The sequence below is a fragment of the Binatus sp. (SeqCode) genome (assembly GCF_049584895.1).
GTDB lineage: Bacteria > Desulfobacterota > Binatia > Binatales > Binataceae > Binatus.
Window position 1 is genome coordinate 57,672 of sequence record NZ_JBAUYR010000001.1, and the last position, 57,671, is coordinate 115,342.

52 protein-coding genes and 1 tRNA gene (2 of these 53 cut by a window edge) are annotated in these 57,671 nt (G+C 55.6%); 41 read left to right on the plus strand and 12 right to left on the minus strand.

Going from position 1 to position 57,671, the window contains the following annotated elements; all coding sequences use genetic code 11:
- The 4 genes from WB650_RS00280 to WB650_RS00295 all read left to right on the plus strand — a co-directional run.
- Positions 1-28: the end of an aromatic ring-hydroxylating oxygenase subunit alpha gene (locus tag WB650_RS00280; RefSeq protein WP_422307646.1), read on the plus strand. Its footprint begins 1,292 nt before the window's first position; the window shows 28 of its 1,320 coding nt (coding positions 1,293-1,320); the start codon falls outside the window, past its left edge; its stop codon occupies positions 26-28.
- A 12-nt stretch (positions 29-40) separates the two neighbouring features.
- Positions 41-514, plus strand: coding sequence for an aromatic-ring-hydroxylating dioxygenase subunit beta (locus WB650_RS00285; protein WP_422295337.1), 474 nt, complete (start codon positions 41-43; stop codon positions 512-514).
- A 66-nt stretch (positions 515-580) separates the two neighbouring features.
- Positions 581-895 carry a hypothetical protein gene (locus WB650_RS00290; RefSeq protein ID WP_422307648.1) on the plus strand — a complete coding sequence of 105 codons (315 nt, stop codon included), beginning with the start codon at positions 581-583 and terminating at the stop codon, positions 893-895.
- A 15-nt stretch (positions 896-910) separates the two neighbouring features.
- The gene (locus WB650_RS00295; RefSeq protein ID WP_423958989.1) at positions 911-2,128 is read left to right on the plus strand and encodes a cytochrome P450; all 1,218 of its coding nucleotides are present in this window, start codon (positions 911-913) and stop codon (positions 2,126-2,128) included.
- 229 nt (positions 2,129-2,357) lie between these two features.
- Here the strand turns inward: WB650_RS00295 and WB650_RS00300 are convergent, their stop codons facing one another.
- Entirely contained in the window at positions 2,358-2,666 is a 309-nt protein-coding gene (locus WB650_RS00300; RefSeq protein ID WP_422307652.1) for a hypothetical protein, read from the minus strand.
- A gap of 227 nt (positions 2,667-2,893) precedes the next feature.
- Entirely contained in the window at positions 2,894-3,817 is a 924-nt protein-coding gene (locus WB650_RS00305; RefSeq protein WP_422307654.1) for a hypothetical protein, read from the minus strand.
- A 127-nt stretch (positions 3,818-3,944) separates the two neighbouring features.
- On the opposite strand from WB650_RS00305, the gene WB650_RS00310 reads away from it, so the two are divergent.
- Positions 3,945-4,035, plus strand: a tRNA-Ser gene (locus tag WB650_RS00310).
- A 94-nt stretch (positions 4,036-4,129) separates the two neighbouring features.
- On the opposite strand, the gene WB650_RS00315 is transcribed toward WB650_RS00310, so the two are convergent.
- From WB650_RS00315 to WB650_RS00325, 3 genes are all read right to left on the minus strand, one after another.
- On the minus strand, positions 4,130-5,539 hold the full coding sequence (locus WB650_RS00315; protein WP_422301772.1) for an amidase: 1,410 nt from the start codon (positions 5,537-5,539) through the stop codon (positions 4,130-4,132).
- Between the two features lie 330 nt (positions 5,540-5,869).
- Complete coding sequence (locus WB650_RS00320) at positions 5,870-6,706, minus strand: dioxygenase (RefSeq protein WP_422301774.1); 837 nt, start codon at positions 6,704-6,706, stop codon at positions 5,870-5,872.
- Positions 6,707-6,807: 101 nt separating this feature from the next.
- Positions 6,808-7,776 (minus strand): LysR substrate-binding domain-containing protein, encoded by a 969-nt coding sequence (locus tag WB650_RS00325; protein WP_422301775.1) that lies wholly within the window; start codon positions 7,774-7,776, stop codon positions 6,808-6,810.
- 104 nt (positions 7,777-7,880) lie between these two features.
- Between WB650_RS00325 and WB650_RS00330 the strand changes: the two genes are divergently transcribed.
- The 7 genes from WB650_RS00330 to WB650_RS00360 all read left to right on the plus strand — a co-directional run bounded on the left by WB650_RS00330 (position 7,881) and on the right by WB650_RS00360 (position 14,626).
- Entirely contained in the window at positions 7,881-8,285 is a 405-nt protein-coding gene (locus WB650_RS00330) for a hypothetical protein (RefSeq protein WP_422301776.1), read from the plus strand.
- A 7-nt stretch (positions 8,286-8,292) separates the two neighbouring features.
- Positions 8,293-8,712 (plus strand): nuclear transport factor 2 family protein, encoded by a 420-nt coding sequence (locus WB650_RS00335; protein WP_422301778.1) that lies wholly within the window; start codon positions 8,293-8,295, stop codon positions 8,710-8,712.
- Positions 8,709-9,455 carry a glutathione S-transferase family protein gene (locus WB650_RS00340; RefSeq protein ID WP_422301780.1) on the plus strand — a complete coding sequence of 249 codons (747 nt, stop codon included), beginning with the start codon at positions 8,709-8,711 and terminating at the stop codon, positions 9,453-9,455. The genes WB650_RS00335 and WB650_RS00340 overlap by 4 nt, the downstream gene beginning before the upstream one ends.
- Before the next feature lie 18 nt (positions 9,456-9,473).
- Positions 9,474-10,358, plus strand: coding sequence for an FAD binding domain-containing protein (locus WB650_RS00345; RefSeq protein ID WP_422301782.1), 885 nt, complete (start codon positions 9,474-9,476; stop codon positions 10,356-10,358).
- A complete protein-coding gene (locus tag WB650_RS00350; RefSeq protein ID WP_422301784.1) occupies positions 10,351-10,842 on the plus strand; it encodes a (2Fe-2S)-binding protein in 492 nt (163 codons plus the stop codon). The genes WB650_RS00345 and WB650_RS00350 overlap by 8 nt, the downstream gene beginning before the upstream one ends.
- Before the next feature lie 74 nt (positions 10,843-10,916).
- Positions 10,917-12,167 (plus strand): aromatic ring-hydroxylating oxygenase subunit alpha, encoded by a 1,251-nt coding sequence (locus tag WB650_RS00355; RefSeq protein WP_423958993.1) that lies wholly within the window; start codon positions 10,917-10,919, stop codon positions 12,165-12,167.
- A 143-nt stretch (positions 12,168-12,310) separates the two neighbouring features.
- Entirely contained in the window at positions 12,311-14,626 is a 2,316-nt protein-coding gene (locus tag WB650_RS00360) for a xanthine dehydrogenase family protein molybdopterin-binding subunit (protein WP_422301789.1), read from the plus strand.
- 71 nt (positions 14,627-14,697) lie between these two features.
- On the opposite strand, the gene WB650_RS00365 is transcribed toward WB650_RS00360, so the two are convergent.
- The 5 genes from WB650_RS00365 to WB650_RS00385 all read right to left on the minus strand — a co-directional run bounded on the left by WB650_RS00365 (position 14,698) and on the right by WB650_RS00385 (position 19,500).
- On the minus strand, positions 14,698-15,669 hold the full coding sequence (locus WB650_RS00365; protein ID WP_423958995.1) for a GntR family transcriptional regulator: 972 nt from the start codon (positions 15,667-15,669) through the stop codon (positions 14,698-14,700).
- Positions 15,666-16,679, minus strand: a complete 1,014-nt coding sequence (locus WB650_RS00370; protein ID WP_422301792.1) for a hypothetical protein — start codon at positions 16,677-16,679, stop codon at positions 15,666-15,668. The genes WB650_RS00365 and WB650_RS00370 overlap by 4 nt, the downstream gene beginning before the upstream one ends.
- A 64-nt stretch (positions 16,680-16,743) precedes the next feature.
- Complete coding sequence (locus WB650_RS00375; RefSeq protein ID WP_422301794.1) at positions 16,744-17,583, minus strand: SDR family NAD(P)-dependent oxidoreductase; 840 nt, start codon at positions 17,581-17,583, stop codon at positions 16,744-16,746.
- Complete coding sequence (locus WB650_RS00380) at positions 17,559-18,959, minus strand: aromatic ring-hydroxylating oxygenase subunit alpha (RefSeq protein WP_422301796.1); 1,401 nt, start codon at positions 18,957-18,959, stop codon at positions 17,559-17,561. The genes WB650_RS00375 and WB650_RS00380 overlap by 25 nt, the downstream gene beginning before the upstream one ends.
- A 16-nt stretch (positions 18,960-18,975) precedes the next feature.
- A complete protein-coding gene (locus tag WB650_RS00385) occupies positions 18,976-19,500 on the minus strand; it encodes an aromatic-ring-hydroxylating dioxygenase subunit beta (RefSeq protein WP_422301798.1) in 525 nt (174 codons plus the stop codon).
- A 794-nt stretch (positions 19,501-20,294) separates the two neighbouring features.
- On the opposite strand from WB650_RS00385, the gene WB650_RS00390 reads away from it, so the two are divergent.
- The 12 genes from WB650_RS00390 (at position 20,295) to WB650_RS00445 (ending at position 37,059) form a co-directional block, all read left to right on the plus strand.
- Positions 20,295-21,320 (plus strand): LLM class flavin-dependent oxidoreductase, encoded by a 1,026-nt coding sequence (locus WB650_RS00390; RefSeq protein WP_422304241.1) that lies wholly within the window; start codon positions 20,295-20,297, stop codon positions 21,318-21,320.
- 19 nt (positions 21,321-21,339) lie between these two features.
- Positions 21,340-23,706: a xanthine dehydrogenase family protein molybdopterin-binding subunit gene (locus WB650_RS00395; protein ID WP_423958998.1), complete on the plus strand. Its 2,367-nt coding sequence runs from the start codon at positions 21,340-21,342 to the stop codon at positions 23,704-23,706.
- A gap of 57 nt (positions 23,707-23,763) precedes the next feature.
- The gene (locus tag WB650_RS00400; RefSeq protein ID WP_422304243.1) at positions 23,764-25,125 is read left to right on the plus strand and encodes a dihydroorotase; all 1,362 of its coding nucleotides are present in this window, start codon (positions 23,764-23,766) and stop codon (positions 25,123-25,125) included.
- Positions 25,126-25,134: 9 nt separating this feature from the next.
- Positions 25,135-26,043 (plus strand): carbon-nitrogen hydrolase family protein, encoded by a 909-nt coding sequence (locus WB650_RS00405; RefSeq protein WP_423959000.1) that lies wholly within the window; start codon positions 25,135-25,137, stop codon positions 26,041-26,043.
- 64 nt (positions 26,044-26,107) lie between these two features.
- Positions 26,108-28,489, plus strand: a complete 2,382-nt coding sequence (locus WB650_RS00410) for a xanthine dehydrogenase family protein molybdopterin-binding subunit (protein ID WP_422304245.1) — start codon at positions 26,108-26,110, stop codon at positions 28,487-28,489.
- A 64-nt stretch (positions 28,490-28,553) separates the two neighbouring features.
- Positions 28,554-29,762, plus strand: a complete 1,209-nt coding sequence (locus tag WB650_RS00415; RefSeq protein WP_423959002.1) for an acyl-CoA dehydrogenase family protein — start codon at positions 28,554-28,556, stop codon at positions 29,760-29,762.
- 82 nt (positions 29,763-29,844) lie between these two features.
- Positions 29,845-31,359 carry an amidase gene (locus WB650_RS00420; protein WP_422304247.1) on the plus strand — a complete coding sequence of 505 codons (1,515 nt, stop codon included), beginning with the start codon at positions 29,845-29,847 and terminating at the stop codon, positions 31,357-31,359.
- A gap of 54 nt (positions 31,360-31,413) precedes the next feature.
- Complete coding sequence (locus WB650_RS00425; RefSeq protein WP_422304248.1) at positions 31,414-32,409, plus strand: LLM class flavin-dependent oxidoreductase; 996 nt, start codon at positions 31,414-31,416, stop codon at positions 32,407-32,409.
- Between the two features lie 63 nt (positions 32,410-32,472).
- The gene (locus tag WB650_RS00430; RefSeq protein WP_423959004.1) at positions 32,473-32,946 is read left to right on the plus strand and encodes a nuclear transport factor 2 family protein; all 474 of its coding nucleotides are present in this window, start codon (positions 32,473-32,475) and stop codon (positions 32,944-32,946) included.
- A gap of 5 nt (positions 32,947-32,951) precedes the next feature.
- Positions 32,952-33,740, plus strand: coding sequence for a glutathione S-transferase family protein (locus tag WB650_RS00435; RefSeq protein ID WP_423959006.1), 789 nt, complete (start codon positions 32,952-32,954; stop codon positions 33,738-33,740).
- Positions 33,741-33,811: 71 nt separating this feature from the next.
- The gene (locus tag WB650_RS00440; RefSeq protein ID WP_423959008.1) at positions 33,812-36,181 is read left to right on the plus strand and encodes a xanthine dehydrogenase family protein molybdopterin-binding subunit; all 2,370 of its coding nucleotides are present in this window, start codon (positions 33,812-33,814) and stop codon (positions 36,179-36,181) included.
- Positions 36,182-36,639: 458 nt separating this feature from the next.
- Complete coding sequence (locus WB650_RS00445) at positions 36,640-37,059, plus strand: VOC family protein (protein WP_422306625.1); 420 nt, start codon at positions 36,640-36,642, stop codon at positions 37,057-37,059.
- A gap of 37 nt (positions 37,060-37,096) precedes the next feature.
- Here the strand turns inward: WB650_RS00445 and WB650_RS00450 are convergent, their stop codons facing one another.
- A complete protein-coding gene (locus tag WB650_RS00450; protein ID WP_422306626.1) occupies positions 37,097-38,320 on the minus strand; it encodes a CaiB/BaiF CoA transferase family protein in 1,224 nt (407 codons plus the stop codon).
- Between the two features lie 117 nt (positions 38,321-38,437).
- On the opposite strand from WB650_RS00450, the gene WB650_RS00455 reads away from it, so the two are divergent.
- Complete coding sequence (locus tag WB650_RS00455) at positions 38,438-39,007, plus strand: hypothetical protein (RefSeq protein WP_422306628.1); 570 nt, start codon at positions 38,438-38,440, stop codon at positions 39,005-39,007.
- Positions 39,008-39,061: 54 nt separating this feature from the next.
- Here WB650_RS00455 and WB650_RS00460 read toward each other — a convergent pair whose 3' ends face one another.
- The gene (locus WB650_RS00460) at positions 39,062-39,784 is read right to left on the minus strand and encodes a hypothetical protein (protein WP_423959011.1); all 723 of its coding nucleotides are present in this window, start codon (positions 39,782-39,784) and stop codon (positions 39,062-39,064) included.
- A gap of 1,020 nt (positions 39,785-40,804) precedes the next feature.
- On the opposite strand from WB650_RS00460, the gene WB650_RS00465 reads away from it, so the two are divergent.
- The 16 genes from WB650_RS00465 to WB650_RS00540 form a co-directional block, all read left to right on the plus strand.
- Positions 40,805-41,170, plus strand: a complete 366-nt coding sequence (locus WB650_RS00465) for a YciI family protein (protein ID WP_422307026.1) — start codon at positions 40,805-40,807, stop codon at positions 41,168-41,170.
- A gap of 18 nt (positions 41,171-41,188) precedes the next feature.
- Complete coding sequence (locus WB650_RS00470) at positions 41,189-41,635, plus strand: CoxG family protein (RefSeq protein ID WP_422307028.1); 447 nt, start codon at positions 41,189-41,191, stop codon at positions 41,633-41,635.
- A 27-nt stretch (positions 41,636-41,662) separates the two neighbouring features.
- Positions 41,663-42,211, plus strand: a complete 549-nt coding sequence (locus tag WB650_RS00475) for a CoxG family protein (protein ID WP_422307030.1) — start codon at positions 41,663-41,665, stop codon at positions 42,209-42,211.
- Positions 42,211-43,215, plus strand: coding sequence for a GTP 3',8-cyclase MoaA (gene moaA / locus WB650_RS00480; RefSeq protein WP_422307032.1), 1,005 nt, complete (start codon positions 42,211-42,213; stop codon positions 43,213-43,215). The genes WB650_RS00475 and moaA overlap by 1 nt, the downstream gene beginning before the upstream one ends.
- Before the next feature lie 24 nt (positions 43,216-43,239).
- Positions 43,240-43,872 (plus strand): nucleotidyltransferase family protein, encoded by a 633-nt coding sequence (locus tag WB650_RS00485; protein ID WP_422307034.1) that lies wholly within the window; start codon positions 43,240-43,242, stop codon positions 43,870-43,872.
- A 29-nt stretch (positions 43,873-43,901) separates the two neighbouring features.
- A complete protein-coding gene (locus WB650_RS00490; protein ID WP_422307036.1) occupies positions 43,902-44,768 on the plus strand; it encodes an FAD binding domain-containing protein in 867 nt (288 codons plus the stop codon).
- A 34-nt stretch (positions 44,769-44,802) separates the two neighbouring features.
- Positions 44,803-45,291: a (2Fe-2S)-binding protein gene (locus WB650_RS00495; protein ID WP_422307038.1), complete on the plus strand. Its 489-nt coding sequence runs from the start codon at positions 44,803-44,805 to the stop codon at positions 45,289-45,291.
- A gap of 64 nt (positions 45,292-45,355) precedes the next feature.
- The gene (locus WB650_RS00500) at positions 45,356-46,243 is read left to right on the plus strand and encodes an AAA family ATPase (RefSeq protein ID WP_422307040.1); all 888 of its coding nucleotides are present in this window, start codon (positions 45,356-45,358) and stop codon (positions 46,241-46,243) included.
- Complete coding sequence (locus WB650_RS00505; protein ID WP_422307042.1) at positions 46,240-47,607, plus strand: vWA domain-containing protein; 1,368 nt, start codon at positions 46,240-46,242, stop codon at positions 47,605-47,607. The genes WB650_RS00500 and WB650_RS00505 overlap by 4 nt, the downstream gene beginning before the upstream one ends.
- A 48-nt stretch (positions 47,608-47,655) precedes the next feature.
- Positions 47,656-49,218 (plus strand): DUF1302 family protein, encoded by a 1,563-nt coding sequence (locus WB650_RS00510; protein WP_423959015.1) that lies wholly within the window; start codon positions 47,656-47,658, stop codon positions 49,216-49,218.
- A 46-nt stretch (positions 49,219-49,264) separates the two neighbouring features.
- Entirely contained in the window at positions 49,265-50,464 is a 1,200-nt protein-coding gene (locus WB650_RS00515; RefSeq protein WP_423959017.1) for an outer membrane lipoprotein-sorting protein, read from the plus strand.
- 27 nt (positions 50,465-50,491) lie between these two features.
- Positions 50,492-53,023 carry an efflux RND transporter permease subunit gene (locus WB650_RS00520; RefSeq protein WP_423959019.1) on the plus strand — a complete coding sequence of 844 codons (2,532 nt, stop codon included), beginning with the start codon at positions 50,492-50,494 and terminating at the stop codon, positions 53,021-53,023.
- A complete protein-coding gene (gene sufU / locus WB650_RS00525; protein WP_422301869.1) occupies positions 53,007-53,459 on the plus strand; it encodes a Fe-S cluster assembly sulfur transfer protein SufU in 453 nt (150 codons plus the stop codon). Before WB650_RS00520 ends, sufU begins: the two co-directional genes overlap by 17 nt.
- Complete coding sequence (locus WB650_RS00530) at positions 53,456-54,472, plus strand: LLM class flavin-dependent oxidoreductase (protein WP_422301871.1); 1,017 nt, start codon at positions 53,456-53,458, stop codon at positions 54,470-54,472. Before sufU ends, WB650_RS00530 begins: the two co-directional genes overlap by 4 nt.
- Entirely contained in the window at positions 54,435-56,858 is a 2,424-nt protein-coding gene (locus tag WB650_RS00535; protein WP_422301873.1) for a xanthine dehydrogenase family protein molybdopterin-binding subunit, read from the plus strand. The genes WB650_RS00530 and WB650_RS00535 overlap by 38 nt, the downstream gene beginning before the upstream one ends.
- Positions 56,859-56,886: 28 nt before the next feature.
- A protein-coding gene (locus WB650_RS00540) for an XdhC family protein (protein WP_422301875.1) crosses the window boundary here: on the plus strand, positions 56,887-57,671 show its 5' portion. It continues 355 nt past the right edge of the window; the window shows 785 of its 1,140 coding nt (coding positions 1-785); the start codon lies at positions 56,887-56,889; its stop codon lies off the right edge, out of view.

Sequence of the window (57,671 nt, forward strand, 5' to 3'; positions counted from 1 at the left end):
CCTCCGCAAAGTTGCAGCAGCCGACTGAAGGAAGGCGGACGTGTCGGAGGAACGATCGAAAGTCGAGAGTTTTCTCTATCGTGAAGCGCGCCTGATGGACGAGAACGTCTACGATGAATGGCTTTCGTTGTGGACGGAGGACGCGCTCTACTGGGTCCCATGCAATCGCGACGATAGCGATCCCGCGCGCGAAATCTCGGCGATCTATGACGACCGCGCGCGGCTGCAGGTCCGCATCGATCGCCTGAAGAGCGGGGTGGCATACGCGCAGGACCCAAAATCGCGAATGCGCCGTCTCATTTCGAATATTGAAATCGAGAAAGCAGACAACGGCGATCTGATCGTGAGTTCGAACTTCCTGCTGGTCGAGCTCAGGCGCTCAAAACAGGACGTCTTTGCCGGACGCACGATTCATCGGCTCCGGTCCGAGGGCGACAGCTTCAGAATTTCTCACAAGAAAGTGCTGCTGGTTAACAACGATGAGGTGATCGACAACCTGACCTTTCTTCTCTGAAAGCTGGTGTGCCTATTAGCCGAATATCTATCCAACCCACCTGCCGAAGAGATCGTCCGATCGTGGTTGCAACGCGGCAACTTTCGCAATGCCGCCAAAGCGGTAATCGACGATTCGTGGGTGCCGAATGCGACTCCGCAGCCTCGGCTCACGTCGATCAAGACGGCGATCAATGATCTCTTCTCGGCCGGCGATCGGGCTCCGTTTCACATCACACAGCATGGCAAATACGACAGCGGAATCGACGGCCTCACGGCGGAGCATGTCGGCCGCGACGCGACTCTCTATGTAGCTGGAGTTGCGCGGGTCCAGGACCGGATGGTGAGTGAGGTTCGGGCGATCAGCGACAGATGGGGCCTGAAGCGCCAGCTGCAACGTTGACAAGGAGTGATGGCGATGAACTTGGATTACGACCCTTTTTCTCCTGAGTTTCGCAGAGATCCCTATTCAGTATACGAAGAGCTGCGCCGCTCCGCGCCGGTCTATTGGGCAGAGCGGTCGAAGACCTGGGTGGTCTCGCGGTACGACGACGTGGCCGGCATCCTCAAGGACACCCGGCGTTTCTCTTCAGATGCGATGGCGACGGTCCTGACGGGCTCGACCCGCCCTCAGCCAGGCGCATCCATGCCTGCGGGTTCCCCGCGGCCAAGTCTGGTGACCAGCGATCCACCGGTGCACACGGGACTGCGCAACATTCTCAATCGCGGTTTCACCCCAAGGCAGATCTCGGCCTGGAAGCCGGCGGTCGAAAGAGCAGTGAGCGAATCCATCGATTCGATCCGCGCCGCGCGCCGCTTCGATGTGATCGCGCAGCTCGCAATTCCGGTGCCTGTCATCGTGATCGCGCAGGTGCTGGGAGTCGAACCCGAGCGCTACCCGGATTTCAAGCGGTGGGCCACCGTCATTACCGTGGGAATGAACGGTTCGAAGCGCCATCTCGGCTTTGTCGGGAGCGGTGCGGCCGCGGCGAGCGCCGAGATGTCAGAGTATTTGCGCGGCACCATCGCACGCCGCACGGCTGAAGACGGACACGATCTGATAAGCGTCCTGGTCCGCGCCAGCGAAGGCGAAGTTCTGACGCCAGACGAGGCGATCATCTTCGCGAACCTGCTATTGTTCGCAGGAACCGAGACGACAGCAAACCTGATTGGCAATGCCGCCTATGCGTTGCTCACCCATCCTGAAGTTCTGGCGCGCGTGCATGCCGCCCCGGATCTAATACCCGCGACAATCGAGGAGACGCTTCGCGGGGATCCTCCAGTGCACTATCTGTTTAGGCGCGCGACTGAGCCGGTAGAGATTGCCGGCATCGCAATTCCCAAGGACGCTATCGTGACGGTGCTGCTGGGTTCGGCGAATCGCGACGAGACCGCATTCGGAAGCGATGCAGCGGTTTTCAATATTGACCGCAAGAACCAAGTGCCACACATCGCCTTCGGCTTCGGCATCCATTTCTGTCTCGGCGCCGCGCTCGCCAGAATGGAAGCGACAACGTCGCTCCAGCAGCTCGTTCCAGTATTGGCCAGCGCTCGCAGGGTAACTGAGCAATTGGAATTTGTCGATTCATTTCAATTCCGCGGGCTCGCCTCGCTGGAAATGGAATGGAGGTGCTGACGCGGGACCGTAACGCCCCCGGTGCCTTCTCACTACTTGAGAAGTGGCGGAATAATCTGGGAAGCGAAGACGAAAAATAGCTTACCCTCTTATGCAATATTCAGGCAAGGCGAGCGAGGCGAGTTATCAAAAAACTTGAAGCCGGAAAGCCCATTTCGTGTAATCGCGGCAATCTCTTCAATCTCAACTAAAGCCGCCGTCGATTCGCGCGCCGCTAACGAGCAAATTCCTACATAGGAGAACCAGCGCTCTTGGGCGCTGCCATCGGCGGCTCGTTGCCGGACTGGGCCTGCTTCGACGACTTGGCCGAGGCCTTGGCCGCGGCTTCCGCCTGCCGCTTGCAGCTATTGACGCTCGAAGTCGAGATATTCAGATCCGTAGCGATATCCTTGGCATGCTTGCCGCTATTGACCTCGTTCATCACCGCGTCGCAATCGACCCAATCGTCAGCGAATGCGGGGGGTGCACTGGTCGCGAATGTGACAGTCGTCACAAGCATCGCCGAGGCCGCTGCAAGCAAAACTTTTTTCGTCAGCATCTTCTTTCCGCGCCGAGGTTAGTGTTCCTTCAAACGACTGACAGTATTTCAAAATACAGCTGTAGCTACTAGAGACTCCGAATGCCGCAAAAGGCCCCTAGTTTTGGGCGTATTTGGAATTTCTAGTAGCCGCAGCCGCACGTTCGGCAATTGCGTGCAGTATCAGTGCCCGCACCCTGGATTCACACCGTCCGCGATAGCACAGCGTTCGACGACCGATGCACTGGTCAGCGACTTGTATTCATTTGCTGGCGGATGTCGCTGATCTGTTGCCGTAGCTGGTTGATATAGGTCTGCTGCTCCTGGATTTGCCGCTGCAGCTCAAAGGAAGAGGCCGACCAGTTGTTGCCGGCTCCGCTAGCAGGAGCAGCTTGCCATTCTTCCACTGGTGTCTTTTGAGTCTCACAGCTTGCAGCCGGTACTTCCTGCTCGAGGCATTGTCGCAACTGAGAGCGTTCAGCCTGTAAGTGTGCGATCTCTTCGCGCTGTTCCTGAAGCCGCCGAATGATTTGGGCTTGCTGATCGGCGGTGTCGGGCGCTTGCGCTGTACCTGCGATGCTCGCGCCAATTGCGGCGCCGCTCATTGCTGTCGAAGGCTGCCCGTTGCTGAATGATCCAACCATACCGCCGATGGCCGCTCCTGTTGCTATCGCCGCAGTCTTGTTCACCACGGCCGGTATCTGACGTACCGCGCACCCGACGGTCTCATGGTCCACTAGCTCGACCGCCTTACCGGTTATCGTCACCTCAGAGCCGATGGCGTTCTGCTGCGATTTCACGTCGATCACAGCGTCCACGTCGTTGGGATATTTGCCGAGCGCCATGGACTGCAGCCGCTTCGCCATCTGCGTCCCATCCGGATCGATGACCGAATCGGTGAACGACTCGTCGAATTTCAGGGTGCCCAGCTCGTGATAACACTGCCCCGGCAGATCCTGCTCCGAAACATAGATCCAGCGATCGGACGATCGCGGCTGCATCGACTCGGGCCGCGGAACCTGAGTCGCACAGGCACAAGCGATCGTAGCAAGAGCTAAAATCCACAGTCTTTCAAAGTTAGCGGCAAGCAGGCCACGACCTATCTTCAATGATCGTCGTACTTCCATAACACTGGTACGTCTTGCGCATCTCACGGCTTCAAAAAATGCCAAGTTGGGTTCCAGTCCGTCGAGTCACGGCGCAGGGGATGACGGCTGCGGCGGATCGTTCGAGAGCGCGATCGCTGGCAGGCGATCGCGGCACTGACGCGGCGGTGTTATGCGTCATCGCGTTTCGCGGGGAGAGGTGGCCGAGCCCGGTTTAAGGCGCACGCCTGGAACGCGTGTAGACTCGAAAGGGTCTCGGGAGTTCGAATCCCCCCTCTCCGCCATTCAGTTTTCACCTCCAGCGTTTCTCCACGGAATTCGTGGAAAATGTCGCGATCCATCGTCTTGTTCGCAAGATCGCCTGCTGATGCGAGTGCTTTATAAGGGTCGGCGCCGATGCCACTCAGTAGTTGTCTGGTAAGCATGAGCTACTCGTAGAATGGTCGCTTCTTCGAAAGGCCTTCCTATGATCTGAAAACCTAGCGGCAGCCCTTCGGTCGAAAATCCACACCTCACGGAAATGGCAGGTAATCCCATCATGTTAGCGGGTCTCGTCAGTCGCGATAAGCTTGTACCGACCGCTATCTGTCTGTTGCCGAGCGTAATAACTTCCTGGCCGATTGGAGTCGCCGCAATCGGAGTGGTCGGCGCTACCAGCACGTCGAACCGGTTCATTGCCTGGGCGGTTTGCTCACACAATAGCCGGCGGAAACGCTGGGCCTTCAGGTATTGCGAAGCCGACACCATTGCGCCCATGAGCAGCCGGAGCCTTACGTCGGCGCCATATTCATAGGCGCGCTCGCGAAGGAAGTGCTCATGCACCGCATAAGACTCTGCTGTCATGATGGCCAGGGAAGTGCCCGGCACGTGGTTCATCAGAGGCAACGAAAGTTCCTCCACCTGCGCACCCAGGTCGAGCAAGTGTCCGACCGCCGTCTCGACGGCGCTTTTTACGTCGTCGCTGAGGTCTTCTGCGAAGAAACCGCGCAAGCAACCGACACGAATTCCTCGTATGCTATCTTCCAATCCTTGTGAGTAATCCGGAACCTGCCGATGAGCACTGGCCGGATCTCGAGAATCCGTTCCGGCAATCGCACGCAATACCAGCGCTGCATCGCGAGCATTTTTCGTGAGCACTCCGATATGATCCAGAGAGTTGCACAGCGGAAAGACGCCATCGCGGCTGATGCGGCCGTAGGTCGGCTTGAGTCCGGTCGTACCGCAAAGCGAAGACGGTATCCGGACCGAGCCGCCGGTATCGGTGCCAAGGGTTGCCATCGCCATCGAAGCGGCGACCGCCACGGCCGAACCGCCACTCGAGCCACCGGGGATGCGATCCGGATTCCATGGATTCCGGGCATTGCCGAAGTGCGGATTAATTGAGGTCGCGCCCCACGCAAACTCGTGGAGGTGCAAGGTGCCGAGCAATACCGCGCCCGCTTCCCTCAACCTAGCCACGACCGTCGCATCGCGCGTCGACACGCGATCGCCAAGTACCCTGGAACCACAAGTCATGCGCACGCCCTTAACCGCGATGATGTCCTTCAGCGCAATCGGGATGCCGTGAAGCGGGCCTCGGTAATGTCCGCGGGCGATTTCGTTTTCAGCAGTCCGGGCCTGGCTAATGGCGTCATCGGCCAGCACGGTCAGAAAAGCATTCAGCGAGCCGTTGAGCTTAGAGATGCGCTCAAGATGCCAGCGAGTAATCTCGACTGGCGAGAGCTTTCGTTCCTGGATCAGCGGGCTGAGGTCGCTGATCGTTGCTGAGACAAAGTCCTGGTCACTCACTGTCATTCGGCTTTGCGACAACCATGATTAGCGCAGGTTCGACCTGGTCCGGCGTCAAATCCAGTTGGTCGAGCCGATCTAACCCTTCGAGTAATGTCGCGGTTTGCGATTCCAATTGAGTAAGCTCAGTCGGATCCAAAGATACGCATGAATTCTCGATACCAGCTTTGACAATGGCGGCGAGCCTCGCACGATCTATAGTCATATCGGAATTGGCTCCTTGTACTTAAACAAAGGACGTTACGGCCTCTTACTCAGTCCCACGAGTCTGTCCCGATGCGTCATGAGCCTTGCCAATCTCACAATCCGCGGTACCGAATACCTGGCTGGTCAAGCGGCTTTCGCGATAACCGGCTCCAGGAAGAAATCGTAAGTCAGCGTGTAGTAAGGCTCAGTCAAATTTTTCTGACGGAGGTCATCTGGGTCATCGTGCTTCACGGGATCGACAATAAGGGCGCTTTTGACAGCACCCTCGACCACATCGGATTCGAGCCACGGGTCGTTGTTCATGAAGACTTGTGTCGTCAGATTTCGATAGCCTTGACGTCCGATCTTCATATGGAGATGGGCCGGCCTCCAGGCATGACGACCCATCGCAGCTAGCAGGGCGCCGGTAGGTCCTGCTTTCGGAATCTCATAGGGCCCCGGCAGCCGTGTCTTCACATCAAATTTCCCGTTATGATCGACTGCCACTCGCGCACGTAGGTTGTAAGGCGCCACTGCTTCAGGAATATCGAAATGCGAGTAGCGTCCTTGCTGATCTGATTGCCATAGATCGAGAATAGTTCCCGGAAGTGGGTCACCATTTGGCGAACGCACCACTCCCGAAAGGAACAGTACTGGCCCTTTTTCGTCCGGCCTATGAGGAAGCTCGCAGGGGGATTTCATTGCGGGAGCGTTGGGCACGTAAAATGGTCCCTCGATTGTAGTGATCGTGCCCCCGCGGCCGTTGTTAGCGACCTCGTCCACGGTCACTTCAACAAACACGTCGCATATCAGAGAGACCTCGCCCTTTTGACCTACCTCGGCCAGGAACGCTACTGCACGACGATACTCTTCGTGAGTGATTCGATTCTCGCGAATGAAATTCCTGAGAGTACCGAGCAATTTGTCGAACACTTCACTAAGCCTGGGATCTTCAGTGGTAACAGTCTTTGCAGCTTTCATCGGCCGCCTCCTGAAACGGTCATCATTCGGCTTATTAGCAGGTACAAGCGCTCGGTGCCATGTCGGGTTCATCCCGCGATAGCCGGCTATGCCGCATGATCTTATTCGAACGCAACCTTGCCATCTCGTTTTCTCAGCGGGAGGTTTTCTCCCCGGCGCCTTAGCCTTAAGTCTCGCCAGTGAACGGCGCTCAGTTGGCGAATCAGAAATTCCCTTAGTAGCGCAACGCGCTCCGGGGTGAATTGCCGGCTGATCGAGACTACATACACCGGCGTAGCCGATATGACATATCCGGGCATCACGCGTACCAGGCCGGCGAAATGACTCAAGAACAAAGGAATTATTCCGACTCCTATCCCTGCTATAACGGCATTGCGGACAAACAGAATCTCGTCCAATTCAAGCCGCCCCTTGATTTTTATGCGCTGCTCGCGAGAACCACTACTTACAATTAGAGTGTCGCGCCATACGTGGCCGCCACTAGGGCTGCGGAATAGCACCAGGTCGTGCTTTTCAAGCTCGGCCGGAGTCCTCGGCCGCCCGCGCCGCCTGACATAATCGTCGCTGGCAAACAGGCCCAGAGTCTCGTCGCCGACGCGCCGTGCGATCAATGACGAATCGCGCATACGTCCTACCCTGACCGCGATATCGTAGCCTTCCTGAACCATATCGACAACGTTGGACGAAAATGAAAGCTCGACGCGAATCATCGGATGTTCGCGCATGAATTTCGCCAGGGCCGTAATCAAATGCATTGCCAGGTGAGGCGGCGCGGTTACTCGTACCGGGCCGCGCGGTTCATGGCCTCGATTGCTGACCTCGTTGCCCGCATGTTCGAGCCATCCCAACGCAACTCTAATCCGGTCGTAGTAAATGCGGCCTGAATCAGTGACTTTAAGGCTGCGGGTCGTTCGGTGCAGGAGGCGGACTCCAACTTCGGCCTCGAGCTGTTTAAGCTCCCGGCTCGCGGTGGATTTGGTCATGCCGAGGCCGCGCGCGGCGCGGGTGAAACTTCCTGCCTCGACCAGCCGCACGAACAGTTCAAGTTGTTTGAGCTTTATTGTTGTCATTTATGCAACAGTATTTTGCAGAAATGGGGCCTTGCTGCAACTTTGCAGCGTCGATTACCTATTCTTCATATCATCGCCGCATCTTGCTGAAGTAGGTGAACATAGTGGCTAACCCGCAATTGGGTTATCTCGAAGAGCTCAAACGAAAACTCGGTTCGTATCCCGAGCGATACGGTAAAGCGACGGTTGAAGAGCGACAGGCACTGCGGTGCACGGAGCCGGCGGCCGATCTTGAGCGATGCCATCGGATCTTGAGCGAAGAACTGCACAAGATTCTGGAAGTCCTCGATCAATACAATTACCAGGAAATCCCCGAAGCGTGGCAGCCGGTAGCGAATCTTGTGCTGTTCCTCGCCGAAATTGACAGTCCGGTCGTAAAGTGGGCGCCGAAGTTTGGCCTGCCGCATTTGCCGGATTCGCTCGACCCGCGGCACTTCGAAACGAAAAGAAACTTTTACGATATGGAGCCGAGCCAGACCCGGACGCTTATGGCCGAGCGGATCAGGTAGGTCAATTATGGAACTGGAAAACACCCCGGCCACCGAGGCTGCCGCTCGCGCGACAGTGAACGACTACTTCTCGGCTATCTATGCGGGGGACACGCAGCGGCTGGCGAACGTCTTTTCCCCGACCGCCATGCTGGTCGGTTGGGACGAAGGAGAGCTTAAGTGCGTCACACGCGACCGCTGGTTCGCGTTTGTTGAAGCAACCCCCAGTCCTCGGAGCCTGGGCGCGGCGCTGGACAGTAAAATTCTGCATGTCGATGTATTCGGCACGGTTGCCGTCGCCAAAGTCCGGGAAGTTTACCGGAGCTTCGCGTACGTCGAGTTTTTGTCTTTGCTATGGACCGGCCAACGGTGGCAGATAGTTAACAAGTGTTATCACCAGTTCAAGTCGGAAATCTCGTCGACCGATCGCGAAAGGGACGCGCGATGATCAAATTTTATACGGTCTTACCCGATAATGATCATTTGGGCGGTGCACGTCAGGCCACCAAGGTTTCGATTGCGCTTCAGGAAATCGGCGAACCATTTGAGACTATCGATCTCGATCGACGCAAAGTGGTGCGACCGAAGGACAGCTGGTATCGCGAGATCAATCCCAACGGAAGAGTGCCGGCGATCGACGACAACGGCTTCGTTCTCTGGGAGTGCGCGGCGATTCTCGAATACCTTGTCGAGTCTCGCGAAAGCGCGCGATCGTTGCTTCCGGGCGATCTCAAGCAACGTGCGACGATAAGAAAATGGATGATCTGGGAGAGTTCGACGCTCACGCCGGACCTTATAACTATCTGTGCGCTCGCTACGACGCAGGATCCGGAGGCACTGGCTTCGCCAGATCTTGAGGCAATGGTGCTGGCCGCGGGTGGTGCTTCCTATCTGTTGATCGGAGGAAACAAGGACAAGCCAGCGTGGGAGCAGGCGGCGAGAATGTGGAACTGGGATCTGCACGTGCTGGAACAGGGTTTGGGCGAGAGAGAATATTTCGGCGAGACCTTCTGCATCGCCGACATTGCACTGGGCGTCGTCGTGCCAATCGCATTCCTGTGTGGAATGTCGGTGAAGCCCTTTCCAAAACTTTCTCGCTGGATTCGGCGATTGGGGCAACGGAAGAGCTTTCAGCGAACGTCCTCATTCATGAATCATATCGAAGTCGCTACCGCGAAGAATTTACTGTGATGAGTTTCGAGGTAACGAATGAAACCGCCTCCCTTTGAGTACTACGATCCAACGACGATCGAGGAGGCAATCGATTTGCTCGGCCGCTATGGCACCGAGGCGCGACTGCTCGCCGGCGGCCAGAGCCTTGTGCCACAGCTCAATTTCCGTCTGAGCACGCCGGCGATCATCATCGACCTTAACCGGATTCCGCAACTCTCTTACATTCGGCAACAGGACGGGCACATTTGCTTTGGTGCGATGACCCGCCAGCGGCAGATTCAGTTTTCGAACCTGGTCGCGCAGAAGATTCCGCTGATGGTGGAGGCGACCCGCTTGATCGGACATTTGCCGACCCGAACGCGCGGCACGATTGGCGGGAGCCTCGCGCATGCCGATCCAAGCGCCGAATTTCCAACGCTGGTCGCGGCGCTTGATGGCGAAATGGTGGTGCGCACAGGGTCGAGCGAGCGTGTTCTCAAACCGCGTGACTTTTTTCGCGGACCTCTGAGTACTGCGATGAGGCCCGAGGAGATCCTCACGGAGGTGCGGCTGCCGGTGACTGGAGCCGGGAGCGGCTGGGCGTTCGAGGAGTTGGGGTTGCGAGAAAACCACGTCGCTATAGTCAGTGTGGCCGCACAGGTGAGCGTCGACGAGCATGGAGGCTGCGCGAGCGCGCGCCTGGCGGTCGGTGGATGCTCGAGGCCAACCCGACTGCGTGCCGTCGAGGAAATTCTGGAAAAGGAAGGCCTTGGCGAGCGCATCTTGAGCGAGGCGGCGGTCCGCGCCGCGGAGTTGGTCGATCCAGACGGCGACTTTCACGCTTCGGCCGCTTACCGCCGCCGGTTGACGCGCGTCCTGGTCGGCCGCGCGTTAACCCGAGCGACCGCTATGGCGCATCGAACGGAGAAAGCCAATGCCTGAGCCGAGAAAGATTCGAATCAAGGTAAACGGCGTGACACGAGAGGGGTGGGCCGAGCCACGCCGCTTACTGGTGGATTTCTTACGAGAAGATTTGAGCTTGACCGGTACGCATATCGGCTGCGAGCACGGGGTTTGCGGCGCCTGCACCGTTCTTTTCAACGGTGAAGCGGTGCGATCCTGTCTGATGCTTGCGGTACAGGCCAACGAAGGCGAAATCATGACAGTAGAAGGGTTGGCGTCGCCCGAGGGTAAGTTACATCCGTTGCAAGAGGCTTTCTGGGATCACCACGCTCTTCAGTGCGGATTCTGTACCCCCGGCATGCTGATGGCGACATTGGACCTGTTGCGCACGAACCAATCACCCCGCGAAGAAGAGATCCGCGCCGGGCTTGCGGCGGTATTGTGCCGCTGCACGGGGTACCAAGGAATCGTTGAAGCGGTCCAGGACGCCGCCAGGCGGATGCGGTCTTCGGGCGAGTGGTAGACGAGCAAGGAGTTCGCCAGCTCTCTACTTCAGGCGGATGTTCCGGAGAGAGGGTTTAGATAGTTATGAGTCAAATGACTAAAGAGTCAATGCCGGCTAGCTACGGCAATAAGCGCGAAATGCAGCGTCGCAAGCTCGACCGAATAGGCGTCGACCAATATATAAGTGAAGACTTCTATCAAAGGGAACTGAAGACAATTTGGCGGAAGTGCTGGTTGTGGGCGGGCCGAGCCAGCGAGATCCCTAACCCTGGTGATTATTTCGTTTTCAATTTACCTTTCCTTGATAGAACCTCAATCCTGGTCATTCGAGGGAAGGATAACAAGGTACGGGCATTCTACAATGTATGTCAGCATCGTGGTGGCCGTTTGGCATACTACGAGCGAGGCAGCGCAGGAGTTCTACGATGTACCTTTCATGGGTGGACGTACAACCTGGACGGTAGGCTGGCAGGCGTCACCTTCGATGAAACATTTTGCGATTTTGACAGATCTCAGCGAGGCCTTAAGCCAATAAGCGTCGACATCTGGGGTGGATGGGTATTTGTGAACCTGGACCCGGCCCCGCGCTGGACACTCCGCGAATATTTATCGCCGCTGCCCAACGCACTTGGCGCGTATCTCGAAAAAGAACCGTGGGCGTGGGAGTGGGGACGGAAGGGACTGTTCAAGTGCAACTGGAAGCTGCAAGTTGACTCACAAGCAGAGGGTTATCATGCGCGCTTTCTGCACGCACGCTCGATTATCGCCAAATTCACGAAAGAAGATACGCCCACCTGGACTTATCCCGGCAGTGTCGGAGTACCTTTCAAGCTCGAGGTGCATAGACCCAAGGCGCAAGATTCGGGAGTCTTCCTAACGGAGCTCGCCAAGGCTGCAGGAACGTACTCGACGGCACTCTACTACAACACCGACACGGACGACTATAAAGGTGGCGTCGCTTCGAGGTATCCGGGAGCGGTAAACGTATTCAATGGCGATCGTTGGACCTTTGACCTATACGGAATCTTTCCGAACACAGTGATCCTGGTCCAGAAGGGGCATCTGATGATCATGCGGTCGTGGCCTCGCGGCGTCGGTCAGACGTTGTGGGACTACGATGAGTACTTCACTCGACCACCTGTAAAGTTTGGCGAGTATTTGGCGCGATTACATGGGCTGCTGGAAATGCGCAACACGGTCACCGAAGACATGACAACGGTCGAGGGAGTGCAGGACAGTTTCACCTCAGGCGCCCTTACAGAACAGATAGTTGGCGAGGCGGAGATCGGTGTGGGGGCCTTTGAACGACACTTATTGCATATGGTCGATGAGCTGTCCGACTAGCCTTCAAAAGGAGGTCACAAATACATGCGACCACATCCTTTCCTGGCGGCCACGCGAGGTGATTTGTGACAACGCGCGATGATGAGCGAACCTCCAAAACAATCGGTGCGCCGATACGACCAGTTGAAGACTCCCGCCTCCTCATGGGCCGGGGCTATTACATTAATGACGTTCAATTGCCCGGCGCGCTGGCAGTCGCATTTGTTCCCAGCCTACATGCTCATGCGCGCCTGTTACGAGTCGACGCCTCTCGCGCAAGGAACTGTCCGGGAGTTCATGCTGTATTAACAGCAGAGGATCTCGGAGACGCAATTGGGCCCATAAGAGTGGAATACGATTCCACATCTGCACCAAATCACAGGTCGTGTGACTGGCCTGTGCTGGCGCGCGACAAGGTTCGCTTCATGGGAGAGTCTGTCGCGGTGGTAGCGGCAGAGGATCGCTATCGAGCGGAGGATGCGGTGTCGTATGTGCGGGTCGACTATGAGCCGCTCGCACGGGTCGCTAACGCTGAGAAAGCGTTGGAACCGGATGCGCCCCTGATCCATGAAAGTTGGGCCGACAATTGTATGCATTCACTCAAACTGGATGCGGGCAATGTCGAGCACGCGTTTCAACACGCTGATTGCGTGGTGTCCGGAACTTTTACTACCGCACGTCAGCTAGCTCTACCTATGGAAACGGTTGGATGCGCCGCCACCTACGAGTCCACTTCTGACTCGTTGACGGTCTGGTCATCGACTCAAGTTCCTCATGTGCTCCGATCGGCTATCGCGCTGAAACTGGGCATGCCTGAACATCATGTTCGAGTAATAGCGCCTGATATCGGGGGTGGATTCGCGTTGAAGATTTACGTCCATCCGCAGGAGTTAGTGGTTGCATACCTTGCACGTCACCTTGGCAGGCCAGTCAAGTGGATCCAGGACCGACGAGAGAATTTAACCTCGGGGTTGCAGTCGCGGCAACAGGTAATAAGAGGTTCCTTGGCCCTATCGAAGGAAGGGATAATTCTCGGGCTCAAAGGGAATGTTTTGAGTGATGCGGGCGCCTATTCCGCGTTCCCATGGGGTTCCGCGTTCGAAGGTCTCCATGCAGCCTTTTGTATGCCAGGACCCTACAAGATCCCGGTGTACGGCCTCGACGTCAAGATAGCAGTAACCAATAAGCCGCCCAATGGCGTGTATCGAGGTGTAGGTTTACCGCATGCGATAATGGTCATGGAGAGACTTCTAGACCTGGGCGCGCAGAAGCTCGGAATAGATCCGGCAGAACTAAGACTTCGCAACCTAATCGGCCGGGCAGATCATCCCTATGTCACAGTAGTCGGCGAAGAGGTCGAGAGCGGTAGCCATCAGGAATGCCTCCAAAAGGCGATGGAGATGGTTGATTATCGGGAATTTCGCGCCGAACAACAACGTCAGCGCAGACACGGGCGATACCTGGGGATAGGAATCAGCAACTTCATATATGATTCCGCGCCGAACTCTCAAGCGCTACTTGCAGCAGGAATGAATGTTTCCAGCTACGATTCGGCGACGGTGCGGGTTGATGCGAGCGGTAAGGTGACTATTCTGATTAGCACCAAACCTTCTGGCCAGCGCCACGAGACAATCTTCGCTCAAGTAGCGGCCGAAGAACTCGGGATGCCGGTCTCGGACATAAAGGTAGTTCACGGTGATACGCTGGTGGTGCCTATAGGTTCGGGAACCTGGGGCGACCGAGGGGCAGTTACCGGAAGTGGTGCAGTTATACTGGCTGCGCGGAAAATACGCGACAAGCTCTTGCGGGTAGCTGCGCAGCTCACAGAGGTGCCAGACGAAAACCTGGAGCTGGCTCACGGAATGGTGAGGCGCAAGAGTGACAAGGTGAGTCTTATATCAATTGCCGAGATAGCGCGTCGTCTCATCAATGCGCCGGGGCGATTGCCGGTCGGTATAGAGCCTGGACTGGAGACGACTTGTCAGTATGATCCGGTCGTTCCTTCGACTCATCCCAATGGAACTCACGTCGTCACCGTCGAAGTTGATATAGAGACTGGTAAGGTCAAACTTCTCAGGTACATCGCTGTCGAAGACTCTGGAACGATAATTAACCCTTTGGTCGTGAAAGGTCAGATCGAAGGTGGTATCGCGCAAGGCATAGGTAGCAGCCTGTACGAAGAAATTGTCTACGATGATGATAATCGAGCGCTGACTGGCAGCCTTATGGACTATATCATTCCGACCGGAGCTGACTTGCAGCGGCTCGAGATCGCGCACTTTGAAAGTCCTTCGCCGCATACACTAGGAGGGTTTAAGGGCATTGGCGTGGGATGCTCCAGCGCCCCACTTGGAGCAATAGCCAACGCCGTGGCAGATGCCCTTTATCCATTCGGCGTTGAGGTGAATGAAGTCCCGCTTACGTCCGAAAGGGTTTTGAACCTGATAGAGAATCGAAACAGCGAAAGCACTTCCGCTTAGGCGATTGGTCCTGATAGCGCGTGAGCCACGCAATTCTCGACTGGTTGATTCAATCTCGCTTCTCTCGACGTTCACGCTCTACCACTTCTAGTAGATGCCTTACCGGAACGCATCATAATACCGTCGGGAGCAGCAGGGCCGTAATATAAGTTGTTAGTACAGAGGAACGGCATCTCACGAAAATCGCTGCGCACCCAACGAATCTCGGTAGGTCGATGGATCTTTCCATCGGGGTCGAACTCCAATTCGATACCGAGGCCCCGTAATGCAATTATGAGCGCGTCGAACTCATGATCGGGATCGACGTCGAGTACCAGCCCGAGTGCGGCATCGGTCAGATGAAACTCCATGTTCTGACGGGCAGTAACTGCATCGTGCGCGCATAGCGCATCGCAAAAAGCACGATCCACATGGATGAAGGATTCAGGGACATCCGGGCGCGAGAAATAGAGCCGCTGGTGCCGATAAATCTTGGTGTGCAGAGACTGGATGAGCCCACGAAAATTGTCGGGATAATAGCGCAAAGTCGCTTCATGGAAGTGCAGGTGAGCTTGCTGGAAATCCTGGATCCGGTGGCTGTCCGCAGTCCTCTCCATTCGCTCGAGTATCGTTTGCATACTCTCGATATCTTCTTTGGATATGTCGTCGACGATTGCTCCGATAGTTGGTGGCTCGATTAGTAGTCTGAGTGCGTATGATTGCTCGGCCTGGTGGTTATTAACCGGGGCAACTTCCATTCCGCGATTAGCCTCGCCGACTACCAGGCCTTCTGCGGCAAGTCGCGCAAGTGCTTCCCGTAAAGGAGTTCGACTGACCTTCAGTTCGGTTGCAAGCGCCTGTTGCGAGAGACGAAACCCGGGATGGTACTTACCCTCGATGATGTGGTCGCGAAGCGTCTCGTATAGCTCATCGACTGTGGTACCGGATCTTCTGACCTTCATTTCAAGGCACCGCCATAAAGCCGACTCACCGGATTCCCGCTTTACTTGGACCACGCTGGGTTCGGTTTGGCGCGCCTCGGTATGCAATCCTCGCCGGCTCATTCGCCTTCCAGCCGTCCCCCCACTACCACCGGCCGGTCGTCGATCTCGACCGTGCAACCTCGCATCGGAATGTCGAGGTGAGCGGGCGTGTACCGGCTCGCGTATCGATTCGGGCCCGTCGACCACATGAAATTGCCGGCGGTCGAGCGCAGCTCCTGGCCGTACAGAGATCTCGGATCGTAGACGTCCAACGCGGACCATCGCGCCGCTTGATGGAAACCCCATCCAACGTGAGACACCGCATAGGCATTAGGGTCTTTCCAGCTCTCGAAATAATCGCGCAGCACGAAGGCGTCGGCGCCAGCTCCCGTTATATCCGTGATGAATCCGTTCTTGATGTGCATCGTCACTTCGTCGCGCACGTAACGCTGCCATGGAATGAGCGCGTCCCCGGGCTGCAGGACGATCTTGCCTTGCGCAGTGCGATCCTTCGGGAAGCAAGCGACAAATCCGCTCGGCCAATGATCCCATCGGCCCGGCTCGTCAACGTAACCATATTGAAGAGTAACCGGAAGATCGGCGCCTGAAATGTCGACGCGCAAGTCAGTACCGGCCTCGCTGCTGACGCGAAGCATTCGCCCGGATTTCAGTTTGGCGGCGCCGCTGGTAGCTGACGTACGCAATCCTTCGGTCCCCATCAGACGCTCAAGTACTTCGGCCGGCTCGGCGACGAACAACATTCGCTTGCCCGCGCCGGTGATACGCATGCGGACGTCGGAATGTACCAGGCCGCCGACGGTGACGTCGATCACCATATCGCACTCGGAAGCGGCCGCGAGCAGCGCAGGAATTTCGCGCCCATCGCTGTGGTAAGGTGGCAGCGCCGAACTGGAGAGACTCGACGCAGTAAGCACCAGCGCACCAGCGCCGAGGCTTCGAGCGGAATCCACCGCGGCGTTGACGTAATCATTTTTCTTTCCGAGTTCGGAGATCACCGCCACCGTCTCGGTGGGCTTGACCTTGCACAGCTTCAACTGTTCGAGAAAAAGTTCGTTTAAGTTTTTCGACATTGGGTAAATCTCCTCCTCAATTTTCTCCGCGCAGGAGTCGTCGGACCAATTGTCTGCGCGGCCTTCATAGATCTCCGCCTCGATTCGGAGCCGCGAGGCCACGAACGAGCAACCCCGAATCCACCACTACCATCGAACCGGTCATTGCCGCCGACTCTCTGGCAGATCCTAACAAAGCATATATCGCGCCGTAGTCATGAGTGTCGGGCATCGTCTCCAGCGGCAATTGCTTCTCCGTGCCTGGCAGTAATGAACTCTTAGGAGACTGTCCTAGTGCTCCCAGGCCGGACATCATCGTTTGCGCGACCCCGGGCGCTACCCCATTCACACGGATTTTTGGCGCAAGTTCGAAGGCGAGTTGAGACACCAGTCCCATGACCGCATGCTTTGCGGCCGTGTAAAGCACGCCACCTCCGGAAGTGCGGTACGACGCGAATGAACCAGTGACGACCACGCGTCCCTTGCGGGCGGCCAGTTGAGGAATAGCTGCCCTGATATTCAGGAGCAGCGAACCGACGTTGCCGCGAAAACATTCGTCGAATGCTGCTGCGAGCTGAGTTCCGGGTATTTCAACCAGCCGAATACCCTGATCGTAAATTCCAACGCACGAGACCATAACATCGATGCCGCCAAATCGGTTTACCGTTTCCTGGACTATCGCCTCGCTGCTCTCCCAACTCGTAGCATCGGCGGTAAGCGTGCGTAGCCGATTGCCACCTGCGACTTCTCTCTTGAGCGATTCCAGCCGATCCGCCGCTCTGTCGACGGCGAGCACGGACGCTCCCTCGCGCAAATATCGCGAAACCACCGCGCGGCCGATCCCTCCGCCAGCTCCGATAATCAATGCAATCTGGTTATCGAGCATGCCCACGTGAGTTCTCAATCCAACGAAAACTTCGGCCACGCGCCGGCCTCGGCGCTCATTAATTCGCAATAAAATCGAAACAGATTGCGCTGCACGCCCTCTTCGTAGCGCGGCGAGTACACTATCCCCGGTCCGGGCCAGTTCTCGGTGCGCTTGGCGATTCCAATACCGGGCAGGCCCATCTTGTAGTTAAGTTTGAGGTCCAGAACTTCCGCCGCAACTGAGCGGCCGGTGCGGGCCACTGTAATCCAGGGCTCCGTGTCGTCCATCTCGAAAACCCCGCCCATCGAGAAGGACGCAAGGCCCGATTTGTACACTCGTTCCTTCTGCGCCGCCGTCATATTTCGATACGCGCAGAACCAGTTCCAGGCTTCGACCCGTCCAGCGCCAAGAGGTTGCCAGATGCGGATAGTCATGGCGCCGCTGGGCGGAAAGTGAGCACCGTCGTCAGTCATCGGCAAAGCGAGAATCGAAAAGTTCGGGAAGACGTTGCCGACAAACACCCGCGAGCGCCGAGCGACATCGAGTTGTTCCTGGCTGATGCGCGCAAGATTAAACGTTGCAGCCAGGTCGTCCGGATAGCCGAAGAAATGCGGCCCCGGTGAATCCTCGCTCGGTGCTATCGAGAATGATAGTGAATGGCCGGCGGAAGCCTGGATGTGATAACCCATCATGTTGTCGGCGAACGAGACCGGGAACGCGCCGATTTCCCAGATCGATCGATGCAACGTGCCGAGGTGATAGTCGTCGCCTGAAAAATTCTCGGCGCCGGACTTCCAGTTCGCATCGATCACAAATCGCTGCGGTGCGCCGATTATTTCGACCCCGTGTTCGTTCAACCCGAAGACCAGATCGAGATACCACTTCATGCCGCCGAGGTATTCTTCGAGCGTGGGTGCGGTCGGGTCCAGCGTGGCGAAGATCAAGCCGTGACATGAGCCGATTTTCGCGACGCTGCGTAGGCCGCTCTCCTCCTTTCGCATCTCACCGAAGGCGTTTTTCCAAAGCGGGCCGCCGAGCAGGTTTCCTTTGGTATCGTACGCCCAGCCATGATAGGGACAGCGAAAAATCGAAGTGTTGCCGGAATCTGAGCGGCAGACCTGAACTCCGCGATGCCGGCACGCGTCGAAGAGTGCGTGGATCTCGCCATCTTCATCGCGGACCACGATAAAATTGTCTTCGCCGATCTTGCGGCGCACATAGTCACCCGGCGCTGGAACTTCCGAATCGTGCGCCAGGAACACCCAGCATCGAGCAAAGATCTTGCGCAATTCCAGGTTGTACATTTCCTGATTGCCGAAAATCGCCGCAGGAATCTCGCCGTGCGGCAATCCTTCGCGCAGTTCGCCGAGTAGTCGTTCTGGAACGCTTTTCGATTCGAAGCTGCCCGGCGAGAAGGACTTCGCACTCGTCATCTGCGTTCCTCGAAGTTCAGAAAAAAATAGCCAGATTGTGAGTCTCGATAACGGTTAGATCCAGCAGAATAGTACGTCGAATGAGTTTGAGAGCGCCGGTTTCGATTCGCAGAACGTCCTGCCGCTCACCCGAAAGGAGTTGCGGCTGCGTTTGATCGCCCCGGGTTCGATAGAGCAGCAGATTGCTTTTGACTCCGAGCTGTTCGCTCTCGAGTTCGCAAACTCGAATATTGGTGACAAAGTGCCGGATACGGGAAGGGGGATTCTCGGCCCACGCAAATGCGGATTCGTTGCGCAAGACGCGTGTGAGCAGCGAGCCATATGACTCGTCCAAATGAAAAGTCGTCTTCGAGAAACCGTTACCGCGTTCACGTTCCACGGTTTGGCGCAGAGGCAACCGGTACACGATTTCCTTGCTGACCATCGTCTCGAGCCACTCGCGCTCTCGGCCGGTGTCCAGCAGCTCGGCCTCCCGATTAGCCCACGCGACCACACCCGCGTATTCCTCGCTGCCGATTGCGACTTCGGGAAAATCCGTCATATTAATGTGTATACAGAATTGTGTTCAAAAATCCTTTTCCGTATAACATCAGCTCGCATTTTTTGTCAACCGTACTATCGAAAAGGAAACCGGAGCCGCCCTTTGCTCTTCTGAAACGATCCCCACGGACTTAGGAGAGGACACGATTGGACTAAAGGAACAGACGGTGTGCCTTTCGGTTGCTCGCAAAGCATGGCGCAACCGTCGGACTTTATCCACGAATTTGCAATTGTCTCGCCCGAAGGCGTGCCGCTCAAGGTGACTGGGAAGATCGTTAGACGCGTTGCGTGCAGGCGAGGAGGCGCGACTAAGCGGCAAGCGGCAATAGTCTCTTGTCATTCGATCAGCCCCTCATTTAGCTGATCTCTAACAGAGCGGGGTCGTAGGTCGCCTGCCTACGATAGCTCGTGAGTTCTCACTCACGAACGATCGTACACGTCTCGCAATTCGCGTCGCTGCAAAACTACGCCGTCTTTTCTGATCAAAAGAGCGCTTACACTTCGAACTGTTTTTCTACGAATCCGTAGATCAGAGTTGCCCCGGACTGGCATACGCCTTGCTACGTCTGCGCTCAGGCATTGCGATTGCGTGGACTAATGATTCCGACCTCGAGCCGAAGTGGTTGAAATGAACGGCGGTTGGAGGGCGAGAACGATCGGTACAAGACGCGCTCGAACCAGACCGCGGGGGACGGACGTTTGTTGGCAACTTGAGCCGGATTTGCCTGCCTCGTATGGGGAGTCTTTCGAACGCACGAATTGAGAAAGCGGACAAGCGGTGCATAGGAGCAACTCGTGATTCATTTTGGACTGGTCTACAGCATCGAAGGCGGATCTGGGGATCGTTCCGACGTAGTGTTCAGAGAAGCAGTCGAAGAGATTGCATTGGCAGAGCAGGTAGGTCTCGAGTCGGCATTCATCAGCGAGCATCACTTTTTGGAGAATGGGTTTTTCCCTTCCCCACTGATCGCACTGAGTTTTATCGCCGCTCGAACCAGCAAGATCAAGTTCGGTTCCGGTGTGATGTTGCTGCCGCTTTACGATCCAGTTCACGTGGCCGAGGACTGCGCTGTGCTCGACATTATTTCGGGCGGCCGTCTTATTTTGGGGGTGGGGCAGGGATACAGGCAGGAGGAATTCGACGCTTTTGGTGTCGATCTCAACGACCGGTCTGCGCGTATGCGCGAAGGCGTGACGCTGATTCGCAAGCTGTGGACTGAGCCGAGTGTCACGTTCGACGGAAAACAATTTCAAGTCAAAGATTTACCGCTCAACCCGAAACCGCTTCAGAAGCCGGCGCCGCCGATATGGGTAGCAGCCAAGAAGCGGCATGCGGTTCAACTTGCGGCGGAAGTCGGCGACGGATGGTTCGCCGATCCGATCACACCGCTGTCGATTGTCGAAAAAAATAAAGTTCATTGGGAGAACACACTTCGCGCCAAGGGTGTCAAACCGAGCGAGCGAGCGTTTGCTTACTATCGCGACGTGCATGTCGGGGAGGATGATGCGGCCGCGACGCGAGGCGCGCGTGAGCAGGTCATGGAGGGATACAGGAATTATTTGCGCTGGGGTCACCTGGTAGATGACGAAAACAAACCGCTGGCGCCGGACAGAGACGATTTGCTGGAGAGCTTTGTGAACGATCGCTTCACTTTGGGTGGCCCGGAGACCTGTGCAAGCGATATCACGAAGCTCTGCAGGCGACTTGGGATAACCGATCTGATAATGAAGATGAAGTTCCCTGGTTTGTCACATCAGACGGTAATGAAATCCATTTCGCTGTTCGGGCAGAAGGTACTGCCCCTGGTCAATCGGAAATAGTCCGGAGGAAAGCAAAAGCATGGCAACCGCAGGAGCGTTCGGAGCGCGGGTAAAGAGGGTCGAGGATCCGCGCTTCCTGATGGGCCAGGCGAGGTACGTTGACGATATCAAGCTGCCTAAGACACTGGATGTCGCCTTCGTTCGAAGCTCCTATGCGCACGCGAAAATAGTATCAATCGATATCAGCAAAGCGCTCGCCCATCCGGGGGTGCATCGCATCATGACTGGCGAGGAAGCAAAGACACTTTGCAAGCCGATCCGGGTGGACATTCCGGCCGAGAAATTTCCAGCGAAGTACAAGGCTTGTGACTTCCCTGCAATAGCAGTCGGAAAGGTGAAATTCGTCGGTGACATCGTCGCGGCGGTGGTAGCGACCAATCGCTATGTTGCGGAGGATGCAGCCGAACTGGTTGAAGTGAATTATGAGCCGCTGACGCCGGTGGTAGATGCCGAAAAGGCGATGCTTAGCGATTCCCCGCTCATCCATGAAGGTTGGGACGACAATCTAATGCTCTCCGCGAAGATAGACAGCGGAGAAGTCGACCGCGCATTCAAGGAAGCAGACGTTACCGTAAGCGGACGATTCCAGATGAACCGTCATTGTGCTGCGGCGATGGAAAACCGGGCAGTAATTGCGCATCACGACTCTACCCTCAAGCAGATGACGGTGTGGTCATCGAGCCAAATGCCGCACCTGGTTCGCACGAAAATCGCCGAGGCGATCGGCTATCCAGAACATAATCTGCGCGTCATAAGCCCCGATGTAGGCGGCGGCTTTGGACTCAAGGCGTGTATTTTCCCGGAAGAGCTGGTGCTCGCGATGCTGACGCGCGAGCTCGGACGTCCAATCAGGTGGATTGAGGATCGGCGTGAGAATTTTTACGGATCATATCATGCCAAGGATGAACTCTGTTACGGGGAAATGGCCCTCAAAAAGGATGGCACGATTCTCGGCGTAAAGGGAAAGTTCATCGGCGACATTGGCGCTTATACATCCTATCCGTGGACTCCATGCTTTGAGCCGATGCAGGCAGCGCTAGCTTATCCAGGACCCTACAAGATCAAGAACGTGCGGGTCGAAGCTTATGGCGTCGTGACCAACAAGGTTACCTCCAGCCCATATCGAGGCGTGGGATTACCGGCGGCGCAGTACACGATGGAGCACCTGCTCGATCTTGCGGCGAACAAGCTAGGCATGGACCCGGTAGAACTACGCCGTAAGAACATCATGTGCACTGCCGATTTCCCCTGCGTGTCGGCTACCGGACTGGCCTATGATAGCGCGAGCCCGCTCGAGTCGCTTGATTTGGGTGTGAAGCAAATCGGCAATGCCGCTTTTCGTACCCAGCAGCAAGAGGCGAGAAAGAACGGAAAATACATCGGTATTGGCTTCAGCTCGATGATCGAGATGACAACCTTCGGCTTCGAGTACTGGAAAGCGATCGGCTTCCCGAGCGTGTCGGGCTACGACTCGGCGCATATCCGCGTCGATCCGAACGGCGGTGTTACATTGACGGTCGGCACGATGTCGCATGGGCAAGGTCATGCGACTGTTTACGCCCAGTTAGTGGCTGACGGCCTCGGCTGCAAGGTCGAAGACGTCACGATGATCCAGGGCGATACTGCGAATACCCCTTATGGCTGGGGCACGTGGGGCAGCCGCAGCGCGGTAGCAGGAGGGGGCGCTGTCATAAATGCAACCACCAGGATTCGCGAAAAGATGGTGCGGGTAGCAGCTAACCTGATGGAAGTGAGTCCACGCGATCTTGAGGTCAAGGACGGGAAGATCTCAGTCAAAGGAGTTCCCGGAAAGAACATGACGCTGCGCGATGTGGCGCAGGCGGCGGTGTACACAGCCGACGTGACTGCTGACGAGGAGCCAGGCCTTGAAGCATCGAACTATTACAAAGCACCGACACCATATGCCAACGCAACGCACATCGCGGTAGTGGAAGTAGATTCCGGGACAGGCTTTGTAAAGATTAAGCGGTACCTGGTGGTCGAAGATTGCGGAAAGATGATCAATCCATTGATTGTCGAGGGGCAAATCGCGGGTGGCGTTGCGCAAGGGATTGGGCAGGCGTTGTTCGAGCATCATATCTACGACGAGAGTGGGCAGATCCAGACCACGTCCTTCATGGACTACCTGATTCCGACCGCCGCGGATATTCCTCCGATAGAATTTGCGCATATCGAAACGCTGTGTCCTATCTCGGTTGGCGGGATAAAGGGAATGGGTGAGGGCGGAGCGATAGCACCGCCGCCGGCTATAGCCAACGCGATTTGCGATGCGCTGTCGCCGTTCGGCTGGAGGACGATCGATCAGTTACCGATGTCGCCCGAAGTAGTTCACGCGCTGACCATGAAGCCGGTACAAAAAAACTAAACATTCCAGAAAGTGTTTAACAGACCAGCTCAAAGGAGTCAGAAGACAAGGAGAAAGATGGAGGCAGACACTGTAATCAGGGACGCTACGATCGTAACTCATGATCGAACGTTCCGTGGCTCGATCGCCATTCGCAATGGAAAGATATCCGCGATCGCCGAAAATTCAGACTCGCTACCGCATTCCGACAACGTAGTCGATGGTTCCGGCAAGCATCTGATTCCGGGACTGGTCGATGCCCATATGCATCTGAATCTGTACGAACGCAACTCGAAGACCGAGTCGGAAGCGTCAGCCGCTGGGGGCGTTACTACGATCATTCACCTATTGCTGGCGCCTGATGGGCTGGTTCCGGCTGCAGAGAAATTCGTAAAGGAATACGAAAAAGCCGGTGTCGTGGATCTCAACATGACAGCCGCGATCTTTTCCGAAGACGACGTCGCGTCGATTCCCGACGTGGTGAAGTTCGGAATGCCAGCGGTCAAGTTCCTGCTGCCATATCGCGGCGGCGAGTCGCTTGAAGGTCTGCCCGGCATCGACGATGGGATCCTCTACCTGGGATTGAAAAAGGTCGGTGAGCTGGCGGCCAAGGGCTACAAGGTATTTGCGCGAGTTCATACGGAGAACATAGAGATCTTCGAGCGCCGCAAGCATGAATTCCTGAAGCTCAAGAATCAGAACTTTCAGTGGGGCGATGTTCGCGACAAGATCTGTGAGCTGGACAGCCTGGCGCATTGCATCCAACTCGCGAAGATGACCAATTGCCCTCTCTACATCGTACACATGACGGTAGGTGAAGGCCCCGAGATGATCGCGAAGGCTCGCGGCGAAGGAATCAAGATTACCGCGGAAACCTGTCCGCAATACCTGGTGCTGACCAAGAATGAGGCCTACGGCCGAATGCTAGGGAAGGTCAATCCGCCGCTTCGCGAGAAATGGGATAACGAGCGGCTGTGGGAAGGGCTGGCAAACGGCAGTGTCAGCGTGGTCGGCAGCGATCACGCACCTTGCAAGAGTGTTCATAAGAAAGAATTCTGGTCGGCGCATCCCGGAATGTCGGCGGTGGAGACGATGCTGCCGGTTATGCTCAGCGAAGGAGTCAACAAGGGGCGCTTGTCGTTTGAGCGAGTCGTTGAGACGTGCTGCTACAACCCAGCGAAGATCTACGGCCTGGCGCCGCGCAAGGGATGTATCTCGGTAGGATCGGATGCGGACCTGGTGCTGGTCGACCTTAAGAAGAAGGTCAAAGTCAAGAATGAGAATCTGCACAGCGACGTGGACTACTGCGTTTTCGAAGGATGGGAGATGACTGGCTGGCCAGTCGCGACCTGGCTGCGCGGCGAAATGATAATGAAGGATAACCAGATCCTGGCGAAGCCTGGCTATGGGCGCTGGATCGCGTCGGATGTAGCGCCGTGAGGCGAACCTATGGGTAGCACCGGACAGTTAGTGCGAATCGCAGCGATACAGCAGGGTCCACGCACAGAGGACGTGGAGTCCAACCTCAACGATCTGCTGATGTCGATCGACAAGGCCGCAATCGGCGGGGCTGATTATATCGTCGCCACTGAGCTTTCACTCACACCTTACTTCTGTTTTGAGAAAAGCGGCTCCGAATACAGGAAATGGGCGCTAACATTTGAGGACGAGATCGTCGGTTCGATCGCCATGAAAGCGCGCGAACATCGCGCAACCATTATTTTCCCGTTTTTTCGGCGAGATAACAGTAAGGGCCATTTCTTCAATAGCGCGATGGTGATCGGACCTGACGGGGAGACGGTTCCGGGACAATTGCCGGCTGAAATAATGGTGCAATGCTACGACAAGGTGCATCTACCGAAAGTCCAGACCGAGACTTTGAATATCGACGAAACTCCTCACTTTGTTCCCGGTAGCGGATTTCCGACCTTTGCGACCGCGAAGGCGCGAATAGGTATTTTGATCTGCTACGACCGCCGGTTCGCAGAAGCCTGGCGCACACTAACCTTAAGCGGTGCGGAGATAGTGTTCCTCAGCGGATGTATTCCAGCCTGGGAGCTGGCGGCGGCGGCGTCATCGGCTGAAATGTTCATAGCCGAGTTGCGTACACGTGCGATGGAAAACGGAATTTACCTGGTCGCCTGCAACCGGGCCGGATTCGAAGAGCTAAGCGGCAGACGGAGTTTGTTCTTTGGCGAAAGCTGCGTGATCGGCCCGGCGGGAACGGTGATTGCGCGCGGACTTGCCAATGCACCATGTATCGTACGTGCTACCATCGATCTCGGCGAATTAGATGAAATGCGGGAACGTCTGCCGCTACTTAAGGACAGGAGACCTGACCTATACTTGCAGCGATAGATCTATGCGCGACGGCGAACGCGTTGTGCGCAGGATTAGCAGGCTGGTGCGAGAAGGTATCTAAATGAAGTACAAAGGAAAGTCCATGACGGCCGTGACTAATCCGGTGCTCGCGGCTGGCCATGGGATGTTTGTCGCTGACCTGGCGCTTCCCGGGATGTGTTCGCTCGCTTTTCTGCGGAGCAATCATGCGCATGCGCGAATTGTTTCGATCGACACCTCGAAAGCCCTGGCCGAACCGGGCGTGGTAGCAGTAATAACCGGTGAAGAGATTGCGGCGAATACCAAGCCGGTGCCGGGAGCGGCGGATCCAGCGTTCTATGGCGGCAAGACGGTCAAATCTTATGCCTTGCCGACTGGCCGGGTGCGCTATGTAGGTGAGCCGATTGCTGCGATCGTCGCGGAGGATCGCTATACCGCAAATAAAGCGCGCGATCTGATCGATGTAACCTATGAAGAATTGCCTGTAGTCACTAATCCCAGGGAAGCAATCAAGCCCGGTTCTCCACTGATTGAGCCCGAATGGGGCGATAACATTATGATTCACCGCGATTTCGTGCGCGGCGACATCAAGGCCGGGCTCGCCAGCGCCGATGGAGTCGTCAAGGGAAGCGTAAAGGCCCATCGTTATGTCGCGTCGCCAATCGAACCGCGTGCCTATGCAGCCAATTACGAACCGTTTGGCGACATGCTGACAGTCTGGTCGTCGACCCAGAATCCTCACCCCCTGCGCGTGTTCCTGGCGGCCAGCTTGAACATGGGTGAGAATCAAGTTCGAGTTATTCAACCCCACGTGGGAGGCGGCTTCGGAGAGAAGGTTCCGCCGTTTCCGGAAGAGATTGTGATCGGATACGCGGCGCGGAGTCTTAGACGTCCTCTGAAATGGATCGAGGAGCGGACCGAGCATTTTCTGGCGGGCGGGCATGCGCGCGAGATCAGTTTTGATTTCGAAGCGGGTTACAAAAAGGATGGGCAGGTTACCGCTCTGGCAGTCACGATGTATGCCGACGTGGGAGTTGCTTCCACTCTGGTCGGGTGGGCTATGGCCTATGTTTCGGCCTATTGCGTGCCCACCGCATTCAAAATTCCTAACTGTCGCGTTGAACTATTCGCGGTCATTACTAACAAGTGCCCCTGGAACGGTTATCGCGCTTTCGGAAAAGAGGCCGCGTCATATTTCATGGACCGAGTCATGGATCGGGTGGCTGACGCCACTGGAATCGATCGTGCCGAGGTGCGGATTAAAAACTTTATTCGACACGACGAGTTTCCGTACGAACAAGTTTCAGGGGCGGTGTTAGACAGCGGTGATTATTCCAAGGCGCTGCGGCGGGTGGTGGAACTGGCAAAGGTTCCTGGCTTTCGCAAGGAGCAGGCAGAAGCTCGCAAGCAGGGCCGTCGCATAGGTTTAGGCATCGGCTTCGAGCTAACTCCGGAAGGAGCGGGGCTGCCTAACTCCCCATTGTTGCAAGCTTACGATGGAGCAACTGTCCGGATAGCACCTTCGGGCGACGTGACTGTGCTGACGGGCGTGACTTCACCGGGGTGCGGAAATGAAACCGGAATTTCGCAAATCGTCGCCGACACCTTGGGTGTGTCAATGGATAAAATTAGAGTTATCCAGGGAGACACCGATAAATGTCCCTATGGATCCGGAAACTACAGCTCAAGGAGCTTGATTTATGGTGGTTCCGCGGCGCAGCTCGCCGCTCAGGAACTTCACGACAAAATGCTCAAGGTCGCAAGCAAGGTTCTCGAGGTCTCGGTGGAGGACTTGGCGGCAGAAGACAATCGCATCTATGTGAAAGGCGCAACAAGTCGAAGCATGCCTTTCAGCGACGTGGTTAACCGTATCTATCAGCGGACTTACATGCGCGAGGCCAAGGAAGTCGAACCTGGCCTGGAGTCAACTCGCTATTACAGGATCGGCAATATCCATCATGAACCTGAGATCCAGGGCAAGCTCAGCCCGTACCCGACCTGGCCCTTTGCGGCATGCATCTCAGTCGTGGAGGTAGATCCGGATACGGGATTTGTCAAGGTGCTGCGGTTTATCGCGGTCCACGATGTCGGCACGGTGATCAATCCTCTGATGGTCGATGCGAACATGCATGGCGGCGTCGCTCAGGGAATCGGGGGAGCTCTTTATGAAAACATGCTGTACGATGAAGCTGGGCAGCTCCTGACGACTACTTTTCTGGATTATACAATACCAACCGCCGTAGAAATTCCTAACTCCCTTATCGAGCACCAAATAACACCGTCACCATTCACGCTTCTAGGCGCTAAGGGAGCCGGTGAGTCGGGAGTTACCGCACCGCTAGGAGCTATAGCCGCAGCAATAGAAGACGCTCTGCCGGAACTAAAACTGGCGCTGATGGAGACGCCCATGACGCCGGATCGAGTGTGGCGCGCAATCCAAGAGGCTCATCGGGAACAGTCATAAGATCGCAAGCCGCGTAGTTCGAAACAGCCGCAAACAAAAGCTACCATTCTTTGGAGAAATAACGATGGAATTCGGAATGACGCCGGAGTTGAAACAAATCCAGCGGGTTTCGCGTGAACTTGCACTCGATTTTGCCAAAAGAGCTGCGGAGCACGATCGTGACGCGTCTACGCCTTTTGAGAACTACGAGGCCATCCGTAAGGCTGGGCTCTTCGGCTTGGTAGTACCTAAAGAGTACGGTGGCATGGGCATGGGTATGCTCGGCTACGTTATCTCCGCTGAAGAACTGGCCCAAGGTTGTCCATCTACCGCGCTCTCTTTCAACATGCATTCCGCGGTACTGGCGGCCCTACTGATGACCGGACCTTTGCTGGAGGAAACCAAGAAGAAGATCAGCGATCTGGTGGTTGGGGAAGGTAAGCTGATTTCCGCGACATTTTCCGAGCCGCAATTCACAGGATTGATACCCAGTTCTTATGCATGCGCCACCACGACTCGCCGCGTAGACGGCGGAGTGATCGTTAACGGTAAGAAATCGTTCGCCACCATGGTCGAGGCGGCGGATTTACATTTTCTTGTTGCGCATCCCGAGGAGTCTTCCAATCCTCAGGAAACCCTATGCGCGATAATTCCTGCCAAGCTTCCCGGGATGCAGATCGACCGGATGTGGGACACGGTGGGAATGCGCGCGACCAGAAGCGACAACGTGATTTTCGAAAACTGCTTTGTTGCTGATCAATATATTTTGCACGACCTGCCGGTGCCGAGCCTTGGAGGATGGCTGGTCAACAATGAGCACTATTTCAATCTACCCTATACCGCCGTCTATTTCGGCGTCGGCGTGGCGGCGTTGAATGCTGCGAAGGAAACCGCATGGCGGCGAAAACCTGTTGGTTTCGCGCAGCCACTGGCGTATCACCCGGACGTTCGCCGCCGAATCGCATTGGCGAGTGCACAGCTCGATTCCGCCCGCCTGATGATTTATCACTCAGCGTACTTGATGGACACGGAGGGGCACAACGATCGAACGCTGTCGACCTACATGAAGGCGAAGTATTTGGTGGGTGAGTCGGTCGCCGGAATTATTCGCTCGGCCCTGGAAATAGGTGGTGGTCACGCCTTGGTTAAGGGTGGTCCGCTCGAGCGTCTCTACCGCGATGGAGCGAGCGCGACAATCCACCATCCGCCGAGTGACTATTGTCTTTCCGAGATCGCCAGGCTCGACCTCGGGCTGGATCCCAAGGAACTACAGCCTCCGGTTCGCATGGCATAAGGCTCGTCTATGGAACTCGTCTGAAACACCTGGAAGGTAAACTCGGAGCTATCGGTGTACATGCTCTCGGGTGGTGATAGTCATGCCTCTACGTATCCCAACGATCCTGGATGTTCGCGAAATAGCCCGTACTAACTTCCTCACCCTGAGCGCGGAGGAAGAGACGGACTACTTGTCGTTGTTAAAAGGAATGGTCGAGGACATGGATCGCTTCGATCGGCTCCCCGACCCTGTCCGTACGCTTAATCACGTCATTCGCGACGCCGGATATCGGCCCAGCCGCGAAGAAGATCCTTACAATGCTTTGGTTCGGCGCTGTTACGTGAAAGGAACCGGAAAGGGGAAGCTGGCGGGCAAGCGAATTGCGGTAAAAGATAGCATCAGTATTGCCGGGGTTCCTTTGACCTGCGGGTCGCTGGTGTTGCAGGGATATGTCCCCGACACTGATGCAACCGTAATTGAGCGAGTCCTCAATGCGGGCGCCGAAATAACAGCTATTACCAACATGGATGATTTCGCCTTTGCCGCAGCGGGCGAGACCAGCGCTTACGGTCCCACGCTGAATCCGCATGATGCTGACCGTCTTGCCGGCGGATCTTCTTCGGGAGCGGCGGCCGCTTTGTACTACGACGATATAGATTTGTCGATAGGGTGCGATCAAGGTGGCTCGATAAGAATCCCGGCGTCTTGGTGCGGCGTTGTAGGACTCAAGCCGACCCACTCGCTGGTGCCGTATACCGGGATACTGGGAATTGATGCGACGATTGATCATGTTGGACCGATGGCCCGCAACTGCGCCGACGCGGCGCTCTTGCTGGAAGTCATGGCAGGGCACGACCCGCGCGACCCGCGGCAACTCAATACTCCGGCGGGCTTTTCCCTGGAGAAATTGGACTCAGGACTCAAAGGTGTTCGAATAGGAATATTGCAGGAAGGCTTCGGAGGGAAAGGCGCAGATCCCGAAGTGGAAAATGTAGTCAGGAGGGCTATAAAAATCCTCGCAGAATCGGGAGCCGAAGCAAAATCCGTCTCGGTTTCTCTTCACCAGCAGGCCGGTAGCGCCTTGTTCCCCGTAGTCGCGGAGGGAGTTACTGCGCTGATGTACGGCAACGGAAATGGCCATCACGCGAAAGGCTACTATAACGCTGGACTGGCCAGCACTCTGGCTAAGGCTCGACGTGCCCAAGCCGACGATTTTTCTCCGCATCTTAAACTCACGCTGATGCTTGGCACATACCTGCACGAACACTATCACGGACGGATTTATGCGAAGGCCCAGAACCTCAGGCCAACTATTCAAGGCGCCTATGATCAAGCCTTGAATGATGTTGACGTCCTCGCGATGCCTACGACGCCGATACCCGCCAATCGCTGTCAGCCAACCAAGAGCCTGGTCAGCCTGGTCAATGATGGATGGGGAATGTTGTCCAATACGGCACCTTTCGATGTGACCGGTCATCCGGCGATAAGTATTCCATGTGGCAAGATCGGACAACTCCCGATTGGCCTGATGCTGGTGGCTAAACATTTTGATGATGGAATGCTACTTCGTATCGGGCGTGCGTTCGAAAATGCCGTGGCCTGGGAAACCCTATAGCCGCTGAGGCGAGACTCCAACTCAGATCGCTGAAATGCAAAGGATCCTGAGTCGATGAAAATCGGGCTGAATGTACCGACCCATGGCGTATTGGCAAGACATGGGCGCGATGTCTTTATCGAGAAAGTGGAGCCGGAAGATCTCCAGATTACCAAGCTAGCTCAGCGAGCCGAGCAGCTGGGGTATGACTCTCTGTGGTTCCCTGATCACGTCCTGATGCCTCGTGTCGTTGCTTCATCACATACTGCCAATCCTGAATCCGGGCGCAACGCATACGGCGAGCAGCCGAACATGTGGGACGCCGCGGTGACGATGGGAGCAGTCGCGTCGGTAACTAGCCGCATCAGACTCGCGCCATCCGTGCTCATCTCGCCCTATCGGAATCCGCTGAGCGACGCGCGTCAATTTGCCACATTGGACCGCCTATCCAATGGACGTCTCATCATGGCAGTTGGACCGGGTTGGTGCCGCGAAGAGTTCGAAGCGGTCGGTATATCATTCGAACAACGCGGTGCCAGAACAGCAGAATGTGTTCAAATCTACAAACTCGCGTGGACCGAGCCATGGGTGCAATTTCACGGCCGCTACTACGACTTCCCGGATGTGTCGATCGATCCCAAACCGGTTCAGAAACCCCGCCCCCCCATCTATTACGGAGGTGTAACTGTCGCAGGCATCAAGCGGGCCCTGCGCTATTGCGATGGGTTTTATCCCATCGTCACGGAGTCCGACGTTAATCAAGCGCGATTCGCTCAGCTGCGAGACCAGCTTCATCAGACCGCGGAGCAAATCGGCCGCGACATGACCGGCTTCGACCTAATCACACTGGTGATGTGCCGCTTGACGACCCCAACTAAAAGCGCGCATCAGCAGCGTCCATTCCTGGATGGTTCTGCCGAAGAGATACTGAGCGATATGTCGAAGCTCGCAAGTTTGGGTTATTCACACTGTACGCTACATCTCGATGTTCGTTCAGGCACACTCACCGAGTTCATTGAGATGATGGAGCGAATAGGAGAAGAAGTGGTACCGGCGGCAGTTAGGCTTTGATCGACCTGAGAAACAATACCGAGCTTCAAGTTGAAATAAGAACAGACCTATAGGAAACCCAAAATGACTAACCAGGAAATTGAGCGAAGGCTTCAGCTACTCGAAGATGTCGAAGCGATTAAGAATCTCAAAAATCGCTATTGCTATTGGTGCGACGCAAATTATGATGCGGCAAATATAGCCTCATGTTTTACTGAAGATGGGATCTGGGACGGCGGTAGCTTTGGCTCTTACAATGGCCGAGCGGCGGTTCACAAGTTCTTCGCCGAGGACGCGCCCAAACTCCTGTTGTTTGCGATGCACATGGTTATGAATCCAGTCATCGAAGTGACCGGCCAAACTGCTACCGGCCGCTGGTACATCTTCGAGCCAGTAACCTTCGCCGATGGCAAAAAGGCCGGCTGGCTGGCCGGTTACTATCATGACGACTTCGTTAAAGTGAATGGTGAATGGAAGTATAAGCACTTGCGTTTTCGACAGTACTTATCAACGCCCTTTTCGGAACCCTGGTTAAAGACCAAGTTCGGTCCGGAATAGCAATCATGGAACTTTATCACAGCAATATGTCCGTCTGCGCGCAAAAAGTTCGGCTCGTGTTGCGCGAGAAAAAGCTTTCTCCAGTGGAACATCACTTGAATCTCCGTTCCGGTGACCAAACCAGGCCGGAATACTTGAGATTTAATCCTAACGGAGTCGTCCCAACCCTGGTTGTCGACGGCCAGCCTATCGTCGAATCAACGGTGATCTGCGAGTATCTTGACGATAGCTACCCAGATCCTCCCTTGCGGCCACGAGATCCAATGGTGCGAGCCGCCATGAGACTATGGGCGATGGTTCCTGACACGAGTCTGCACAGTGCGTGCCTGGTGATCAGCTTCGCAATCGCATACCGGCATCAGATGCTGGCTCTGCCGCAAGAAGAGATCAACCGTCAACTCGCAGAGAAACCCGATCCGACCAATCGCGAGTACCAGCGACAGACCATCGTCCATGGGATCGATGCCCCGTGCGTGGCCGACTCGATCCGAGTTTACGATCGGGTTCTGACACGAATGAGTAAGCAGCTCGAGGTCAGCCCATGGTTAGCTGGCGATCAGTATAGTCTCGCTGACACCGCACTACTGCCGTATGTCAGCAGACTCGAAGACCTCAATCTATCTTGGCTATGGGATGGTAACAGGGTCTCGATAGGTAGATGGCTAAACCGGGCAAAGGGGCGAGCAAACTATGGAGGCATTGCGGATTATCGCGACGAAGCCTATGTGGAGCTGATGAAGCGCAGTGGGAGCGAGGCGGGCGCAAAGATAAAGGCGATTCTGATACAACGTTAGGCAAGCGGAAATCAGATCCAAAATAAAGAGAACAAAGCTTAGAAACAATCGATCGCATTCGGAGGAGTCTTATGGCAATCCCGCGATATTTCGGTGCGAAAGTAAAAAGACTGGAGGATCCTCGTTTCCTTTTGGGCAGAGCGCAGTATGTAGATGATATCAAGATGCCGAACATGGCTTGTGTGGCTTTCGTGCGCAGTACCTATGCTCACGCCAAAATTAAGGCCATCGACGCCAGCAAGGCTCTCAAGCTACCCGGAGTTGTGAAAGTTCTGACGGGAGAAGAAGCATCGAAGAAATGCAAACCGCTGGAAGTAGAGATTGATCTGTCGAAATTTCCCGGAAAGTACAAGAGCGCAACGTTCCCTCCGATCGCTGTCGGAAAGGTCGCTTTCGTCGGCGATATCGTAGCAGCAGTTGTAGCGAGAAACCGGTATCAGGCTGAGGATGCGGCTGAACTGGTGGAAGTCGATTACGAACCGTTGCCGATCGTTTTGGATGCCGAGGAAGCGATGAAGAAGGGGGCGCCTCTCGTGCACGAGGAGTGGGGCGATAACATCATGGTGAGCTCAGCGTTCTCGAGCGGCGACGTCGATAAAGCATTCGCTGAAGCAGACGTCACCGTCAAAGGACGCTTCCAGATGAGTCGCCACTGCGCAGCACCCATGGAGCCGAGGGTCGTGCTCGGCTTTCACGACCCGGCCTTCGATAGTACGACCGTCTGGAGCTCGACCCAGATGCCCCACATGGTACGTACCAAGATCGCCGAATCGCTTTCCTATCCAGAGAATAAGCTGCGAGTCGTGAGCCCTGACGTTGGTGGCGGTTTCGGCATGAAGGCGCATGTCTTCGTCGAGGAACTAATTATAGCCATGTTGACACTGGAACTGGGAAAGCCGGTTAAGTGGACTGAAGACAGACGGGAGAATCTATACGGGTCCTATCATGCCCAGGACGAGCTCTGCTATGGGGAGCTCGCGGTCAAAAAAGACGGGACGATTATCGGGCTAAAGGCTAAATTCATCGGGGATGTCGGCGCTTACACTTCCTACCCATGGACTCCTGCGTTTGAACCAATACAAGCGGCTCTCCAATGTCCTGGGCCTTATAAGTATCTGAAAAATGTGAGTTTCGAATCGCTGGCAGTAGCGACTAATAAGACTACCTCGAGCGTTTATCGCGGAGTCGGGGCGCCGGCTGGGCAATACACGATGGAACATCTGCTCGACATGGCAGCCGCGAAACTTGGAATGGATCCCGCCGAATTGCGACGAAGGAATTTGTGGCGCAGTGAAGACTTTCCAATCGTATCCTCTACTGGTCTGAAGTACGACAGTGCGACGCCGCTTGAGTCCTTCGAAAAAGCTCTGGGCATCGTGCACTACCAGGAGTTTCGAAAGGAGCAGGAAGAGGCGCGTAAACAAGGCCGATACCTAGGTATAGGTATCAGCTGCCTTTTGGAGCCGACCGGCTTCGGTCCCGAGTATTGGCATGCGATCGGCGTCGATAGCGTGTCGGGTTACGAATCGGCACAAGTAAGAGTTGATCCGGCGGGTGGAGTTACAATTAGCGTGGGTACTCATTCGCACGGCCAGGGCCACAACACTGTATACGCGCAAATCGTGGCCGATGAACTCGGCTGCGAGATGAACGATGTGACTTTCATACAGGGCGATACCTCAGCGACTCCCTATGGCTGGGGCGCATGGGCGAGCCGCAGCGCAGTCGCGGGAGGTGGTGCATTACTCACCGCTACGAAGATAGTGCGCGAAAAGATGTTCCGGATCGCCGCCGATAAGTTGGAAGTAAGTCCCCAGGATCTCGAATTCAACGACGGTAACATCCAGGTTAAAGGCGTTCCCGGCAAGGGAATTAGCCGTCGAGAACTAGCGCGTGCCGCTGTATACAATGCGAAGGTGCCGGCCAACGAAGAGCCCGGTCTGGAAGGAACCTTCTACTATAAGACCCCGAATCCGGTATCCAACGCAACTCATATAGCTCTAGTCGAGTCTGATCCGGTGACTGGAATGGTAAAACTGCTGAAGTATGCAGTCGTCGAAGACTGCGGCAAAATGATCAATCCCATGATAGTCGAGGGTCAGATTGCCGGTGGTGTCGCGCAGGGAATCGGCGCGGTGATGCTGGAAAACCTGAGCTATGATGAATCGGGTCAAATCCTGACGACGTCATTGATGGATTACCTGATGCCTGGCGCAGCTGACATTCCGCCGTTTGAATTTGGGCATCTTGAAACGTACTGTCCGATCTCGGTAGGCGGGATAAAGGGCATGGGCGAGGGAGGAGCTATTGCATCGCCAGTGGCAGTTGCTAACGCTATCAGCGATTCCCTGGCAAGTTTCGGATGGAAGCCTTTGACCAAGCTGCCGGCGTCACCCGAGATTGTGCACGCGCTGCGAGGAGTCGATGGAAAGGCGGCCTAGCCTCTGCTGAGGGCCGGACAACCCGAAATTGCTCATATATCTCGTTTTTGGTACAATGCTGTTCGTTAACGCGACAGGTCTGACTATTGCGAGGACGACGCATGACCGAAAAGATTGCCGATCTTCAGCATACCCTCGGCGAAGTTGCGAAAGCGTCGCCTCGAAAGCTGCGATGCGCGATTTGTCGGCGACCGTTCTTTGCCTCCGAGTCGAATGGAGTAGCATATTGGATGCGGCGCGACGAAACTGAAAAGGCCGTTCTACACTTGGAGCATCGCTGTGAGAATTGCTTGATAGGAATGGCGTGGGACATCGACCGCAATGGAAACTTTGCCGAGTGCAGTTGTGCTCAAAGTGATCTGGAAGTGATAGTCAAGAATCAATACCAGCCTTTTTGCCCGTTCTTCGACTAGCTGGGGTTGTATTCCGCGTTTTGCGCAAAAGCAGGGAATAGAACTATGGCGAATCCAACTAAAAGCGAACATCAAACTATAAGGCCATACCTGTGCATCAAGAACGCGGCTAAGGCGATCGAGTTCTATAAGAAAGCATTCGGTGCGGAAGAGGTGTCGCGCTCGGCAGAGCCGGACGGCAGGATTGGGCACTCGGAAATCCGGATTGGTAATTCGTCAATTTTGATCGCCGACGAATATCCGGAGGCGCCAGAAATGGCGGGCGTGCGCAGTCCACAATCGCTCGGCGGTTCCTCCTTGCACATCTGCCTCGAGGTTGAGGACGTCGATTCGCGTTTCAACCAGGCAATCGCCGCAGGCGCGAAGCCGCTGATGGCAATCAAAGGAAAGGCCCATGGTGGGCGACGGGCCAGGTTGACGGATCCATTCGGCCACGTCTGGACGCTTTCAAGCCCCATGGAGTAAGCGATCGATTGAAGCACGGTCCTCTCGCGCAGTGCCCTCAGACGATTCCGTTTTTGCGCATCCGTTGTATCTCGTCGGGCGTTACTCCGAGGAGATTTCGGAGAACTTCATCAGTGTGCTCGCCAAGCATCGGGGCGGCCCGCTCATACGATATTTTGGTGTTCGAATAATTGATGGGACCGGCCACCGAGGGCACGGCGCCGAGCACCGGATGCTGCAGTTCTAACTGGAGCCCCCGTGCCTGCACCTGGGGATCTGCGAATACGTCTGCGATGGTGTTGATCGGTCCACATGGGACGCCCGCGTTTTCGAGCGTGTAGATCCAATCGTGGCTGCTCCGAGTGCGGAAAATTTCGTTGAGGATCGGGATCAACTCATCGCGATGATCGACGCGCGCCGGATTGTCTGCGAAGCGTGGATCGTCAACCAGTTCGGGACGTTCCACCAACTCGCAAAACCGCGCGAACTGGCTCTGGTTCCCAACCGCAAGGATGACGTGGCCGTCGCTCGTCGCGAACACCTGGTAAGGAACGATGTTCGGATGCGCGTTTCCCATACGCTGCGGCGATCTCCCGGCTACGAGATAGTTCATTGCCTGGTTGGCCAGAATCGCGACCTGCGAGTCCAGTAAGGAGATGTCGATCTGCTGTCCTTGTCCAGTGCGATCGCGACTAGCCAACGCGCCGAGAATTGCGATGGTCGCATACAGGCCGGTGAAGATATCAGCTACTGCGACGCCGACCTTCACTGGGCCGCCGCCCGGACGATCGTCGGGTTCACCCGTTACGCTCATCAGACCCCCGGTGCCTTGGATCATGAAATCATATCCCGGCTTGTCGCGATGCGGGCCAGTTTGGCCGAATCCCGTAATTGAACAGTAGATCAGGCAGGGATTGACCGCGTTTAGCGACGCGTAGTCAAGCCCGAATTTGGTCAGGCTTCCTACTTTGAAATTTTCGATCACGACGTCGCTGAGAGCGGCAAGCTTGGTGATCAATTGCCGGCCCTCAGGCTGAAAAAAATCGATCGTTACCGAGCGCTTTCCCCGGTTAGTCGACATGAAATACGCGGACTCCTCGGTCTTGCGGCCGTCCGATGTGGTAAAGAACGGAGGGCCGAAGGTCCTGGTATCATCGCCGACCCCCGGCTTTTCCACTTTGATGACAGTTGCGCCGAGGTCGGCTAGAGTTTGCCCCGCCCACGGGCCGGCAAGAATTCGCGAAAGTTCAAGAACACGGACATGGTTCAATGGACCTGTCATGCTGATCTCTCTACCCCCGACCCTGGTTCGCCGAAGCAAGTAGTAGGTCGGCCACTTACATTGTTGAGAACCACCCGAGCGTTGGTACAAAATAGTTTGCGTTCATGACCAATCGTTTTGGAGAGCATCGTGTTCATCAATTCTGAGCATTCGTCCAGCGCACACCAGAACATCTGTATGAGAAGAGTCTCCGCCCTGGTGGCGATGGTCGTGGTCGAATGTCTGTTCGCTGCGGCCTGCGCATCGTCAGTCGCTCCCCCTAGAGCTTCGTTCACGCAAACCGCGACCTTCGACCAACCACCGAAACCGGACGGCTGCTACATGCCAGTTTTGAACACGGAGCCTTTGACCGCCCACCGAAGGATAGCGATTGTCGAAGCTTGGGGATCTTCTGTTGATCAACAAGACCAGGTGTTGGAGGCGCTGAAGAGCAAAGGATGCGAGACCGGTGCCGACGCCCTCGTGATCGTCGAGGGCCAGTCTCAGGCCAATCCGCACATCGCGCAGTTCGGCCTGCCGGAGACCGTTGAGTCCGAAGAAGAGAAAATGGACAAGACGCAGGGGCAGAGGCACAAGAACGACATTGCCCCTGCAATAGGCGAGGCCGGCCACCCCGGCTACTACGTCGATTCTGTCGCGATTGTCTACGATAAAACAAAAGCCAACGGCGAGACCGCAAGCCATTGAGGTCTGCGAAGTGTCGCTTCGCACGATCAGATTGATTTCGTCCAGACAAAATTCTCAACGCGCAACGGGTTTGTACGAAACCATTTCCGCATCCACTGCTCCTTCATAAACGCTGCGATAGCTGTATTTGACGAACCGGTTGACGTCTCGGACATACCAATAGGTGAGTGTGACAAGATCGTACACTCCGCCAGTTCCAACGATTCTATCTCTCAGCTCGACGCGCAGTGCCTTGAAGGTTCCGGCGGGTACTGCCACCTGCTCCCATCCAATTACCTTGCCGCGAACGTCTTCGGTGCCGTACACGTCGTCGGCGGGAGTCTCCCAATGAGCGTTTTGCGCCCAAGTCTTGCCCGGAAAAAGTGGAAACTTGAACCACATCAGCGGTTTCTTCCAATTAGTAGGTGGAGCATTAGCGAACGTGACCGATCGATAGGTAAGCAAGTTCCAGTGGTTGTCAGTTACAATTCCGTTGCCCCATTCGTCGACGACGAAATAGCCGTCCTCGTTAATGCTTTCGACCTTAAATTCTCTGTTTCCGTCGAGGACTCTATCAGTCCATACGTCGCCGACCCGAATATCTGGTGCTGCCACAGCTTCGGGATCTGAAGACGCGCCGGATGACGAGCCGGAAACGGAGGTCGCATTGGCAAGCGCAGCCGACGGTTCGTTCGCGTCGCCGTTAGCACCGCATCCAACGCATCCGAGAGCGATCAGAACAGCGAATTGGACAATGTATCCACACTGAACGAGGAAAACATCCCGCAGAAGTCGCATCAGGAATGTACCTTCGCCTCCCCGTGGTTTGTACTTGTTTACGCAATTCAAGAGTCGCGCTGCATTACCCAGGTTCAATCCCCTTGGCCATCGCTAATCAACACATTCGGGACATCGCGAAATTCAGGTCCCCGGCTCGCTCGCATCCGCGTTGCATTTCTATCTCCCACTTGCGGATGGCGGAAAGATTCGACAGTCTTCGACAATTCGCCAGACAGGTGCGCTTTAACCGTCTTTCTAAACCGATATTGACGCCCCCGGGTTGAACATAGGTCCCCGACTGTCAACCTTCTGAGTCGAGTCCGAAAGAATCCCGCGTCAACTCCAAGAACCTTACACACATGCTCAAAAGAGAGCAGTGATTGAGACGCCGAATCGGTTTCGAACCAGGATTTCGCTTCTACAAAGAGTTTGCGATCCACGCGTCGCGTCGCATTCGCGTATTTGACGTAGCAACACACTGCGTCGTCCAGAATCGCCATCATGAGTCGGGTCTGACCGTCAGGATAATGAAACTGGGATGAACTAAGGAAGCCAGGTTCGCAAGTGGACCTAGCCGACAGATCAGACAATCCGATGGCCTCGACACGAGCAATCGATTCGGCTATTAGCTGCGCGGGAAACTCGGGCATCATTGGTGGTATGCGGATCAAGATAGTCGACGGTTTGCTTGGGCAGTCTGCCTTGACGGAAGTGGGAGTGGACGAGCATCGAATGTGCCAAGATGGGAGTGCTCAAGGCTCGCAGCCACGAACAAATCCGCAGACTCTAATCTTAAACGATCAACCCCGTTGCGTCATCGAAAGGCAATAGCTGACCCGTGCGCAGCAAGGTGCTGAATACACGTAGAATCGTCATCACTCACGAAATTTCGTGAAGCTGTCCGGGCGGTTTGAAAAACGAGTCGAAAGATAGCGATTGAATGTTGGGCTACTGGGAAATCTGAAGCACTCCAATTAACGGGATTTTGAAAATTAACGGCACGTTTGTTGCGTATCGTGATGCACGAAGGAAACCACTTTGCTATACGCGGTTCTATTGGACGATGTTGAGCTGTTCGCCGAACTTGCCGTCAAGCATGGGAAAGCCAGAAGAGAATATCTCGCGTCGCTCGCACGACTTGACCGCCTCGTGCTTGAAGGTTCTTTAGGGGAGCGCGGTGCTCTGATGATCCTTCAGGCCGAATCATTGTCCGAGGTTGTTTCGGTCCTCCAGGGAGATCCGTACGTAACGGAGCAGATTTCCAGCAGTGTGCAAATCCGGTCGCTGGAAATAAATTTGGTCGGAGATATCGATCTCCTTGTTCGACGCAGCGTAGATGGAACCGGCCAATATCTCGAGGCGGCTAATGAATCTGAAGAGATTTGCGCTTGTAAGGGCAAGTAGTGATACAGGAGAGCATTCTTGCAGATAGACTATTCTGAAACGCTGAAATATTCGCCGGAAGTGATATGGAAGGCGCTTCTCGATCCGAAGGTTATGTCGCGCCTCCTCCCTGGTGTCGAAAAGTTTGACGAAATAGGTCCCGATAAATACGCGGTGACTGCGAAACTTGGATTGCCTTCGGTGCGAGGAGTCTACTCCGGTATCGTTGAAATCTACGACAAGAAAGAACCGTCTTCCTACAAGCTGCGGGGCGATGGCAAAGGGACCCAAGGTTGGGCGAAAGCCGAAGTGATTATAACGCTCTCCGCCGGCGACGGCGAAACCAAGGTTAATGCCAAGGCGCAGGCGTCAGTTGGCGGAACAATTGCCGGTGTCGGTCAGCGAATGATGGAGGGAATCTCCAAATCAATGGCGCGTGATTTCTTCGGCGCGCTGGATGCCGAATTGCAGGGTTCGAAGCAGTAAGAACGGACTGATCGCGGGGAGACGGGGTTGCAACTTGACTATACGCATGTACTGAATCATCCGCGCGAACTGGTGTGGAACGCCATGCTCGATCCGGATGTCATGTCCCGCATGATACCCGGCATCGAGAAGTTCGAGCAGACAGCTCCTGACCAATACTCAGTCGTTGCGATGCTCGGCGTACCTACTGTCAAAGGAACCTATACGGGCAAGGTTCAAATCTCCGACAAGGATGAACCGTCGTCATACCGTATTCGTGGCGAAGGACGTGGCGCCCCCGGCTGGGTCAAGGGTGACGTCCTGATGACGCTGACCGCCGTCGATGCGGGAACGACGAAGGTAGCCGCAAAGGCTAAAGCGGACATTGGTGGAACGATCGCCGGAGTCGGACAACGCATGATGGAAGGCGTCGGCAAAGCCATGGCCCGCGAATTTTTCGAATCTCTCGATCGTGAATTGCAGGGCAAGAAGCAAAAGGTCAGTGCCTTCAGGTTTTCGGTAAGGGTCTTCTTTGCGATGGTGCGTAACGCCGTGAAGCGCATATTTCGGGGCCGCGCCGCCGGCGAGGTAACCTGATGGCGGTAGAGCGAATACATCAGCTCGTCGATACGTTCGGCCGGGTAGTTAATTACCTGCGCATTTCGGTCACGGACAGATGCAATCTGCGCTGTCAGTATTGCATGCCTGCGGACGGCGTCCCCTGGGTTCCCAAGGAACAAGTTCTCAGTTTTGAAGAGATGGTCCGCATCGTCCGCGTAATGAGCGGAATGGGAATCAGCAAAGTACGAATCACCGGTGGCGAACCGCTGGTACGCCGCGGGCTAACGGATCTCATAGCGCAGTTCAGTCGACTGGCTGGGGTAGAAGACATAAGTCTCACCACCAATGGTGTTCTACTCGCACCGCAGGCGCGCGCGCTGTTCAAAGCTGGACTGGGTAGAATAAATATCAGCCTCGATTCGCTGCGTCCGGACTCCTTTGCGTCGATCACGCGTGCGAATCTTTTCGGGCGAATCAGGGAAGGAATCCAGGCGGCAGTGGAAGCGGGATTCAATCCTATAAAGCTCAACATGGTCGTGATTCGTGATGTCAACGACGATGAGATCGCAGATTTTGCCCGCTTGACGAAACACTCACACTTCGAGGTGCGGTTCCTCGAATACATGCCGCTGGATGGTTACGGCAACTGGGACCGGAGTAAGCTTGTTTCTGGAGCGGAGATCCTTGAACGCCTGCGCGCAGTGGGCGAATTGGAGAAAATACGGTCCGATGATCGCTCAGAAGTGGCGCAAAGGTTTCGTCTGAGCGGCTGCCAGGGCGAGATAGGATTGATTCTTCCGGTAACACAGCCTTTCTGCGCCAACTGCAGCCGGCTTCGCGTTACTGCGGAAGGCTTCATCAAGAATTGTCTGTTCGGACAGGAAGAATGGAACCTGCGTGATTTGATGCGCGCTGGAGGATCGGACGAGGAAGTTCGCGAGATGATTCGTCTCGCAGTAATGAGAAAGAAGGCCGCATTCGGCGGATTGGACCTGGACAACGATCGGTCTGCTCGCAACATGTCGCAAATCGGGGGCTAGGAGTTTTTTCGATCGCGGGTGCGAATGGAGCAAAAAAATCATAAAGCGTCCCTCAGCGGTATCGCGGTTGTCATACTTGCTGCCGGACGTGCTAGCCGCATGGGTCGCGAGAAGCTTCTCCTGATGCTAGGCGATAAACCTGTCATCAGGCACGTAGCCGAGACGGTCTGCCGCTCGGAACTGGATGGAATAAGCGACACTGTGGTAGTCGCCAATCCGCGCAATCAGGACTCGATTCGCGCAGTACTTGCAGGTCTGGATTTGCGAATCATCTGCAACCCATCCTTTGAACAAGGATTGGGGACCTCGATTGCCACGGGTGTAGGCGCTGCAGTCGGTTCTGATGCAAGCGCCTTACTGCTGGTTCAAGGCGACCAGCCATTCGTGAACGCAGAGGTGTTGCGGCGCTTGATTGATGAATGGCGAGAACATCAGAGCGCCTTCGTCGCATCTTCCTATGACGAAATCACGACCACACCTGTGATCTTCAGCCGCGCGCTATTCGCTGAAATGGCCGCTCTGAAAGGTGACGTAGGAGCGCGATCGGTGCTGCGAAATCATGGAGGCCGCGTCATTACCTTTCCAGCATGGCGCGGCGCTGACCTTGACACTGAAGAGGATTACGAAAGAGTTCAGCAACTTTTTGCAAAACTATAGGTTCTCTAGCTAATCGGGAGAGGAAGCAAATGAAACCTCCAGAGTTCGAATACCTGGCCGTCCGCACCACTGACGAAGCAGTAAGTCAGTTGGCCAAACACAAGACCGCGAAAATATTAGCAGGCGGCCAGAGTCTTACGCCGATGCTCAATTTCCGCCTGGTGCATCCGGACATGCTCATCGACATCAATCCGGTCAAGGAACTTGACTTTATAAAAGAGCAGAACGGCGGCGTGCGCATCGGCGCGCTGACTCGTCATCGGCTGATAGAGTCGTCTAAATTGGTTCACGACAAACTGCCAATCCTGGCAGTTGCGGCAAACGAGGTAGGCCACCTCGCCATTCGTACTCGCGGCACCTTCGGGGGCAGCTTGGCTCATGCCGATCCTGCGGCAGAGTTTCCAATGATAGCGCTGCTGCTTGATGCCCAGATCAAGGCAAGGAGTGCGAGCGGCGAGCGGACAATCAAGGCCAAGGACTTTCTAGTCAGTTATCTGCAGAGCGCGGTTGCGGAAGGCGAGTTGGTAACCGAGGTGTATTTGCCGGGCTTGCCGGCGCATAGCGGATGGGGTTTCCACGAACTTTGCCGCCGCCCCGGTGACTTCGCGATTGCCGCAGTGGCGGCTATCGTCACTATGGACGGCGGCAAAATCTCCGACGCGAGGATTAGCATGGCCGGCGTCGGAGCGACTGCGTTGCGAGCGCCCGCGGCGGAGACGCTGCTGAAGGGTAAGGCGCCCGATGCGGCGTTATTCAAGCAGGCTGCGGAGAAAGCGGCGGAAGCATCCGATCCGTCCAATGACGTGCATGCGTCGTCAGATTTCCGTCGGCATCTGGTCAACGAACTTACGCAGCGAGCTCTCAAAGACGCCGTCGAGCGCGCAGCAAAAGCCTAACCGAATCGCAACCTGCGGTTGAAGGAGATTTACAATGGCTGAAAAGAAGCAGATCGAGGTTAAGGTAAACGGTACCTCCTACAAGCGCGAAGTCGAGCCGCGCCTTCTCCTTGGAGATTTCCTGCGCGAGGATTTGGGGCTCACCGGCACGCATTTCGGCTGTGAGCACGGCGTTTGCGGGGCCTGCACGGTGATGCTCAATGGCACCAGCGTGCGCTCGTGCCTGATGTTCGCGATCCAGGCGAACGGCGCGGAGATCATGACGGTTGAAGGGATCGCGGACGGCGACAAGATGCATCCGCTGCAGCAATCGTTCTGGGACAATCACGGCCTTCAGTGCGGATTCTGCACATCGGGGATGCTGATTACGGCGCTCGATCTGATCAAGAATTTCCCACTCGCCAACGACGATGAGATTCGCCTTGGCCTGTCGGGCAATCTGTGTCGCTGCACCGGGTATCAGAACATCATCACGTCGGTCCGCGAAGCGGCCAAGCAGATGCGCGCAAAGAAGGCAGCCTAGCGAATCAGGTTAGCGATGAATCGTGACCATTCGGTGTCTCGAATAGGTCAGGAAACGGTGAACGATGAGCGGTGTCCGATCAGTTGAAGAAGTCGAAGCGCTATTGACGCGAAGTCACTACGTCGGCGATCGCGAAATAGCCACGGCAATATTTCTTGCCATTCGATTGCATCGTCCTTTGCTGGTCGAGGGACACGCAGGTGTTGGCAAGACCGAGATCGCCAAGACCCTGGCGACCGCCCTGAATACTCAGCTTATCCGCTTGCAGTGCTACGAAGGGCTTGACGTCTCGACCGCGCTGTACGAATGGAACTACGCAAAACAAATCCTGCGGATCAGGATGGAAGAACAGTCGTCGCAGAGTGCCAGCGAGAAGGAAGCGCTGATCTTCAGTGAACCTTACCTGATGGCCCGCCCGCTGCTGCAGGCACTTAGGCATGCCTCAGCGAGCCCGGTACTGCTGATCGACGAAATCGATCGGGCCGACGAGGAGTTTGAAGCCTTTCTGCTCGAGGTGCTGGCCGAATATCAGGTTACTATTCCCGAACTGGGATCGATTAAGGCAGAGCATCTACCTTACGTCGTCCTGACTTCTAACCGGGTTCGCGAATTGAGCGATGCGCTCAAGCGACGCTGTCTCTACCTGTGGATTGACTATCCGTCGTTCGAGAAGGAGCTGGCGATCATCCGCACCAGGCTGCCGGAAACCGAGGAGGCCCTGGCCGGACAGATCTGCCGCTTCATGGAAGCGCTTCGCGAGACCGATCTCGATAAGCGTCCGGGAGTCGCCGAAACGCTGGACTGGGGCAGAGCTCTCTCGGAGTTGAACGGGACAAAACTCACGCCTGAGGTAGTCCGTTCGACCTTGGGTTGCGTCGTCAAATCAAAGCGCGACATTGAACGGGTTCAAGGGTCTCTTACAGAACTGCTCGAGCGCGCGGTAGTCGAATGACCTCGACGGTTGACAACACAGATATCGCGGACACAGATATCGGGTTGATCCCGTCGCAGGGAAATCTGGCGACGGCCGTCGTCGCTTTCTGCCGGCTGCTCCGGAAAAAAGGCGTGAAGCTGCAAGCCGATGCTTCGCAGACCGCTATCATTGTGCTCAGTGAAATCGACATTACTAATCGTCTCGATTTCCGCAACGTACTTCTCATCGCGCTGCTGCAGCGACCCGAAGACCGCGCATTATTCATTTATCTCTTCAACGCTTTCTGGTTGATAGCTCCGTCGCAGAACCGGCAGCCGGAGAGTGCGCTGGGAATGCTCGGCCGTCCGCTGGACACCAAGGGTTCCTTGCAGCGCTCAGATGATGACGACGATGACCAGGAGCGCCCGAATACGGGAACCCTGAAGCGTGCGTCGACTGCGATGGTTCAAGCGGAGACGGAAGATGCAAGCCTCGAAGCAGCGCGCGCTGCGACGCATGGTCAGAGCATCTCAAGTATCGGTGACTCCAACGACCAGCAAATGGCAGAGCTGGAACGGCTCGCCAGGCATTTGGGACCGTTGCTGGCAACGCGGCGTTCGCGGCGCCGAATTTCCGATCGGCGCGGGAACTTTCCCGATCCTCATAAGATGCTCCGCAGCAGCCTCCGCTATGGAGGAGTTCCGGTTGAGTTTCAACGCGCGCGCCGCCGCGTAACCCGAACTCGGTTGGTGGTCCTTTGCGACGTAAGTCGCTCAATGGACGAATACGCATCTATTTTCCTTCAGTTCGCAGCCGCCGTGAGACGTCGGCCATGGCAGGTCGAGGTCTTTCTCTTTGCGACAGAGCTAAGACGCGTAACTCAATCCTGGAGGCATAGAAGCTGGACTGAGCTGAAGACATTGGTGCCCGACTGCGGCGGCGGCACTCAGATAGGTGCCTGCCTGACGGAGTTCGTCCACAACTACGGCGATGCCATGCTCGGAGCGCGCACGATTGTCGTTATCCTGAGCGATGGTCTCGAGACCGGGGAACCCGCTCAGCTAGGCGCCGCAATGGAGCAGGTGCGACGACGCAGCCATGCGGTCGTATGGCTGAATCCACTGCTACATCTGGAGGGTTATGAACCACGAGCGGCAGGCATGGCCGCGGCTCTGAAATACGTAGACTTATTCGCGCCCGCGCATAACCTGGCCAGCTTATGGGAGTTGCAAAAGCAGCTGCGTATGCTGGCCGGAAGTGGCCGAGGCACGCTTATTCGCCAACTGGGAAAGCGGGCGAACAGTGATTTGGGGGACGCCGCTCCGCGGCGGCAGCGGTACGGAGGTGATAAGGCCAGGAAGGACCTTGTCGGGATACATTCGGGGAAGGTAACCGCTCTGTAAGGAGGACTTATGCGGCAGAGAGTACTTGCGAGGGGAGCGCGTCTTTGTTTGATCGCCTTCATTACTATCGCGGTCTCGCTCTTAACCTGGTCCGGCGAACGCGCAAATGCGTACCAACTGACGGACGATCTGGAGGTCCGCGGAACCTACAAGATGGAAAGCTATTTCCGTCTGCCGGATGGCACGCGCAACGTGTTCAATCCTGCGACGGAAACCTTTAGTCGCGAGCATCTTGATCATCTGATGAGTCAGCGCAACGAGTTTCGGCTGGATATCGAATGGACGCCCAAGTCAGAAGATTGGGGACCCTATTTTCCGAGGATGAAGGCGGTTGTGCAATTTCGCCCCTGGTACGACAGCGATTGGCAGCTGTCGAGCGAAGGCCAGGGAAGGTATCAGCAGCAGCTATGGTCCTATTGGGGCAATAATCTTCAGCACCCGTTTACCGGTGACGCCACCGGAAATGATCCGGTCTTCCGCGAATACTATCTGGATATCACGCCGAAAAATTTCTTCTTTCGTATAGGCAGTCAAATCATCGCGTGGGGCAAGTCGGACGGTGTCTATATGTTGGACATCCTGAATAATTTCAACTTGCGCAACCCAACGATCTTTGAAGAGGAAAACATCAAGATCCCGGTTTGGGCGGCGAATATGAACTGGCAGCCGTGGGTCGGCGGCAATCTTCAACTGCTATGGATGCCGCAGTGGTTTCCCACCTATTGGCCTGGGCTGCGTCTCGCAAACAACGAACCTGTCGAAGGCGGTTACCATGACTGGACCTATGGAGTCGTGAGCGACTTTAACAACTTCTATAACGGACAATTTGGTTTCAAAGTTCCTATCGGCCTGCACACCCCTACCGTGCGGCCGCAAGACTGGATCGGCGGTGCTCGCTGGAGTGATAGTAGAGGTGGCCTCAATTACACACTGAACTATCTGTATACCTACACGACTGGCTATATCGACTATCCCAACACAGGGAATTTCTCAACGGCGACCGCTGTAATCCGCGAACCGCATCGGATGCAAGTAATTGGCGGTTCAATCGACTACGACCTCGAAACCGGCCATGAGGACATCGACGGCACCGTCCTTCGAGTCGAGTCGTCAGAGACAGTCGGCGATCAGTATTACCAGGGAATCGTCGGCAATCCCAAGTATATATCTCATTGGGGAGTCTTGATGGGGGTGGATAAGACCATTCTCGGCGACTATCTGGAGCGCCCGGTTTTTGCGAGCGTTCAGTATTGGCACGACATGGTTACCAACCAGGACCGATGCAACAATTGCGGCGCAGATCCCGGCAATTTCGAAGATCTCGGCTTCCAGGGCAGCACTTCTGGCACGCGCGGTGTTTACAAGAGTCTGATGACCTTATTCATGGAGAAAAACTGGCTCGAAGGTGACATCGTAATCACGGACTTTTTTGCTCTATACGAACTGCAATACCACGACTGGTGGATACGTCCCAAGGTCACGTACAAGTACGACGACAACACTACTTTTGCGCTCGGCTTTAATATATTTGCCGGCGGGCCACAAACACCGTATGGCCAGTTCACAAACAATACTAACGCTTTCATAGAATTGCGCAGGCAACTCTTCTAACTGATCAAAGAAGTAACGATATTCCAAGCACTGGAGAAAAGCGCAAATGCGACGCCTAACACTGTTAGCAAGCCTGTCGTTCTTGATCTTTATAGGAGGAACCACCTATGCGGCCGACGCCGTGTCGACGGCACCGGTCCCACCTCCGAAAATGATCGCGGGTAAGCCTTATAGCATTTCGCCGGGATCCAAGCCGGGTACTTACTTGGTCAAGTGGGGCGACGATTCGTTCACTTGGGAAGCGAAGCCCTGGTACGAAGATACTCTCAAGCAGCAGGGGCCAGCCTATTATGCACAATGGACAGCTGGAAAACCGTTTCCCTTCGAGGTTCCGATCGATCAACGCGATAAGCTCGATCCGCAGGATCTGATGGATCGATGCGTGGCCTGGTCGTATTACGGTCCTTATTACGAGGGCGCCGCTGACATCTGGAACAACCTTGTCGTTGAGCCAAACGGAAGCGTCCGTGAAACCGAACATTTCATGGAGCTCTATATGGCATTTGTCGGCGGCAAGAATCTGCAATACCTGCCGCCTAGTCAACAGGGTAAGGTATCGCACATCTATGAATGGATCGCGATCGATCCGGAAGAAGTGCGTGGACAATCGGGCGTTACCACAGATTTCTTCGAACGCGATCAACGTCCACAAGATACCTGGTATACCCCCACAGTCCGCAAGGTACGGCGATTGGCGGGCGCAGTTTCAAAACAATTTTTCCCGGGCACCATTGTGCGCTACGAAGACGTCTCGCACGTGAGAGCGTTGCCAGACTTGGATTACAAGATAGTGGGCTTCGAACTCTTCAAAGGAGATCCCTCAGTACATGGCAACGGGCCTGCAGACTATCCCAATGTTAAACGGGTTGATGGCGCTGGCGATGTAGCGATCATCGTCGAAATAACGCCGAAGCCCGGTGTGAGCTGGTGGTACGCAAAGCGCAGGATAAAGTGCGGGTTGGAAAGCCTAACGGCTATGGAAAGTGAAGAGTTCGACGAAAAAGGGCAGACTCAACGTCATGTAATACACGGACTTATCACCGGGTCAGAGGGCAAGATGCCCGATGGTAGCGCCGCGCCCGATTGGTATCAGACTTGGGGTTCCCTGTTCGTCGACGATAAGAAGAGCGGCTTCAAGGGTGACATGTGGCTGTCGAATCTGCAGTTCGACCCAGACTTTCCGACCTCAATCTTTACTAACGATACGCTGGTCCGCGAACCGCGGAAACTTGGCTTCTGGAAATAAGTATCTTACGCGCGGGAGTAGTTACTCATGAATGAACAGACCAGTGCGGGGCAGGGCCCCACCGACGGGGCTCGCCTCACCTATACTGGCATGGATGCGCGCCTGGCGAAGCTGGCTCGTTTCCTGATCCGGCATCGAAAAGGAGCTCTGGTACTTCAAATCGTGGTCTTCGGGGCCTGCATTTGGGCAATCGCGGGGATGCGGCTGTACGACGATCCAAATGCCTGGCCGCCGAAGAACGATCCATTCGTGCAATTGAACCGTAAGATATCCGATCACTTCGGCGGCGGAAATTCGGTCAGTATCGAATTCAGCGTCAAGGACGGCACTATCTTCACTCCCGAGAACCTCAAGACGATCAAGGACGTCAATGACTCCCTCTATGACATACCTGGCGTCATACCTTACGCGGTTCGGTCGATTGCGGCGTTGGAGGCGAAGCACTTTTCCTTTCTTGGCGCCGGGACCCCAGACGAAGAAATGGTCATTGCTCCGCTCATGCCCGAATATCCTCACACTGACAAACAGGTGAAAGATATCGAAGAGGGCGCGACCACTAACCCTATGGTCTATGGGACACTGGTCTCCAAAGACAAGAAGTCCGCGCTGATTCTGTCCGATTTCCGTTCCGAAGCGCGACCGGGTTCCAAACTGGCCACGACGGAGCCGGTGGCAATTTATAAGTCGATTACGGCCACTCTGAAGGCCAATGAACGTGCCGGCATCACTCTGCGCGCTGCCGGCACGCCCATCATCGTCGGCTGGGTGAATAGCGACGGTCTCCGCTACGTAGTCATTGCGTTTGGATTTTTTCTCTTAATTATCGGACTTACTCTATTGTACGGCTTTCGCACGTTCAGCGGAGTCTTTCTACCAATGCGGGTGGCTCTGCTCGGCGCCTTGATGGGCTTTGGGTTGTATCGTCTGTTTTTCGGCCACACCCTTTATTCGGCTGCCGCACTGCTGGCGCCGTTCATTGTCGTGGCGGCCGGCGCCTGTCACTCTGTACAATTCCTGACGCGGTTCTTTTTCGAAGAATATCCACGACTCGGAAATGTGGAAGATGCGATCATAAGCACCTTCGTGAGCCGATTGCGGCCTATGTTGGTGTCCTTGCTGTGCGACGTAGTTCCTTTCGCAATCATGGCGGCCATTCCCTTCGAGAACGTTCGAGCACTGGGAATAGTAACCGGACTGGGGCTTGCCTCCCTGACCTTTGACGAATTCGTGATGATGATCCCGGCATTGAGTTCCATCACGATGAAGGAGCTTGAGAGCGAGCATTTTCACGCGGCCAAAAACACTGGAGCATCATCAACCGATATCTGGCTCGAAAAGTTGATCCGCGCTATCATCGATCGCCCCGCGGTAGGCGTTGCCATTTTGGTTGTGACTGTTGCGGCAACGGCCTTCCTGGGCCGCGATATCGCAAAGACTCCGATCGGTCAGAACAATACCTACGCAATCCACAACTATCTCACGCGCTCCTGGAACCGCAGTGCCATTTTTCATATGGAGCAGGAGATTGTTCACCGGTTCGGCGGTGTCTATCCGATGACCGTCCTGATCGAAGGTAAGCCCGGGGTACGTAAGTCGCTCGAAGATCCCGCTGTAATGGGCGCAGTAGACAAACTTGCCAAGTTTATGCGCGATGAGAAGAGTGTCGGCTATGTGGCCGATCCTGCACTCGATATCACTGCCCGGTACGAGTTTGTTCACGGTCTCGACAAAGCCTACGCGCACGTGCCGACCACCAAACAGGAAATTGGAGAAGGATTGGAGGCTTTCGAGGCTATCACGCCAGGCGCATACGACTGGCTATTCAGCGAAGACTATAACTCTTGCGTTGTAACCGGCTACTGCGCAAGTACGGATCCGATAACAGTCCGTAATTTGATCGAGAATACGCGCAGCGAAGCCGATACCCTCTTCCGTGGCCTGCCGGTCGATGTGGGTGTCGCTGGCGGCGCCGTGGGTATAGCCCAGGCATTCAACAGCAACATCAAGTATTATCTTATAGTTAGTGCGCTTTTGGGTTTTCTCGGAACATTCCTGCTCTCTATTCCGTTCATCAGATCGATTCTACTGCCGGCCTTGCTGATCGTGCCGCTTGTTCTCGGTACTATCGCGGCATTGGGCTTAATGATCACCTGCGGAATCGAACTCAATTCGAATGCTACCGCGGCGTTAGCTATCGCCAGCGGAGTCGGGATCGATTCGGAAGTCTATTTGTTGTACCGCGTGCGCGAGGAATACCTCCGCCTGCATGACTTCCGCGAAGCCCTGGTGCAGGGTTATGTAAAAATACGACGCGCCCTTCTGGTGTCTAACGGAGCGCTAATACTTGGATGTTGGGTGCTGGCTCCAATCCCGCTGTACATCGGCTACGTCGGATTTGGCATGGGCCTGGTACTCGCCCTGTGCTTCATCACCAGCGCGGTGGTTTCGCCGATCGTGTGGTCGTGGTTCGGCGGCAGAACGATTATAGGCAGGACGTCCACCGCGATCGCACCTCAGCAGGCTCAACTCGAACCTCTCAGGAGTGCGCAAGGTCACTGAGCCGATAGCTTCAATGAGTGGCCGCTTGAATGACATCTACCCCGAGACGTTGAAAAGGCACTATGAGGATCCGCGCAACTACCGGCCGATGGAAGGCGAAAGCAGCAAAGCTTCTGCAGTGAATCCGGTTTGTGGGGATGAAGTGACAATCTACCTCAAGGGTAACCAGAGCAAGGTGAACGAGGTGACTTACCAGGGCCACTTGTGTGCGATCTCGAAAGCCTCCGCATCTCTGATGAGCGAGGCGGTACGAGGCCGGGACGCGCAGGAAATATCGGTAATCAGCCGCGACTTCGAGGCGATGATGCGCGGTTCCGACGCGGTCTCACTCGGAGACCTCGACGCTCTTCGCTCGATACGCGCGTACAGGGTTCGTATTCGATGTGCGCTGTTACCTTGGGAAGCCCTCCGCAAGGCATGTGAAGTGTTAGCATGATTCACTTTGGGCTGGTCTACAGTTTCGAAGGCGACCGGGCCGCCAATGTCTTCCACGAAGCCATTGACGAGGTGTTGCTGGCAGAACAGGTTGGAATTGAGTCGGTATTCATCAGCGAACATCATTTTGTAGACACCGGCTTTTTCCCGTCGCCTCTCATGTCGCTGAGTTACCTTGCTGCTAGAACCAGCAAGATCAGAATCGGCACCGGCGTCCTTCTGCTGCCCCTGTACAATCCAGTGCACGTCGCTGAAGATTGCGCCGTTCTCGATATCATTTCAGGCGGCAGGCTAATTCTGGGTGTAGGACAGGGCTACCGGCCGGAAGAATTCAGTGCCTTCGGCGTTCCTCTTGGCGACCGCCCAGGACGCCTCAGGGAAGGCGTCACGCTGGTTCGCCGTTTATGGACTGAGCAGAGCGTTACCTTCAACGGGAAGCAGTTTCAAACCAAAAAGTTGCCACTTAGTCCGAAACCGGTTCAAAAGCCTGCGCCACCAATATGGGTGGCTGCAAAGAAGCGTCGCGCAGTTGAATTGGCCGCCGAGGTCGGCGACGGCTGGTTCGCCGATCCGATTACTCCGGTGTCGATTATTCGGCGCAATAGAACTTATTGGGAAAACGCGATTCGCACGGCTGGCTTTGATCCGGCTGATCGGACGTTTGCCTATTACCGGGAATTTCTGGTCGCGGACGACGACGATACCGCGTGGCGAAATGGCCGCGACTCGATGATCAACGGCTACCGCAATTATTTACGCTGGGGACATCTCGTCGACGATGAGGGTAAACCGATCCCGCCGGACCGCGAAGATCTTCTTGAGCAGATAGTCAGGGAGCGTTTCACTTGGGGCGGGCCTGAACGGTGTCTGGAAGACATCGCTAAGCTGCGCGAGATGCTTGATCCAAACTATCTCATCATGAAGATGAGATTTCCCGGACTGTCGCATCAAAACGCAATGAAGTCTCTCCAGCTATTTGGGCAAAAAATACTGCCCCAAGTCAGCCGGAACTAGAGCTGCTGTTAACAGAGCAAGGAGAACAATCATGCCAGTAGCAGGTGGATTCGGAGCGAGCGTCAAGCGAGTTGAAGATCCCCGCTTCCTCAGGGGCCAAGCGAATTACGTCGAAGACCTGAAATTGCCGAGAACCCTGGGCGTCGCATTTGTTCGAAGCACCTATGCGCACGCGCGAATCAAATCCATCGACGTGAGCAAGGCCTTGGCTCATCCGGGAGTGTTTCGCGTACTGACCGGCGAAGAAGCGAAAAAACTCTGCAAGCCCATAAGGGTGGAAATACCACCCGAGAAATTTCCGGGAAAGTATAAGGCGTGCAACTTCTACTGCATCGCAGTCGATAAGGTTAATTTCGTAGGCGATATAGTTGCTGCAGTTGTGGGTACCAACCGTTACGTCGCCGAGGACGGCGTCGAGTTGGTCGACGTCGAGTACGAACCGCTGACGCCGGTGCTTGATGCAGAGGAAGGGGCAAAGCCGGGCTCGCCTATTATCCATGAAGAGTGGGGCGACAACCTGATGCTAAACGGCAGTTTGATAGAGAGCGGCGATGTCGACAAGGCTTTCAGCGAGGCTGATGTCACCGTGAAAGGGCGCTTCCAGATGAACCGTCACTGCGCCTCTCCCCTGGAAGCGCGCGCAGTGGTTGCGTTTCACGACCCGGTTCTCAAACAGATGACGGTGTGGACCTCGAGCCAGATGCCGCACATGGTGCGTACTAAGATTGCTGAAGCTATCGACTATCCCGAGCATACCATTCGCGTGATAAGTCCTGACGTAGGGGGCGGCTTCGGATTGAAATGCCACATCTTCCCCGAAGAACTGATTCTTTCATTGTTGACTCGCGAGATGGGCCGTCCGCTCAGATGGATCGAAGACCGCCGCGAGAATCTCTACGGCTCCTACCACGCTAAAGATGAACTCTGTTACGCGGAACTCGCGCTGAAGAAGGATGGCACCATTCTAGGTCTCAAGGCAAAGTTCATAGGCGATATTGGCGCCTATACCTCCTATCCATGGACGCCTTCGTTCGAACCTCTCCAGGCGGCCTTGGCCTGTCCGGGTCCTTACAAGATCACAAACGTGCGGGTCGAAGCTATGGCCGTCGCGACCAACAAAACGACTTCAAGCGTATTTCGCGGCGTGGGACTGCCGGCCGGCCAGTACACGATGGAACACATCATGGATCTCGCGGCCTCCAGGCTGAAGATGGATCCCGTGGAGTTGCGCCGCAAGAACATCATGTCGAGCAGCGATTTTCCCTGCAAATCCGCAACCGGACTTGACTATGACAGTGCAAGTCCGCGCGAATCTCTCGACATGGCGGTGAAGATGATTGACTACGCGAAGTTTCGCAAGGAGCAGGCGGAAGGTCTCAAAAAAGGCAAATATTTGGGTATAGGTTTCAGCTCGATGATCGAGATGACAACCTTTGGCTTCGACTACTGGAAAAATATTGGCTTCAAGAGCGTATCGGGTTACGATTCCGCGCATCTGCGCGTGGATCCCAATGGTGGCGTCACTCTAACTGTGGGAACGCACTCTCATGGCCAGGGTCATGCCACCGTTTATGCTCAGTTAATTGCAGATGGCTTGGGCTGCAAGGTCGAGGACGTGACCTTTGTTCAAGGTGATACCGCCATGACTCCTTATGGTTGGGGGACGTGGGGCAGCCGCAGCGCCGTTGCAGGTGGCGGGGCCGTAATTAACGCCACCAGCAAGATTCGGGAGAAGATGGTACGGGTGGCAGCCAACCTGATGGAGGTGAGTCCGCGTGATATTGAAGTCAAGGACGGCAAAATCTCGGTCAAAGGAGTCCCGGGCAAGAGCATGACGCTTCGCGATGTCGCGCAAGCGGCGGTGTACACCGCTGACGTGTCTGCCGAGGAAGAACCCGGTCTGGAAGCGTCTAACTACTACAAAGCCCCGACCCCATACGCCAACGCTACACATGTTGCGGTCGTTGAAGTCGATCCTGCTACTGGTTTTGTGAAGATCGTCCGTTACCTGGTGGTCGAGGACTGCGGTCGCATGATCAACCCCATGATTGTCGAGGGACAGATAGCAGGCGGTGTTGCGCAGGGCATCGGACTGGCGATGTATGAGCATCTTCGTTACGACGAGAGTGGCCAGATCCTCACGACATCTTTGATGGACTATCTGATTCCGACTGCCGCAGATGTTCCACCGCTAGAGTTCGGTCATATTGAGACGCCCTGTCCCATCTCGGTAGGTGGTATCAAAGGTATGGGTGAAGGTGGGGCGGTTGCGCCACCGCCGGCAATCGCAAACGCGATATGCGACGCGCTGTCATCTTTTGGTTGGAAGACCATCGACACGCTTCCCATGTCTCCGGAAGTAGTGCACGCACTTACTACCAGTTGAGGCCTCGGGTCTTTAGAGTCATAGGCCAATGCGAGAAATAATCGACGAAATGCGGCGGATGATCGATGAGCCCGAAGGTGGAGCTCTCGTCACTATCACGCGAACCAATGGATCCACCTATCGCCGTGAAGGCGCCAAGATGCTTTGTCTTGCTGGCGGACACATGATCGGCTCGATTAGCGGCGGCTGCCTTGAGAGTGACGCCTACGAAGTCTCGCTCGAAGTAGTTGAACGTAACCAGCCGCAGATGGTCTTTTACGATACCAGCGCTGAAGACGAGAATGTTTGGGGCCTGGGCCTTGGCTGTAATGGCTCGGTCGAGGTTTTGATCGAACCGATGGCATGGTGGCGCAGTGGAGAGGGCAAAGCCCTGTTCGACCAAATGATGCGTCGGGTCGACAATGGCGAACGATGCGCGGTGGTCACCCTACTCGCCAAGGACGGCGAACGGCTGACCACCTTGCGCCGCATGATTGTCGATCCTGACGGCAAGATAATAGGTACCTTGGGTGCACGTGGCCTCGATTCTCTCGCGGCTCGTCGCGCCCAAACAATCGTCACCGACGAAACTATTCGACCGTCACGCAAGGTTACCATTGACTGGGACTCCGCTGCTTACGAGATATTCGTTGACGCCCTCATTCCACCCACACGCCTACTCGTGGTCGGCGGCGGACACGACGCTATTCCCATGGTTAAATTTGCCAGGCAAATGGGATTGGTGGTGACCTTGATCGATAGTCGAGCGAAGTTTGCCACACCCGACCGGTTTCCCGACGCCGATCAGATCGTTTGTGCGCAACCCGAAGAGTT

What these genes read in the sequence shown, in the direction of transcription:
- WB650_RS00295 (WP_423958989.1), top strand. Translation starts at nt 911, where the DNA reads ATGAACTTGGATTACGACCCTTTTTCTCCTGAGTTTCGCAGAGATCCC.
- WB650_RS00300 (WP_422307652.1), bottom strand. Translation starts at nt 2,666, where the DNA reads ATGCTGACGAAAAAAGTTTTGCTTGCAGCGGCCTCGGCGATGCTTGTG.
- WB650_RS00320 (WP_422301774.1), bottom strand. Translation starts at nt 6,706, where the DNA reads ATGAAAGCTGCAAAGACTGTTACCACTGAAGATCCCAGGCTTAGTGAA.
- WB650_RS00325 (WP_422301775.1), bottom strand. Translation starts at nt 7,776, where the DNA reads ATGACAACAATAAAGCTCAAACAACTTGAACTGTTCGTGCGGCTGGTC.
- WB650_RS00335 (WP_422301778.1), top strand. Translation starts at nt 8,293, where the DNA reads ATGGAACTGGAAAACACCCCGGCCACCGAGGCTGCCGCTCGCGCGACA.
- WB650_RS00340 (WP_422301780.1), top strand. Translation starts at nt 8,709, where the DNA reads ATGATCAAATTTTATACGGTCTTACCCGATAATGATCATTTGGGCGGT.
- WB650_RS00345 (WP_422301782.1), top strand. Translation starts at nt 9,474, where the DNA reads ATGAAACCGCCTCCCTTTGAGTACTACGATCCAACGACGATCGAGGAG.
- WB650_RS00350 (WP_422301784.1), top strand. Translation starts at nt 10,351, where the DNA reads ATGCCTGAGCCGAGAAAGATTCGAATCAAGGTAAACGGCGTGACACGA.
- WB650_RS00355 (WP_423958993.1), top strand. Translation starts at nt 10,917, where the DNA reads ATGACTAAAGAGTCAATGCCGGCTAGCTACGGCAATAAGCGCGAAATG.
- WB650_RS00360 (WP_422301789.1), top strand. Translation starts at nt 12,311, where the DNA reads ATGGGCCGGGGCTATTACATTAATGACGTTCAATTGCCCGGCGCGCTG.
- WB650_RS00365 (WP_423958995.1), bottom strand. Translation starts at nt 15,669, where the DNA reads ATGAGCCGGCGAGGATTGCATACCGAGGCGCGCCAAACCGAACCCAGC.
- WB650_RS00370 (WP_422301792.1), bottom strand. Translation starts at nt 16,679, where the DNA reads ATGTCGAAAAACTTAAACGAACTTTTTCTCGAACAGTTGAAGCTGTGC.
- WB650_RS00380 (WP_422301796.1), bottom strand. Translation starts at nt 18,959, where the DNA reads ATGACGAGTGCGAAGTCCTTCTCGCCGGGCAGCTTCGAATCGAAAAGC.
- WB650_RS00385 (WP_422301798.1), bottom strand. Translation starts at nt 19,500, where the DNA reads ATGACGGATTTTCCCGAAGTCGCAATCGGCAGCGAGGAATACGCGGGT.
- WB650_RS00395 (WP_423958998.1), top strand. Translation starts at nt 21,340, where the DNA reads ATGGCAACCGCAGGAGCGTTCGGAGCGCGGGTAAAGAGGGTCGAGGAT.
- WB650_RS00400 (WP_422304243.1), top strand. Translation starts at nt 23,764, where the DNA reads ATGGAGGCAGACACTGTAATCAGGGACGCTACGATCGTAACTCATGAT.
- WB650_RS00405 (WP_423959000.1), top strand. Translation starts at nt 25,135, where the DNA reads ATGGGTAGCACCGGACAGTTAGTGCGAATCGCAGCGATACAGCAGGGT.
- WB650_RS00410 (WP_422304245.1), top strand. Translation starts at nt 26,108, where the DNA reads ATGAAGTACAAAGGAAAGTCCATGACGGCCGTGACTAATCCGGTGCTC.
- WB650_RS00415 (WP_423959002.1), top strand. Translation starts at nt 28,554, where the DNA reads ATGGAATTCGGAATGACGCCGGAGTTGAAACAAATCCAGCGGGTTTCG.
- WB650_RS00420 (WP_422304247.1), top strand. Translation starts at nt 29,845, where the DNA reads ATGCCTCTACGTATCCCAACGATCCTGGATGTTCGCGAAATAGCCCGT.
- WB650_RS00425 (WP_422304248.1), top strand. Translation starts at nt 31,414, where the DNA reads ATGAAAATCGGGCTGAATGTACCGACCCATGGCGTATTGGCAAGACAT.
- WB650_RS00430 (WP_423959004.1), top strand. Translation starts at nt 32,473, where the DNA reads ATGACTAACCAGGAAATTGAGCGAAGGCTTCAGCTACTCGAAGATGTC.
- WB650_RS00435 (WP_423959006.1), top strand. Translation starts at nt 32,952, where the DNA reads ATGGAACTTTATCACAGCAATATGTCCGTCTGCGCGCAAAAAGTTCGG.
- WB650_RS00440 (WP_423959008.1), top strand. Translation starts at nt 33,812, where the DNA reads ATGGCAATCCCGCGATATTTCGGTGCGAAAGTAAAAAGACTGGAGGAT.
- WB650_RS00445 (WP_422306625.1), top strand. Translation starts at nt 36,640, where the DNA reads ATGGCGAATCCAACTAAAAGCGAACATCAAACTATAAGGCCATACCTG.
- WB650_RS00450 (WP_422306626.1), bottom strand. Translation starts at nt 38,320, where the DNA reads ATGACAGGTCCATTGAACCATGTCCGTGTTCTTGAACTTTCGCGAATT.
- WB650_RS00460 (WP_423959011.1), bottom strand. Translation starts at nt 39,784, where the DNA reads ATGCGACTTCTGCGGGATGTTTTCCTCGTTCAGTGTGGATACATTGTC.
- moaA (WP_422307032.1), top strand. Translation starts at nt 42,211, where the DNA reads ATGGCGGTAGAGCGAATACATCAGCTCGTCGATACGTTCGGCCGGGTA.
- WB650_RS00485 (WP_422307034.1), top strand. Translation starts at nt 43,240, where the DNA reads ATGGAGCAAAAAAATCATAAAGCGTCCCTCAGCGGTATCGCGGTTGTC.
- WB650_RS00490 (WP_422307036.1), top strand. Translation starts at nt 43,902, where the DNA reads ATGAAACCTCCAGAGTTCGAATACCTGGCCGTCCGCACCACTGACGAA.
- WB650_RS00495 (WP_422307038.1), top strand. Translation starts at nt 44,803, where the DNA reads ATGGCTGAAAAGAAGCAGATCGAGGTTAAGGTAAACGGTACCTCCTAC.
- WB650_RS00500 (WP_422307040.1), top strand. Translation starts at nt 45,356, where the DNA reads ATGAGCGGTGTCCGATCAGTTGAAGAAGTCGAAGCGCTATTGACGCGA.
- WB650_RS00505 (WP_422307042.1), top strand. Translation starts at nt 46,240, where the DNA reads ATGACCTCGACGGTTGACAACACAGATATCGCGGACACAGATATCGGG.
- WB650_RS00515 (WP_423959017.1), top strand. Translation starts at nt 49,265, where the DNA reads ATGCGACGCCTAACACTGTTAGCAAGCCTGTCGTTCTTGATCTTTATA.
- WB650_RS00520 (WP_423959019.1), top strand. Translation starts at nt 50,492, where the DNA reads ATGAATGAACAGACCAGTGCGGGGCAGGGCCCCACCGACGGGGCTCGC.
- WB650_RS00530 (WP_422301871.1), top strand. Translation starts at nt 53,456, where the DNA reads ATGATTCACTTTGGGCTGGTCTACAGTTTCGAAGGCGACCGGGCCGCC.